50 protein-coding genes and 2 pseudogenes (1 of these 52 only partly in view) are annotated in these 57,405 nt (G+C 60.7%); 31 read left to right on the forward strand and 21 right to left on the reverse strand.

All coding sequences use genetic code 11. The features are described 5' to 3' along the window. Together QQJ86_RS08965 and QQJ86_RS08970 are read left to right on the forward strand one after the other, a co-directional pair. A pseudogene (locus tag QQJ86_RS08965) lies at window positions 1–666 on the forward strand (TonB-dependent receptor); the annotation flags it as partial. Between the two features lie 6 nt (window positions 667–672). Then, window positions 673–2,088 carry a coniferyl aldehyde dehydrogenase gene (locus tag QQJ86_RS08970; RefSeq protein WP_284320593.1) on the forward strand — a complete coding sequence of 472 codons (1,416 nt, stop codon included), beginning with the start codon at window positions 673–675 and terminating at the stop codon, window positions 2,086–2,088. A 70-nt stretch (window positions 2,089–2,158) separates the two neighbouring features. Here the strand turns inward: QQJ86_RS08970 and QQJ86_RS08975 are convergent, their stop codons facing one another. Next, complete coding sequence (locus QQJ86_RS08975) at window positions 2,159–3,574, reverse strand: OmpP1/FadL family transporter (protein ID WP_284320594.1); 1,416 nt, start codon at window positions 3,572–3,574, stop codon at window positions 2,159–2,161. 351 nt (window positions 3,575–3,925) lie between these two features. Between QQJ86_RS08975 and QQJ86_RS08980 the strand changes: the two genes are divergently transcribed. Then, window positions 3,926–4,219 (forward strand): YcgL domain-containing protein, encoded by a 294-nt coding sequence (locus QQJ86_RS08980; protein WP_284320595.1) that lies wholly within the window; start codon window positions 3,926–3,928, stop codon window positions 4,217–4,219. Window positions 4,220–4,287: 68 nt separating this feature from the next. After that, window positions 4,288–7,725: an ankyrin repeat domain-containing protein gene (locus QQJ86_RS08985; RefSeq protein WP_284320596.1), complete on the forward strand. Its 3,438-nt coding sequence runs from the start codon at window positions 4,288–4,290 to the stop codon at window positions 7,723–7,725. A gap of 37 nt (window positions 7,726–7,762) precedes the next feature. Here QQJ86_RS08985 and QQJ86_RS08990 read toward each other — a convergent pair whose 3' ends face one another. Then, a complete protein-coding gene (locus QQJ86_RS08990; protein ID WP_284320597.1) occupies window positions 7,763–8,851 on the reverse strand; it encodes a glycosyltransferase family 9 protein in 1,089 nt (362 codons plus the stop codon). 162 nt (window positions 8,852–9,013) lie between these two features. Continuing rightward, on the reverse strand, window positions 9,014–10,873 hold the full coding sequence (locus QQJ86_RS08995) for a monovalent cation:proton antiporter-2 (CPA2) family protein (protein WP_284320598.1): 1,860 nt from the start codon (window positions 10,871–10,873) through the stop codon (window positions 9,014–9,016). 108 nt (window positions 10,874–10,981) lie between these two features. On the opposite strand from QQJ86_RS08995, the gene QQJ86_RS09000 reads away from it, so the two are divergent. After that, window positions 10,982–11,764 carry a glutaminyl-peptide cyclotransferase gene (locus QQJ86_RS09000; protein ID WP_284320599.1) on the forward strand — a complete coding sequence of 261 codons (783 nt, stop codon included), beginning with the start codon at window positions 10,982–10,984 and terminating at the stop codon, window positions 11,762–11,764. A gap of 77 nt (window positions 11,765–11,841) precedes the next feature. On the opposite strand, the gene QQJ86_RS09005 is transcribed toward QQJ86_RS09000, so the two are convergent. Then, window positions 11,842–12,714, reverse strand: coding sequence for a LysR substrate-binding domain-containing protein (locus QQJ86_RS09005; RefSeq protein ID WP_284320600.1), 873 nt, complete (start codon window positions 12,712–12,714; stop codon window positions 11,842–11,844). A gap of 73 nt (window positions 12,715–12,787) precedes the next feature. Here QQJ86_RS09005 and QQJ86_RS09010 point away from each other — a divergent pair, with 73 nt between their 5' ends. Together QQJ86_RS09010 and QQJ86_RS09015 are read left to right on the forward strand one after the other, a co-directional pair. Further along, window positions 12,788–13,390 carry a DUF4865 family protein gene (locus tag QQJ86_RS09010; RefSeq protein WP_284320601.1) on the forward strand — a complete coding sequence of 201 codons (603 nt, stop codon included), beginning with the start codon at window positions 12,788–12,790 and terminating at the stop codon, window positions 13,388–13,390. Window positions 13,391–13,410: 20 nt separating this feature from the next. Then, window positions 13,411–13,791, forward strand: coding sequence for a tautomerase family protein (locus tag QQJ86_RS09015; protein WP_284320602.1), 381 nt, complete (start codon window positions 13,411–13,413; stop codon window positions 13,789–13,791). Between the two features lie 83 nt (window positions 13,792–13,874). Here QQJ86_RS09015 and hemB read toward each other — a convergent pair whose 3' ends face one another. Then, window positions 13,875–14,864, reverse strand: coding sequence for a porphobilinogen synthase (gene hemB, locus QQJ86_RS09020; RefSeq protein WP_284320603.1), 990 nt, complete (start codon window positions 14,862–14,864; stop codon window positions 13,875–13,877). Between the two features lie 212 nt (window positions 14,865–15,076). On the opposite strand from hemB, the gene QQJ86_RS09025 reads away from it, so the two are divergent. The 5 genes from QQJ86_RS09025 to QQJ86_RS09045 all read left to right on the forward strand — a co-directional run bounded on the left by QQJ86_RS09025 (window position 15,077) and on the right by QQJ86_RS09045 (window position 19,081). Then, window positions 15,077–16,600: a S53 family peptidase gene (locus QQJ86_RS09025; RefSeq protein ID WP_284320604.1), complete on the forward strand. Its 1,524-nt coding sequence runs from the start codon at window positions 15,077–15,079 to the stop codon at window positions 16,598–16,600. Between the two features lie 110 nt (window positions 16,601–16,710). Further along, window positions 16,711–17,730 carry a glucokinase gene (glk, locus tag QQJ86_RS09030; protein ID WP_284320605.1) on the forward strand — a complete coding sequence of 340 codons (1,020 nt, stop codon included), beginning with the start codon at window positions 16,711–16,713 and terminating at the stop codon, window positions 17,728–17,730. A gap of 26 nt (window positions 17,731–17,756) precedes the next feature. Next, entirely contained in the window at window positions 17,757–18,119 is a 363-nt protein-coding gene (locus tag QQJ86_RS09035; RefSeq protein WP_284320606.1) for a hypothetical protein, read from the forward strand. A 10-nt stretch (window positions 18,120–18,129) separates the two neighbouring features. Continuing rightward, the gene (locus tag QQJ86_RS09040; RefSeq protein WP_284320607.1) at window positions 18,130–18,813 is read left to right on the forward strand and encodes an HAD family hydrolase; all 684 of its coding nucleotides are present in this window, start codon (window positions 18,130–18,132) and stop codon (window positions 18,811–18,813) included. A 109-nt stretch (window positions 18,814–18,922) separates the two neighbouring features. Beyond that, on the forward strand, window positions 18,923–19,081 hold the full coding sequence (locus QQJ86_RS09045) for a hypothetical protein (RefSeq protein ID WP_284320608.1): 159 nt from the start codon (window positions 18,923–18,925) through the stop codon (window positions 19,079–19,081). Between the two features lie 71 nt (window positions 19,082–19,152). On the opposite strand, the gene QQJ86_RS09050 is transcribed toward QQJ86_RS09045, so the two are convergent. From QQJ86_RS09050 to secB, 3 genes are all read right to left on the reverse strand, one after another. Next, entirely contained in the window at window positions 19,153–22,179 is a 3,027-nt protein-coding gene (locus tag QQJ86_RS09050; RefSeq protein ID WP_284320609.1) for a DEAD/DEAH box helicase, read from the reverse strand. A 96-nt stretch (window positions 22,180–22,275) separates the two neighbouring features. Beyond that, window positions 22,276–23,316, reverse strand: a complete 1,041-nt coding sequence (locus QQJ86_RS09055) for an NAD(P)H-dependent glycerol-3-phosphate dehydrogenase (RefSeq protein ID WP_284320610.1) — start codon at window positions 23,314–23,316, stop codon at window positions 22,276–22,278. Between the two features lie 20 nt (window positions 23,317–23,336). Further along, window positions 23,337–23,840, reverse strand: a complete 504-nt coding sequence (gene secB / locus QQJ86_RS09060) for a protein-export chaperone SecB (RefSeq protein ID WP_284320611.1) — start codon at window positions 23,838–23,840, stop codon at window positions 23,337–23,339. A 572-nt stretch (window positions 23,841–24,412) separates the two neighbouring features. Here secB and rpmB point away from each other — a divergent pair. From rpmB to QQJ86_RS09080, 4 genes are all read left to right on the forward strand, one after another. Continuing rightward, window positions 24,413–24,649, forward strand: coding sequence for a 50S ribosomal protein L28 (rpmB, locus tag QQJ86_RS09065; RefSeq protein WP_115477825.1), 237 nt, complete (start codon window positions 24,413–24,415; stop codon window positions 24,647–24,649). 11 nt (window positions 24,650–24,660) lie between these two features. After that, window positions 24,661–24,828 (forward strand): 50S ribosomal protein L33, encoded by a 168-nt coding sequence (rpmG, locus tag QQJ86_RS09070; RefSeq protein WP_126685625.1) that lies wholly within the window; start codon window positions 24,661–24,663, stop codon window positions 24,826–24,828. 128 nt (window positions 24,829–24,956) lie between these two features. Beyond that, the gene (locus QQJ86_RS09075; RefSeq protein ID WP_284320612.1) at window positions 24,957–25,505 is read left to right on the forward strand and encodes a DUF4166 domain-containing protein; all 549 of its coding nucleotides are present in this window, start codon (window positions 24,957–24,959) and stop codon (window positions 25,503–25,505) included. Next, the gene (locus QQJ86_RS09080) at window positions 25,498–25,914 is read left to right on the forward strand and encodes a thiol-disulfide oxidoreductase DCC family protein (protein ID WP_423372875.1); all 417 of its coding nucleotides are present in this window, start codon (window positions 25,498–25,500) and stop codon (window positions 25,912–25,914) included. Before QQJ86_RS09075 ends, QQJ86_RS09080 begins: the two co-directional genes overlap by 8 nt. Here the strand turns inward: QQJ86_RS09080 and QQJ86_RS09085 are convergent. Then, entirely contained in the window at window positions 25,907–27,016 is a 1,110-nt protein-coding gene (locus QQJ86_RS09085; protein ID WP_284320614.1) for a saccharopine dehydrogenase family protein, read from the reverse strand. The genes QQJ86_RS09080 and QQJ86_RS09085 overlap by 8 nt on opposite strands. A 63-nt stretch (window positions 27,017–27,079) precedes the next feature. Further along, window positions 27,080–28,276 (reverse strand): DesA family fatty acid desaturase, encoded by a 1,197-nt coding sequence (locus QQJ86_RS09090; protein ID WP_284320615.1) that lies wholly within the window; start codon window positions 28,274–28,276, stop codon window positions 27,080–27,082. Window positions 28,277–28,421: 145 nt separating this feature from the next. Here QQJ86_RS09090 and QQJ86_RS09095 point away from each other — a divergent pair, with 145 nt between their 5' ends. Genes QQJ86_RS09095 through mutM form a run of 5 tightly spaced genes read left to right on the forward strand, consistent with a single transcriptional unit; the run spans window position 28,422 to window position 32,601 of the window. Then, window positions 28,422–29,174: an ABC transporter ATP-binding protein gene (locus QQJ86_RS09095; protein WP_284320616.1), complete on the forward strand. Its 753-nt coding sequence runs from the start codon at window positions 28,422–28,424 to the stop codon at window positions 29,172–29,174. Beyond that, entirely contained in the window at window positions 29,171–29,956 is a 786-nt protein-coding gene (locus QQJ86_RS09100) for an ABC transporter permease (RefSeq protein ID WP_284320617.1), read from the forward strand. The genes QQJ86_RS09095 and QQJ86_RS09100 overlap by 4 nt, the downstream gene beginning before the upstream one ends. After that, the gene (locus QQJ86_RS09105; RefSeq protein WP_284320618.1) at window positions 29,956–31,281 is read left to right on the forward strand and encodes a GldG family protein; all 1,326 of its coding nucleotides are present in this window, start codon (window positions 29,956–29,958) and stop codon (window positions 31,279–31,281) included. Before QQJ86_RS09100 ends, QQJ86_RS09105 begins: the two co-directional genes overlap by 1 nt. After that, window positions 31,278–31,772 (forward strand): hypothetical protein, encoded by a 495-nt coding sequence (locus tag QQJ86_RS09110; protein ID WP_284320619.1) that lies wholly within the window; start codon window positions 31,278–31,280, stop codon window positions 31,770–31,772. The genes QQJ86_RS09105 and QQJ86_RS09110 overlap by 4 nt, the downstream gene beginning before the upstream one ends. 1 nt (window position 31,773) lies before the next feature. Then, the gene (gene mutM, locus QQJ86_RS09115; RefSeq protein ID WP_284320620.1) at window positions 31,774–32,601 is read left to right on the forward strand and encodes a bifunctional DNA-formamidopyrimidine glycosylase/DNA-(apurinic or apyrimidinic site) lyase; all 828 of its coding nucleotides are present in this window, start codon (window positions 31,774–31,776) and stop codon (window positions 32,599–32,601) included. Window positions 32,602–32,708: 107 nt separating this feature from the next. Here the strand turns inward: mutM and QQJ86_RS09120 are convergent, their stop codons facing one another. After that, on the reverse strand, window positions 32,709–33,485 hold the full coding sequence (locus QQJ86_RS09120) for a hypothetical protein (protein ID WP_284320621.1): 777 nt from the start codon (window positions 33,483–33,485) through the stop codon (window positions 32,709–32,711). A gap of 29 nt (window positions 33,486–33,514) precedes the next feature. Beyond that, on the reverse strand, window positions 33,515–34,147 hold the full coding sequence (locus tag QQJ86_RS09125; protein ID WP_284320622.1) for a thymidine kinase: 633 nt from the start codon (window positions 34,145–34,147) through the stop codon (window positions 33,515–33,517). 143 nt (window positions 34,148–34,290) lie between these two features. Here QQJ86_RS09125 and QQJ86_RS09130 point away from each other — a divergent pair, with 143 nt between their 5' ends. Both QQJ86_RS09130 and bluB read left to right on the forward strand, forming a co-directional pair. Continuing rightward, window positions 34,291–36,273: a UvrD-helicase domain-containing protein gene (locus QQJ86_RS09130; protein ID WP_284320623.1), complete on the forward strand. Its 1,983-nt coding sequence runs from the start codon at window positions 34,291–34,293 to the stop codon at window positions 36,271–36,273. Window positions 36,274–36,282: 9 nt separating this feature from the next. Continuing rightward, on the forward strand, window positions 36,283–36,978 hold the full coding sequence (bluB, locus tag QQJ86_RS09135; RefSeq protein WP_284320624.1) for a 5,6-dimethylbenzimidazole synthase: 696 nt from the start codon (window positions 36,283–36,285) through the stop codon (window positions 36,976–36,978). Between the two features lie 87 nt (window positions 36,979–37,065). Here the strand turns inward: bluB and QQJ86_RS09140 are convergent, their stop codons facing one another. Both QQJ86_RS09140 and QQJ86_RS09145 read right to left on the reverse strand, forming a co-directional pair. After that, complete coding sequence (locus tag QQJ86_RS09140) at window positions 37,066–38,919, reverse strand: PKD domain-containing protein (protein WP_284320625.1); 1,854 nt, start codon at window positions 38,917–38,919, stop codon at window positions 37,066–37,068. 454 nt (window positions 38,920–39,373) lie between these two features. Beyond that, window positions 39,374–40,402 (reverse strand): AI-2E family transporter, encoded by a 1,029-nt coding sequence (locus QQJ86_RS09145; RefSeq protein WP_423372968.1) that lies wholly within the window; start codon window positions 40,400–40,402, stop codon window positions 39,374–39,376. A gap of 83 nt (window positions 40,403–40,485) precedes the next feature. On the opposite strand from QQJ86_RS09145, the gene QQJ86_RS09150 reads away from it, so the two are divergent. The 3 genes from QQJ86_RS09150 to plsB all read left to right on the forward strand — a co-directional run bounded on the left by QQJ86_RS09150 (window position 40,486) and on the right by plsB (window position 45,471). Then, window positions 40,486–41,379 (forward strand): 5'-nucleotidase, lipoprotein e(P4) family, encoded by an 894-nt coding sequence (locus QQJ86_RS09150; RefSeq protein ID WP_284320627.1) that lies wholly within the window; start codon window positions 40,486–40,488, stop codon window positions 41,377–41,379. Window positions 41,380–41,802: 423 nt separating this feature from the next. Next, window positions 41,803–42,780, forward strand: coding sequence for a hypothetical protein (locus tag QQJ86_RS09155; protein ID WP_284320628.1), 978 nt, complete (start codon window positions 41,803–41,805; stop codon window positions 42,778–42,780). A gap of 33 nt (window positions 42,781–42,813) precedes the next feature. Next, on the forward strand, window positions 42,814–45,471 hold the full coding sequence (gene plsB / locus QQJ86_RS09160; protein WP_284320690.1) for a glycerol-3-phosphate 1-O-acyltransferase PlsB: 2,658 nt from the start codon (window positions 42,814–42,816) through the stop codon (window positions 45,469–45,471). A 51-nt stretch (window positions 45,472–45,522) separates the two neighbouring features. Here plsB and QQJ86_RS09165 read toward each other — a convergent pair whose 3' ends face one another. Further along, entirely contained in the window at window positions 45,523–48,567 is a 3,045-nt protein-coding gene (locus QQJ86_RS09165; protein ID WP_284320629.1) for a S8 family serine peptidase, read from the reverse strand. Between the two features lie 512 nt (window positions 48,568–49,079). Between QQJ86_RS09165 and QQJ86_RS09170 the strand changes: the two are divergent. Next, a pseudogene (locus QQJ86_RS09170) lies at window positions 49,080–49,427 on the forward strand (glycerol-3-phosphate 1-O-acyltransferase PlsB); the annotation flags it as partial. Between the two features lie 339 nt (window positions 49,428–49,766). Continuing rightward, window positions 49,767–49,979, forward strand: a complete 213-nt coding sequence (locus QQJ86_RS09175) for a hypothetical protein (protein ID WP_284320630.1) — start codon at window positions 49,767–49,769, stop codon at window positions 49,977–49,979. A gap of 119 nt (window positions 49,980–50,098) precedes the next feature. On the opposite strand, the gene QQJ86_RS09180 is transcribed toward QQJ86_RS09175, so the two are convergent. From QQJ86_RS09180 to QQJ86_RS09195, 4 genes are read right to left on the reverse strand one after another with little or no spacing between them, the layout of a single operon-like run. Continuing rightward, window positions 50,099–51,025, reverse strand: coding sequence for a c-type cytochrome (locus QQJ86_RS09180; protein WP_284320631.1), 927 nt, complete (start codon window positions 51,023–51,025; stop codon window positions 50,099–50,101). Beyond that, window positions 51,022–51,684: a c-type cytochrome gene (locus tag QQJ86_RS09185; protein ID WP_284320632.1), complete on the reverse strand. Its 663-nt coding sequence runs from the start codon at window positions 51,682–51,684 to the stop codon at window positions 51,022–51,024. The genes QQJ86_RS09180 and QQJ86_RS09185 overlap by 4 nt, the downstream gene beginning before the upstream one ends. Continuing rightward, window positions 51,681–52,631, reverse strand: coding sequence for a substrate-binding domain-containing protein (locus tag QQJ86_RS09190; protein ID WP_284320633.1), 951 nt, complete (start codon window positions 52,629–52,631; stop codon window positions 51,681–51,683). Before QQJ86_RS09190 ends, QQJ86_RS09185 begins: the two co-directional genes overlap by 4 nt. 12 nt (window positions 52,632–52,643) lie before the next feature. Further along, window positions 52,644–53,180, reverse strand: a complete 537-nt coding sequence (locus QQJ86_RS09195; RefSeq protein WP_284320634.1) for a DsrE family protein — start codon at window positions 53,178–53,180, stop codon at window positions 52,644–52,646. Window positions 53,181–53,305: 125 nt separating this feature from the next. Between QQJ86_RS09195 and ubiE the strand changes: the two genes are divergently transcribed. Next, entirely contained in the window at window positions 53,306–54,055 is a 750-nt protein-coding gene (gene ubiE / locus QQJ86_RS09200; protein ID WP_284320635.1) for a bifunctional demethylmenaquinone methyltransferase/2-methoxy-6-polyprenyl-1,4-benzoquinol methylase UbiE, read from the forward strand. 150 nt (window positions 54,056–54,205) lie between these two features. Here the strand turns inward: ubiE and QQJ86_RS09205 are convergent, their stop codons facing one another. Both QQJ86_RS09205 and QQJ86_RS09210 read right to left on the reverse strand, forming a co-directional pair. After that, window positions 54,206–54,895, reverse strand: coding sequence for a glutathione S-transferase family protein (locus QQJ86_RS09205; RefSeq protein WP_284320636.1), 690 nt, complete (start codon window positions 54,893–54,895; stop codon window positions 54,206–54,208). Window positions 54,896–54,931: 36 nt separating this feature from the next. After that, the gene (locus QQJ86_RS09210; RefSeq protein ID WP_284320637.1) at window positions 54,932–55,855 is read right to left on the reverse strand and encodes a DMT family transporter; all 924 of its coding nucleotides are present in this window, start codon (window positions 55,853–55,855) and stop codon (window positions 54,932–54,934) included. A gap of 119 nt (window positions 55,856–55,974) precedes the next feature. On the opposite strand from QQJ86_RS09210, the gene QQJ86_RS09215 reads away from it, so the two are divergent. Next, complete coding sequence (locus tag QQJ86_RS09215) at window positions 55,975–56,475, forward strand: Lrp/AsnC family transcriptional regulator (protein ID WP_284320691.1); 501 nt, start codon at window positions 55,975–55,977, stop codon at window positions 56,473–56,475. 33 nt (window positions 56,476–56,508) lie between these two features. After that, a protein-coding gene (pip, locus tag QQJ86_RS09220) for a prolyl aminopeptidase (RefSeq protein WP_284320638.1) crosses the window boundary here: on the forward strand, window positions 56,509–57,405 show its 5' portion. The gene runs 54 nt beyond the window's last position; the window shows 897 of its 951 coding nt (coding positions 1–897); its start codon is at window positions 56,509–56,511; its stop codon lies beyond the right edge, outside the window.

Raw genomic sequence — 57,405 nt, forward strand, 5'->3', positions numbered from 1 at the left:
AACTACGAGGCTGGCCTCAAGACCGTCGTGCCCGAGTACAACCTGCTGTTCAACGCCTCGGCGTACTACTACCGCTACTCGAACCTGCAGTCGTCGGTGCTCAACCCGAATTACTCCGGTTCCGGCGTGCCGTTCTACATGGTGCAGACCTCCGACCAGCATGCGCATGGCATCGATCTGGAAGCGCAATGGCAGCCGACGGCCAACCTGCGGTTGAACGTCACCAGCGAGTACATCGATGCCACCTATGTGCATGGCACGTCGACCTCGGGCGTAGTGCTGGATGGGCAGCCCACCGGCGAGCCGCTGTTCTCGATGACGGCCGGGTTTGATTACACCTGGCACGGCGTCTACCGCGGCGATCTGGAGCTCAACATGCAGTACGCGTATCGCGGCCACACGCGCTGCAATGCCGATTCCGAATTCCAGGGCAATTGCTTTGCCACGACGGCGTTCAAGATCGGCACGTCGCAGCAGCGCACCGATGGGCGGCTGGATTGGCATACGCCGGATCAGCGCTGGGGTGTCGGCGTATACGTGAACAACATGTTCAACAAGCGCTACGTGCTGGGCATTGGCAACGACAGCACGAATGATTTTGGGACGCCGTATGCGACCATTACACCGCCGCGTACGTTTGGGGTGGAAATGCGAGCGAGGTTTTGAAATGCCATGAATAAACCTGACCGCCTGGATCTCTCCGTCGAACTCCAACACCTGCGCACCGTGCAGGCACGCGATCCATTGCCGGATTGGCAAACGCGTGCACGCCGCCTGCGCGCTTTGGAGGCCGTGATAAACCAGCACCGCGATGAAATCGCCGCCGCGATCCAGGCGGATTTCGGCTGCCGTCCGCGCGAAGAAACCGACTTGCTGGAAGTGTTCCCCAGCCTGTCGGCGATCCGCCACGCACTACGTCACGGCCGGCGCTGGATGAAACCTAAGCGAGCCATGGCGAGCATGGCGTTTCTGCCAGCTAGCACCGCGCTGCATCCGCAACCCCTGGGTGTGGTGGGCATCATCGTGCCGTGGAACTATCCGTTGTTTCTTGCCGCCGGACCGTTGGTGGATGCGCTGGCGGCGGGCAATCGTGCGATGGTGAAGATGAGCGAATACACGCCGCGCTTCTCGCAATTGTTCGCCGAACTGGTCGCGCAGCATTTCCAACCCGACGAAGTGATCGTGGTCAACGGCGATGCGTCCGTAGGACAAGCCTTTGCAGCGCTTCCATTCGATCACCTGCTGTTTACCGGTTCGACCTCCGTCGGCCATCACGTCATGCGCGCCGCCTCGGCGAACCTTACGCCGGTCACGCTGGAACTGGGTGGCAAGTCACCGGCCATTCTCGGCCCCGGCGCGCGTTTCGAGCATGCCGTGGAGCGCATCTTGCTCGGCAAGTTGGTCAATGCCGGACAGACCTGCATCGCACCCGACTATGTGCTGTTGCCGCGCGCGGATGTCACGCGTTTTGCCTCCGTCGCGCGCGAGGCCACGGCGCGGCTGTATCCGGATTTCGCCAACAGCCGGCAATACGCCAGCATCGCCACGGACCGGCACTATCAGCGCCTGGTTGAACTACGCGATGGCGCAGTGCGCGCCGGTGCACGCAGTGAGAGTTTGAGCGACACGACGGATCGTGCGGAGCAACGACTGCTTACGCCAACGCTGCTGACCGACGTACGTGATGACATGCCGGTGATGCAGGAAGAAATCTTCGGCCCGCTGCTGCCGCTGGTGCCTTACGACACGCTCGATGAAGCGATCGACTATGTATCGCGTCATCCGCGTCCGCTGGCCTTGTATCTGTTTGAGCAAGACCAGACGCGCATCGACCAGGTGCTTACCCGCACGCATGCCGGCGGCGTCACGCTCAACGACACGCTCTACCACATTGCGCAGCATGGCCTGCCGTTCGGCGGCGTGGGGCCGTCGGGCATGGGTGGTTATCACGGTGAAGCAGGATTCCGCACGTTCTCGCATATGAAGCCGGTGTTCCGGCAAGCGCGGTTCAACGGTGTGGGCTTGTTCAATCCGCCGTATGGGAAGCGGTTCCGGCAGTTACTGGAAATTCTTTTGCGTAGGGGCTGAGCGCGCACTCGGCCATTAAAAAACCTCCTCGCTTGCGCGAGGAGGTTTTTGGATCATCCAGCTCAACCCATCAGAACTTGTAAACCGCCGACAGCGCAAACAGATTGCCTGCATCGTCAAACGAGCCCGTGAGCGTATCGTCGGTGGCGCTCGTCACGCCATTGATCGCAGCGCGGTTCACGAAGATGTGCGCGTACGAGGCATTGATCGTGAAGTGATCGGTTGCCTTGTAGCCCAGACCCACGGACAACAGCTTGCGTGTCTCATCCGGCACGCGTGGCTCGCGGGTAGCTGCGTAGGTCGGGGTTTTGTCGTAACCGATACCGGAGCGCAGGGTCAGCTTGTCGGTGAGGTAGTAATCACCACCGAACGCGAAGTACCAAGAGTTATGCCAGTTGAACACCTGCGTGCTGCTGGGCTGCGACGGGTTACCGTAGTTCACCGTGAGGTTCTTGAACACGTCCCACTCGGTCCAGGACAGGTCGGCGCCGAAACCGAATTTGTCCTCTTGATGCCAGTAGCTGGCGGTCGCCACGGCTGGCGTCGTGAAGTCGGCCGTGCCGGTGGTGTGCTGGAACGGCAATTGGCTGGTGTTCAAGCCGAGCACGGGCGCAAGCTGCCCGATCAGGGTCGACACGTTCTGCGGCACGTTGAAGTTGGCGGTGCCTTGCAGTCGGTGTTTGATCTTAGAGCGATAGTTGAAGGAGAAGCGATCCTGCGGATCGAGCTTCCAGTACGCACCGACCTGCCAGCCCCAGGCCCAACTGCTGCCGGTAATGCGTGCCAGGCCATCCGTTCCCGGAGGAATCAGTCCATACACAACGGTCGGCGGCAAGTTCAGCGAAGTGCCCGGTCCGGCCAAACCGAGACCGACGCTGGAGAAGTTGATCGCGTTGGTCAGCGTGGCGCTGGTGCGCTGTGCGATGGCGCTGGCGCCGAGGCTGAAAGTGTCGGTGACATCGAACGAGGCGGACATGGTGCCGTCCAGCGACTCGAACTTGGAGTAGATCGAGTTGTAGCGGCCCACCCAATTGTTGTCGTACTCGGTCTTGAAACCGAACGGTACGGTGACGGAAGCACCTACGTGCCAGCGGTCGGACACCTGGGTGGTGAAGAAGAACGAAGGTACCGGCATGGTGGTGCCGCCATCGCCGCCATTGCTGCCGCCGATCGAATTGCCCAGCACATCATGAGCGGTGCCGGTGAAGTTGGCGCTGAAGTTGATGGCGGTAACGTCGGCCTGGAAATAGGTGCCCTTCAGATCGCTCATCGCGGCCGGAGCATTGGCCACCACGGAAACGTCGCCACCGGCGGTCGCCGAGCCGGCATAGGCACGGCCCATGGCTTGCGCAGTGTCTTCCTTCAGCTGGAAGGAACTGGCGTGGGCTTGATGGGGCGCCGCCAGCGCACCGGCAACGGCCAAGCCCAGTGCGGTCAGGGCAAACGAACGGCCACCGCGGGCGGTGTTACGAAAGAACGTGTGCATCACATGCTCCTGCTTTTCTTTTGGTTACTCGCCGAGAGGTCGAACACACCCCTGCGGCTCGGGTCGTAGCGGGGCCTGAGCGGACTAAATTCATACGCGCGTTTGATACCCCTGGCCGGAACTCTGCCCACTCGATGCAAGCTGTGCAAGTGCGGTTGCAGCATCGAGAACGGGTGATCCTGGGTATGTCCCGGCGGAAAGCTAGCCTCTCTTTTTCTTCCAGGCGACCTGCTATCGCACCCACTACGTTTGCCGCTCGCCCCCGCTCCAACCCTTCGCATTTCAGTGACGACGATACTCACTGGTACTGATAACCTTCGGCCCCCCCTACGACTTTCCGCAGGCATAGCCATGCATTGCTTCGTCTACGCCAGCCAGCGCAAGGCCGATACCTATCTATGGTTGGAGCGCAGGGACAACTTCGACGTGCTGCCGGCATCGCTGGCGCTGTTGCTGGGTGATCTGCGCTTCGTGCTCGAAGTGGAGCTGCATCCGGACCGGCGCCTGCCGCACGAAGATGTCGATGTGGTGATGCAGCACCTGCGCACGCAAGGCTGGCATCTGCAACTGCCGCCGCAGGATACGCTGTCTGTGCCTACGTCCACGCATGATCTGCCGCACGCCCCCAAAGGCGAGGAGGAATGACCGTCGCAGCGATGGCTGTTAACGACTGATTACCGTCTGACACGCTACTGGTTCCTATACTCCCCCGCATGCCACCTATCAAATCGCGTCACCCCTCCTCCGCGCTCATCTCACTCGCCTGGTTCCTGCCTGGGCTGCTGATGGCCGGCGTCGCCGCTTTCGACGCGCACCCGCTTGCGCTTATTCCGCTGCTGCTGGCCAATACCTTGACCATGGCGGCGGTGTGCCACGCGATCGGCTTCGATCCGGAGCCGGATTTTTTCCGCACCGTCATGCGGCGGGGCGCGGCGCATCTGGCGATGTTCACGTGCTACGTCGCATTGGTGTTTTTGCTGATCGCCTGGCCGATGCTGCGCCTCAGCCAGCATCCCACGCTGGGTGCCAGCCTCTTGCTCGCAGCGGCGCTGGTGGTGGCGTTGATGGCGCTGTGGCGCCTGTGGCCGGCTTTTGCGCTGGTATATGTGTGGGACGACGCGTATCCCGCGCACGGCCAGGGCGAAGGCTCCTGGCTGTTTACGGCCACCGCACGCAGCGTGGCCTTCGGCCGCCACCTGTCGCGCGAAGAGCATTTTTTCAGCCATTTTCTGCCCAGCGCGCTGGCGTTATTGATGCTGTCGTTTTCGGCGATCGCGCTGAGCGGCCTGTACGGCGTGCTGCCATCGGAAATGCGCACCGCCGCACTGGTGCTCTATGCCGTGCTGCTGATGCCGCTGGGATGCCTGATCATCGCCAACCGCACCTTGCGCGTCATGCTGTGCGAAAGCCGCCGTCCGCGCCGGCAGGAACAGGCCAACGAACGAGCCGAACCGGTCATCGCAGTGGCACCGCAGCTGAGCGAGCAGGAACGGACCGCCGGCACGCCTGAACAAGCTCAGGCACTGCTGGCCGCCGCACGCAGCGGAGACGTCGCGCGTGCGCTCGCGCTGGTGGAAGCCGGCGCTGATGCGAATACCGTTCCCGCGACGAACGATCGCGATCAACGCCCAGTACTGATGCTGGCCGCACTGCTGCCGGACACCCGCCTGTTGCGCGCGTTGATCGCCAAGGGCGCCGATGTGAATCGCGCCAGCGGCGGCCTCACGCCGCTGCTCGCCGCTACACGTGACAGCTGGCACGGCCGGGCGGATGCAGTCATGACGCTGCTCACTAACGGCGCCAATCCACTTACCACCGATACCGACGGCAACACGCCGCTGCATGGCGCTGTGCTCAGCGGCGAGCCGACGGTTGCGGCGATGCTGCTGGATGCCGGTGCGATGATCGATGCGCTCAACAAGAGCGGGGGTAGCCCACTGTCGATCGCCTGTCGCGCTGCCAACTGGCCGCTGGTGAAATTTCTGCTCGAACGCGGCGCCAAGAGCACCATCCTCCATGGCGAGCCGGCGCTGGTCGCCGCTGCGGGTATTGCTGATGACGATATCGCCGGCGTGAAGCTGCTGCTCAAGCATCGTGTGGCTGTGAATGCGTTGGATGCACGCCAACGCAGCGCCCTGATGGCCGCCGCCGCCGAAGGACACGAACAGATCGCGCGCACACTCTGCGCCGCAAACGCCGACGTAAACCTGGCCGATCAGCATGGCAGCACCGCACTGATGGAGGCCGCGCGTGCCGGCGCAGTCGGCGTGGTGGCTTTGCTGGCCGACGCGCAGGCGGATGCGCGCGCGCGCGACCAACATGGCCGCGATGCGCTGACGCTCGCCTGCCAATCGCCTAGCGCGCAAGTCGAAACAGTGCGCGCATTGCTCGCACTCGGTGCCGAACCGAAAGCGCCGGGCGGTGATGGCCGCAGCGCACTTGATCACGCCGCCGCCAGCGGTCGCTGGGATCTGGTCGCCCTGCTTGATCCCGATACACCGCTGCCGGCCAGCCTCGATATCGAGGCAATTTCCGAAGGCGCCGACACACCCGCGCATCTCCTCGATGCACTGCGCTTCGGCCACTGGGCCATCGTTTCCAGTTTCACCCTGCGCGTGCGCGATTGGTCGCAGGCGCAACTCGCGCAGCTGTATCTGGAATTGACTGAACCAGGTTTGCGCCCCGCGCGCCGCTGGCTGCTCGATCGCGGATTGCAGGCCGAAGCGCGCTTGCAACCGCAGTTGGTCGATGAGCTGGATAGCGAGCAGCCCACGTTGCCGCCGCTCGGCCGTCGGTTGTTCGACGCGCTGCTATCGCTGCTGCCGGAAAGCGCCGAGGCCATCGAAGATCTGCTCGATGCCGGTGCCAGTCCTGCCGGCACCGGCTTGCTGGCCCAAACGCTCAACCGCCTGCAGCACACATCTTTGCTGCCGCTTGCGCTGCTCGAAGGTGGCTCCGACCCGTTCGGCGTGGACGAACGCGAGCGCACGCCGCTGCACCTGGCCACCGCCAATGGTCAACTTGCTGTATTGCAAGCGCTGCTTGCGCGCGGTTGCGATCCGAATACCCGTGACAGCAGCGGACGCACACCGCTGTTCGCTGCATTGGAGCATGGCGCCAACGCACTGCCGCTGGTGCGTGCGCTGGCCGCACATGGCGCGGATGCGGAAGCGATGGATGCGAACGGCGAAACGCCGCTTGGCTTGGCACTGGAACATCCGGAACTGGAACGCTGGCTCGATTGGAACGGCTGGCAACGCCCGCGCCGTCCGCTGCGCGCAGATGACCTGATCCACGCAGCAACGCTTGGCGCGGACACCGCGGTGCGCCGTTTGCTGGAACTGGGCTTTGTAGTGGATACGCGCGACAAGCAGGGTGCCACGGCGTTGCTGCATGCCTGCGGGGCCGGCCATCGCGAAGTCGCTATGACGTTGATCGACGCGGGCGCGGATATCAGTGCCACCGCCGACAACGGCATGACGCCGCTGGCCGCGGCCGTTGCAGCCCGGCGCGAAGCGCTGGTGGCACTCCTGCTCGAACACGGCGCCGCCGTGGACCAACGTTTGCCGAATGACGCCACGGCGCTGATGATCGCCGCCGTGCAAGGCTATCCGGAAATTGCCGAGCAATTGCTCGACGCAGGTGCCGACGCGAACGCGGTCGATGCGCGTGGACATAGTGCGCTGCATGCTGCTTCGCAATTTGGTTTCGAACAGAACGACAGCCTGCGCGCACGGCGTCTGTTCGACGTGCTGCTCAAGCGCAAAGCCGATCCCAATCTTGCCGATGGCGAAGGTAAAACGGCGCTGCTGCTTTTACTCGGTGCGCATCTGCGCCCCGGCAGCGCCTGCGATCCCACGCATATCGGCGCGCTGCTGCCCGTGCTGCTCGATGCGGGTGCACGTATCGAACACGCCGATCAGCGCGGCGTTACCGCTCTGCATGCCTGCGCCATGCACGCGCTGCTACCGCCCGCCCGCGTGTTGCTGGCGCGTGGCGCGGATCGCAACGCGGCGGATGCCTTCGGCCGCACGGCAGCGGATGTTGCGCGGCATTTGGGCCTGATCGACATCGCGCACGAACTGGCCGCGCGCCATAGTGTGATCCCCAGTGTGCGGCAGACCTTGCGGCAGCCGGCGCAACCCGACTGATCCACTTCGGCATGTAGGCTGGGATTGTCATCCCAGCCTACGGCAGCCGTGCAAACTCCACGGGTTCTGCAGCGCTCGTACGAGCCGGCAACGATCGCCACGCTTCGATCACCTCTTCCGGCGCGATCGCATCGACGCGCGTACGGACAGGTGGTCCACCCAATACGTGGACGGCTTCAGGCGTGCCGCTGCGCGGTCGCCAATGACTGACCGATCCGTTGCCGAACATCACCACCAGCGGACATCCCATGGCAGCCGCGAGATGTGCCGGCCCCGTATCCACGGAAATCATGCTGTGTGCCATCGCCAGCACCGCTTTCAGCCGTGACAATGGCAGTTCCTTGGCGACGACTTCCACGCCGGGTTGCGCCATGGCTGTGCGAATGCTCTCCAGATAAGCGCTCTCCTCCGGTGATCCACACAGCAGGATGCGCGCCTGCGGCAGAAGCGCACGCAACGCCGTGCCGATACGCACCCAGTGTTCGATCGGCCAGGATTTATCGTCATCGCTGGCCTTGCGCACGCCGTTCCAGCGCATCGTGCGCTTGTTCGCCGGTTGCAGCAGCACTAGCGGATGCCCGGCAAGTCCACGCTGCGCAAGCCACTGGTCGCATTCAGCACGATCCTTCGCACTGACAGCGAATGCGGGTACCGCACTGGTGACGCATGACACGCTCGCAAAGCGGTCGCTAAAGGCGGCCGGCGTGCTGTCAGCCAGTTCCAGCAAGTGTTCGATCCAGTGGCTACCGGGCGCCAGCGGAATATCGTTGAGAAAAACGCAGTGGTTGCTGGGAATACTCGCCAGCTTCAGCAGCAAGCGGATGCGCTCCAGCGAACGCGGCTGCGGTTCGCATACGTACACCGGCACGTGCCGCATGCGCCGCAGCGCGCGAAGCACGAGCCATTGCTGCGGGCTCAACAGAAACGACCGATGGCGCGATTGCAGCGCGATCACTTCCGCCACGTCAGGGTGGTCGTGGTAGAGATCCACCGCATAGCTGCCGGTTGCCAACAGTGTGCACGCCTGCCCATAACGCGCGTGCAGGCGGCGCAGCAACGGCTGCAACAGCAACGTATCGCCGAGGCGGCCGTAGCGGATGACGAGTGGGTGAAAAAGTGTCGGCATGGGAAGCGGTATGCGCTCGTCAACGGTTCACATCAGGCAAGCATGCTTGCCGACTGCTTACAGGAAACTTACCGCATTTTCTTGCTGTAACACGCAGCGCGAAATGCGATGCGTGTTCTTACCCGACGAAGATAAAAATCGCGTGACGATCTACGCCGCGACTCACGCCTTCCCGGATTCAGGCTGCTCGTCATCCGCCACCAACGGCGTATCCTCGTCCGGCCCTTTGTCCGGCGGCGGCGCGATTTCGGCATCCGCTTCGAACAACTTGTTGAGATCCTCAATGGCTTCGCGAGTGGTTTGCACCAGCTTGGCTTCGTCGTCGTAGACCAGGTATTGCACCTTGAGCAGCTCGGCATCTTTGTGGCGAAAACGCTCCACCTCGTCCGTGGCTTCTTCCGCACTGAGGCCGAGCGCTTCGAGTGTCTTTCGGCTCATCTTGAGGCTGGAGAACAGCGTTTCGCGCACCGGCTCCTCGATGCCCAAATCCATCAGTCGCCACACGTGCTGACGGTTGCGCGCGCGGGCAATGACTTTCAGATGCGGATATTGGCGACGCACCGTGCGCGCCACGCGCAAGCTAGATTCGGCATCGTCGGTGGCGAGCACGAACACCTCGGCCTTGTCGGCTTGCGCTGCGCGCAGCAGTTCCGGGCGCGCCGGGTCGCCGTAAAAAATATCGTTGTCGTTGCCGAAGCGGTGCACCATGTCTAGCTGTTCGACCGAATGGTCCAGCGCCACGAAAGGGATTTTCCGCGTACGAAGAATGCGCGCAACGATCTGACCCATGCGGCCATAGCCGGCGATGATCACGCGCGGATGCTCGACCGTAATGGTATCGAAGGGGCGCTTGGGTTCGGCTTTCTTCTTTGCGCCGATCAGCTTGCCGATCGCCGCCACCAGCAACGGCGTCAGCCCCATCGACAACGTGATCGCCAGCACCAGCAAGGCACCCTGCTGTTCGCCGAGCAATCCTTGATCACTGGCCTGGCGCAGCACCACGAAGGCAAATTCACCACCGCTCGCCAGCAGTACGGCAAGGCGCAAGGCATCCATGCGATGCAGACGACCCACCGTGAGCCCGAGTGGCCATAGCAACAAGCCCTTTACCAGCAGCAGACCAAACGTCAGTCCCAGCACCAACAGTGGCGATTGCAGCAACAAGTCGATCCGCATCGACATGCCGACGCTGATAAAGAACAAGCCAAGTAATAAGCCCTTGAAGGGCTCGATGTTCGATTCCAGCTCGTGACGGTATTCCGAATCGGCCAACAGCACGCCCGCCAGGAACGCGCCGAGTGTCACCGATACGTTGAATTCTTCCATCAACAGCGCAGTACCCATTACCACCAGCAACGCGGTCGCGGTCGAGACCTCCACCGAATCGGCGCGTGCCACGAAGCGGAACAGTGGCCGCAACAGATAGCGCCCGCCGATCACCACTGCCACGATCACCGCAACGGTACGCAGTGCGGCGAGCGGATCGATACCCTGATGCGAAGACGAGGCCAGCAAAGGGATGGCCGCGATCAGCGGTATCGCCGCCAGATCCTGGAACAACAGAATCGCGAACGATTGGCGACCATAAGCGGACGACGCCTCCTTGCGCTCAGTCAGGATCTGCAGACCGAACGCGGTGGAGGACAGCGCGAGACTGCCGCCAACGATGGCCGCAGCGCTGGGCGCCAAACCAAATCCAAGGTGGGCGATCGCGCCAAGCACGACGCTGGTCCCCAGCACCTGCAGCAGCCCGGCGCCGAACACCGCATGCCGCATCACCCACAGGCGCTGTGGCGAAAGCTCCAGGCCGATCACGAACAACATCAGCACTACGCCGAACTCGGAGATGTCGCTGGCACCGCTGGGATCGGCGATCAAACGCAATTCGGCCGGGCCAATCACGACGCCCGCCAGCAAATAGCCAAGCACTGCCCCCAGCCGGAAGCGCTTGGCAATCGGCACGGCGATCACCGTGGCCAACAGGAATATCACCGCTGTCTGCAGAAAATGATGACTGCCCACGCCTATTTCGCCTGCAAGTTTCTGCGATCGATTATTTCACGCGCGGACGGCGTATAGCGCAAATACACGGCTGACGGGCCTGTGTTGGGCGTGCGATGATCCGGCTCCATGAAACGGATCACATGTCTGCTCGTTCTGTTCGCGCTGCTGTTGGCGTCGTCTGCCTATGCACAATCGGGCATTCCGATCTATGGCTACAAAGTGGTGCATACCTATCCGCATGACACCAGCGCGTACACGGAAGGCCTGTTCTACCTCGACGGTTATCTCTACGAGAGCACCGGCACGGAAGGCCAGTCGACCATTCGCAAGGTGGATCTCGCCACCGGCAAGGTGCTGCAAAAGGTCGAGCTGCCGCCGCCGGATTACGGCGAGGGCATCGTGGCTTGGAAAAACAAGCTGGTCCAGCTCACCTGGCAATCGCAACGCGGCTACGTGTACGACCTGCACAGCTTCAAGCGGCTTAGTTCGTTTACCTACCCCGGCGAGGGCTGGGCACTCACCACGGACGGCCGCCGCATCTACATGAGCGACGGCACTGCCACCATCCGCGTGCTCGATCCGGAAACGCTTAAGCAAGTCGACAAAATCGACGTCACCGCGATGGGTGAGCCGTTGATCAATCTCAACGAGCTGGAATGGGTGAAAGGGCAGATCTATGCCAACGTGTGGCTGACCCACAACATCGTGCAGATCGATCCTGCCAACGGCAAAGTGGTCGGCGTGATCAATCTCACCGGACTGGCTCCAGACCCGCAGACACTCAGCGATCCCGGCAACGATGTGCTCAACGGTATTGCCTACGACGCGAAACACGATCGGCTGTTCGTGACCGGCAAGCGGTGGCCGTCGATTTATGAGATCACGTTGACGCCACCTTCCGGCCAATAAGCCGTGCAGGTTGAGGTACAAACCCAAACATCGTTGTCTCTGTGTAGATATGGCAATGTTGGGGTTTGCACCCCAACCTAGGTGGTCTGCAAGCGCTGTAAAACCAGCTCGGCCAAGCGCGCCACCACGGGTGCTAGTTCGGCCTCACTGCGATAGAGCGCAAGACCCAGCTTGGGTAGCGCAGGCAGGTTCGCCACCGACGCGTCCAAAGTGCGCACATCATTCGGTAGGCCAAGCGGTGTACGCACGCTGATGCCCAACCCCGCTTTCACGGCTGCCCAAGTTCCCGCCAAGCTCGCACTGGTGAATGCAATGCGCCACGCGAGACCGGCTCGATCCAGTGCATCGATAGCCGCTGTGCGCATCAGGCATGGCGCATCCAACATGACCAGCGGTACCGGTTCACCAGGCTCGTAGGGAAGCTGTCCGGTATCCGTACCAACCCAACACATCGGCAAGATTTGGACATGCTGGCCATATGGCGGGCGCGGCTCGGTTTCCCAAGCGAGCGCGAGATCCAGTCGGCCCGATTCCAGCGACTGCATCAGCACGGTGTTGCGCGCGATATGTACTTCCACGCGCAGCTTGGGGTGAGCACGCTTGAAGCGCCCCAGCACTTCGGGAAGCAGGCTTTCACCGAAATCCTCCTGCAAGCCCAGTCGCACGCGCCCTTCCAGCTGCACGCCATGCACAGCGGTAGCCGCTTCATCGTTGAGTTCCAGCAGCCTGCGCGCATAGCCAAGCATCACTTCGCCCGCCTCGGTCAGCGCCATGCCCCGCCCTGCCTTGCGCAGTAGCGGCGTGCCGGCCTGGTCTTCCAACTTCTTGAGCTGGGCGCTGACTGCCGAGGTGGAACGACCCAGCCGGCCGGCAGCCTTCGCAAAGCTGCCCAGCTCGATGCCGGTGACAAAGCTGCGCATGACGTCCAGATCGAAATGGATACGGCTCATAGATCATCCTGTTTTTCGGGATTATCAATTCACAATTTCCCGATTTTCAGAATCATGCTGAGCCGATACGCTGATGCCGTCAAGCCTCGCCGCGGAGCGATTCACCATGCTGACCATGCAGTACCGCATCACCCTTCCCGCTGATTACGACATGGCGATCATCCGCAAGCGCATCGCCGACCGCGGCCATCTCACCGATGATTTGCCACAGCTTGCGTTCAAGGCCTATCTCTACGCCGATCGCCAAGCGCCGTATGCCACCGGACGCGAGAATCGCTACGCACCGTTCTACCTTTGGCATGACACGCAGGGGATGAACGATTTTCTCGGCGGCGCGGGCTTTGCCGGCGTGATTGCATCGTTCGGCCGACCCGTCGTACGCACATGGTCGATGTGGCACACGGAAGCGGTGCCGGACCTGTCCATCGCCACGCATGCAAGCTGCGAAACCGTATCGATTTCCGACTACACCGCGCTAGGCACGGTACGCGACACCGAGCACGCAAACGCTCGCGCCGACCTCGATCGCGGCGCCATCGCCGCGATCAGCGCGTTCGATCCGACCAGCTGGACAGCCATGCGCTTTCGGTTATGGCGTGATATGGCTGGCCTTTCCGGCGAAAACGTGGACATTTACCAAGTCGGGCACATCTCTCAACCTTCTGCAAAGCACTAGTCCTCCGAGGAGAATCCCCCATGCCTCTCGTTCGCATCGCTTTACGCCGCGGCAAATCCCCTGCGTACATCGCCGCGCTTCGCAACGGCATCTACAACGCCATGCGCGAAAGCTTCAACGTGCCGGAAAACGATCGCTTCATCCTGGTCAGTCAGCATGATGCGGAGGAATTCGACTACGACCCCAACTATCTCGGTATCGCACGCAGCGATGATCTGGTGATCGTGCAGATTGCTTGCAACAACACGCGTACGGTGGAGCAGAAGCAGGCGTTCTATCGCAGCGTGGCAGAAAAGCTGACGGCCGATCCAGGCTTACGACCGGAGGACGTGTTTATCAATTTGCTGGAAACAGCGAAGGAGAATTGGTCGTTTGGAAACGGGATTGCTCAATACGTGTGATCGCAATTCCCAAGCTACCTCACCGTCATCCAGGCGAAGCCGGGATGACGCATGCTTCAATCAAAGCACGTCAGAAAACAAAGCTATTCGCGCAACCAGCGCGCCGCATCAATCGCGTAATACGTAAGAATCGCATCCGCCCCCGCACGCTTGAACGCCGTTAACGTTTCGAGCACCACCGCGCGCTCGTTCAACCAGCCGTTCTGCGCGGCGGCTTTCAACATCGCGTATTCGCCGCTTACCTGATACACGAACGTCGGCACGCCGAAAGCGTCTTTCACACGACGCAACACGTCGAGATACGGCAAGCCTGGCTTGACCATGACGGCATCGGCGCCTTCGGCGATATCCAGTTCCACCTCACGCAGCGCTTCATCGCTGTTGGCGATGTCCATCTGATACGTGTGCTTATTGCCCTTGCCGAGATTCGCGGCAGAACCGACCGCATCGCGGAACGGACCGTAGAACGACGAAGCATACTTGGCCGAATACGCAAGAATGCGCGTATGAATGTGGCCGGCCTTTTCCAGCGCATCACGAATCGCGCCAATACGGCCGTCCATCATGTCGGAAGGCGCGACGAAATCCATGCCCGCCTCGGCCTGCGCCAGCGACATCTTGATCAGCGCTTCCACGGTGGGTTCGTTCATCACGTAGCCATGCTCGTCGATCAGGCCATCCTGGCCGTGCGTGGTGTACGGATCGAGCGCCACGTCGCCGATCAAACCAAGCTCCGGATATTTCGCCTTCAACGCGCGCGTGGCACGCTGCATCAAGCCCTGCGGATTCCATGCTTCGGCCGCGTCTTCGCTTTTCGCCGAAGCATCCGGCGACGGAAACAGCGCCAGCGCCGGAATACCGAGGCGCACGCATTCGCCTGCCAAATCCAGCAACCCATCGATCGACAGGCGCTCCACGCCCGGCATCGACGGCACCGCCTCACGCTTGCCTTCCCCTTCGATCACGAAGGCCACCATGATCAGATCAGTGGGCAACAGGGTGTGCTCGCGCATCAGCGAGCGGGAGAAAGCATCGCGACGCATGCGGCGCATGCGAACGGAGGGGAAGTTCATGGAGAAAAATCTCTTGCGAAACCGTCGCATAGTCTAACGCCGCAGACGCGCCGGCGCTTGGACAGAACGCCGCGTTCAAGACTCAATACGTGAGATGCGTTGATTCAAGAATACGCACCTTAGTTAAACGTCGATTCGCACATACGCGAGTTCGACACATTCCGTGTGCCATCTTTGGTGGCGCTGTCCCCTCACATTCAAGGAGCTGCGTCATGATTCAGCAGGCCAAGCGCCCATCGCACTGGACCACGCCCGAAAGCATGAAGTATCTGGGCCCGCACGATGGCACCGAGCCGATCGATGTGACCGTTGTATTGCGCCGCCGTTCGGATGCGGCGCCAACGCCTGCGCAATGGCCGCATGCACCGCGTCTGACGCGTGCCGAATTCGGCAATCAGCACGGCGCCAATCCGACCGATGTGGAAAACCTGCGCGGTTTTGCGCGCCAGCATGGACTCACTGAAACCGGCTGCGACCTGCAGCGCCGTGTGTTGCATCTGCGTGGCGCACCTGCTGCGTTGGAACAGGCATTCGGCGTGACGCTGGGGAAATACCAGATGGACCATTGCCAGTTCGTCGGCTGCGGTCACGCACCTACGCTGCCGCCAGAGGCGATCGCCGTGCTGGGCCTGGATCAACGGCCGGTGGCTCAGCCGCATTTCCGCAAGCCGTTGGCACAAACGAGCTCCTCGTACACACCGCCTCAGTTAGGACAGCTCTACAACTTTCCCGCCGGCACTGACGGCACCGGGCAAACCATCGCCATCATTGAGCTGGGCGGCGGCTATACCAGCAGCGATCTCAGCCAATATTTTTCCAGCCTTGGTATCAGCAACCCGCCGAAGGTGGTGGCCGTTTCCGTCGCGGGCGGGCAAAACCAGCCAGGCGGCGGCGATGCTGATATCGAAGTGGGGCTGGATATCGAAGTAGCCGGCGCACTGGCACCTGGCGCCACCATCGCGGTGTATTTCTCGCCAAACACTGACCAGGGTTTTTACGAAGCGATTTCGCAGGCTGCGCACGACACCACTTATAAGCCATCGGTGATGTCGATCAGCTGGGGTGGCCCCGAGGACAATTGGAGCAGCCAATCGCGCACCGCCATGGAAACCGCCTTGCAGGATGCGGCGGCGCTCGGCGTGACCGTCGTTTCCGCGGCCGGCGATAACGGCTCCAGCGACGGCGTGAGCGACGGAAAAGTGCACGTCGATTTTCCAGCTTCCAGCCCATATTCGCTGGCCTGCGGCGGCACCACGCTGGTCGCCAATGGCCAGACGATTCAGAGCGAGGTGGTGTGGAACGACACCGCCAGCAACGAAGGCGCCACTGGCGGCGGCGTGAGCATCGAATACCCGCTGCCGACCTGGCAGCAGACCGCCAATGTGCCCACCACGGCAAGCGGCAGCACCGGGCGCGGCGTGCCCGACGTGGCCGGCAATGCCGATCCTGCAACGGGTTATCAGATCCTGGTCGGTGGCCAGGCGCAGGTGATCGGCGGCACCAGCGCGGTGGCGCCGCTATGGGCAGCGTTGATCGCACGCTTCAACCAGAAACTGACCAAGCCAGTGGGCGATGTACACGCGGCGATCTATCAGATCGGCGTATCTGCGTTTCGCGATATCACGCAAGGCAATAACGGCGCATATCAAGCAGGCCCAGGCTGGGATGCCTGCACAGGGCTTGGCAGTCCAAACGGGCAAGCGTTGCTGGATGCGTTGTCGGCACAGAAAAGCTGATAACCAAAGCCCCTCTCCCACTGGGAGAGGGGCAACCTTATGTCTCTTCGATGCTGGACGAATACGGCAACAACGGGCAGTCTTGTAAGGCTCGTTACCTCGGATTCCCCATGGATCGCTCCATCGCCTCCCCCACCCTGCTTGCCGACCTTGGCGGTACCAACGTCCGTTTCGCCCTGGCCGACGCTGCATCCGCCGATCCGCTGCTGCTGGACAGCGTGCGGCGCTACCGTGTGAAGGATTTCGATACGCTGGCCGACACCATCCGCCAGTACTTCGCCGACACGGGCCACATCGCCACGCAGGCGATCATCGCCGCCGCCGGGCGCATCGCCAACGGCGAAACGGTGCAGATCACCAATAATCCCTGGGCGGTTTCCGCGCATGGCCTGCAGGCGGAACTGGGCTTTGAGCGTGTGCGCCTGGTGAACGATTTCGCCGCTCAGGGCATGTCCATTCCGTTGCTGCACAGAGATCAACTGCAAGCGGTCGGCAATGTGTTGCCACCAGAGCACGATCACAAGTCCACGCAGACCTTCGTCGTGATGGGTCCGGGTACCGGCCTTGGCGTGGCCGGTCTGCTGTATCGCCACGGCCACTGGATCGTGCTGGAAACCGAAGGCGGTCATTCCGGTTTCGCCGCACACACCGCCGAGGATGTGGAAATACTGCATCGTCTCAACGCCCGCTTCGGGCGCGTGTCGAACGAGCGCATGATTTGCGGCAATGGCTTGGTGAATCTCTATCTGGCGCTCGCCGACATCGCCGGGCAACCCGCGCAGGAATACACACCTGAAGACATCACCGCGCGCGCCACCGATAGCAGCGACGCGTTGTGCGTGCGTACGGTGGAGACGCTGGCCGGCATTTTCGGCAGCGTGGCCGGTGACCTAGTGCTGAGCCTCGGCGGCTGGGATGGCGTCTATCTCACCGGCGGCGTGCTGAAGATTCTGATGCCGTGGCTGCAACACGGTGGCTTCCGCGAACGCTTCGAAGCCAAGGGCCGCTTCCGCGACACGATGGAACGCGTGCCGACCATCGCTATCACGCATCCCGAACCGGGCTTGCTCGGCGCTGCGGCGTTGGCGGTGCTGGAGTCAGGAAGGTCACTGCGACAACATTCAGACTGAAGGCGATTCATATTGGGAAGGACTCCATGAGCGACGTATTTGAAAAACCAATGAATAATCGGCAGCTACGTGCGGCTGTCGAAGCGCTGCGTTCCAAATTGCGCCTGGCCCAAATGAGTTTGCCCGTGCTCATGCTCGGCCTCTTTCTTGGCTTGGAATTTTCTGATGGCCCGTTAGCTGGCTCTGCGCCTGATTGGATTCCATGGGTCATTCGGGCTACCGGCGTGCTGACAGCGCTTGCCATGCTCCTGCCCCTGTTGCGATCAAAATGTCCAAAATGCAACGGCCGCTATTGCGAGCTATCCGCCATTTTCAACAAACTCAATAACCCTCCACCGTGCGTGTCTTGTGGTTTCGACGCGGACAAGCACATTCCCCGTTACGGTTGACACGCACACCATGCCTCGCTCCAACACCGCTTTTTTGTTTGACCTCGACGGCACGCTGATCGACAGCGTCTATCAACACGTGCTGGCGTGGAAGGAAGCGCTGGACGAAGAAGGCGTGGTGCTGCCGGTGTGGAGCATCCATCGCAAGATCGGCATGAGCGGCGGCCTGTTCACCAACATCCTGCTGCGTGAAACCGGCCTGGATATCACGCCGGAGCGCATCGAGCGTCTGCAGCAGCGGCACGCGGAAGCCTTCAATCGCCACCACACGCAGGGCTCGGTGCGACCCTTGCCTGGCGCGCGGGAGTTGCTGGAATTCCTCACCGAAGAAAAGATTCCGTGGGCGATCGCCACCAGCGGCCGCATGCGCACCGCTGCGCACAATCTCGCTGCCCTCGGTGTTGATCCGAATGAGGTGCCGGTGGTGACGCGCGACATGGTGCGTCATGCCAAACCCGATCCGGATTTATTCATCGCCGCTGCCGAGCGGCTGGGCGTGGACATCCATCGCTCGCTGGTGATCGGCGACAGCATCTGGGACATGCTCGCCGCACAGCGTGCGCGTGCGTTGGGCGTGGGCTTGCTTTCGGGCGGCTATGGCCAGGACGAACTGCAGCGTTCCGGCGCGTTCCGCGTGTACGACGATCCGGCTGACCTTCTCAAGCATGTCGATGAAGTAGCCGCGCGCGACTAAGAGCCGCTAAGCGTCGAAGTACGGCGACAGCATCGCCGCGCCGCGCGCGATTCGTCGTTTCAACCACAACATTCAGCCCATCGACGATGCTGCGCGTGGAGGTGGCAGCGTGTATCTGAGCGGGTTTTCGCCCTTCCCACAAAGTGCATTCGCCATTGCCAATAAATTGCATGACGAAGCCGACGCTGATTTCAGCAGCGTGCATGGCACGGTGGTGGTGGGCAAGCCGGATTGGGTGCAGGCGAAGCCGGTGGATGAGCAAAGGTAGATTGGGGTGCGAACCACAACGTTGGCATGTCTATCAGGGGGACGATGTTGGGGTTTGCACCCCAACCCACATCAACCTGGCGCTAGCAGCGCATCCAGATCGGACTGATCGAAACTCAGCCTCTCACGCGTACCGCCGCCTTCCAGCACCGCTTCGGCCAATTCCGCCTTGCGTGCTTTCAGTTCTTCGATACGTTCTTCGACCGTGCCTGCCGTGATCAAGCGGAACACGAACACCGGCTTGTCCTGTCCGATGCGATGGGCACGATCGCTGGCTTGCGCTTCAGCGGCGGGATTCCACCACGGGTCGTAGTGGATGACCGTATCGGCGGCGGTAAGGTTGAGGCCTACGCCACCGGCTTTCAGTGAAAGCAGGAACAGCGGTACATCGCCTTCCTGGAAGCGCTGCACTGGCTCAGCACGATCGCGCGTTTCGCCCGTGAGCATCACGTAGCTGATGCGATGGCGTTCCAATTCATTCGCGATCAGCTTGAGCATTTCGGTGAACTGCGAGAACAGCAGCACTTTGCGGCCTTCGGCGAGGAGCGCAGGCAGCATGTCCATCAGCAATTCAAACTTCGCCGAGTCACGCACGCCGCGCGCGGCCTCCAGTTTCACCAGGCGCGGATCGCAGCACACTTGGCGCAGTTTGAGCAGTGCATCGAGCACCACGATGCCGCTGTGCGCGATACCGCGTTGAGCAATCACCTCGCGCAGTTCGTCGGCAAGCGACAGGCGCAGGCTTTCGTACAGTTCGCGCTGACGGCCATCGAGCACCACGCGACGAGTGATTTCGGTTTTCGACGGCAGCTCTGACGCAACTTGCGACTTGGTTCTGCGCAGGATGAACGGTGCGAGGCGTCGATTGAGGCGCGCCTGACAGTCTTCGTCGCGTTGCTTTTCGATCGGCACGCGGTAGTGACGACGGAATGCACCTTCGTCGCCGAGCAGGCCCGGCACGGCGAGATCCACTTGCGACCATAGTTCGCCCAGATGGTTTTCCAACGGCGTACCGGTGAGACACACGCAGCGTGGCGCACGCAGGGTAAGCGCCGCACGGCGTGCCTGTGTGCGCGGATTTTTCACCTGTTGCGCTTCATCGAACACGATCAGCGAAAACGGTTGCTTGCGCAGCGTGACCACATCGCGCGGCAGCAAGGCGTAGCTGGTAAGGATGATGTCCTGGGTGCCGATCTGCGAAAAATCACCGCTACGTTGCGGACCATGCAGAGCCAGCGCGCGCAACGATGGCGCGAAACGCGCTATTTCTGCGAGCCAGTTGGGAATGAGGCTGGTGGGCACCACGATCAACGCCGGCTGCTCCAAGGAGCCACGTTCTTTCAACGCAAGCAAGTGCGTAATCAGTTGCAGCGTCTTGCCCAGCCCCATGTCGTCGGCGAGCACGCCGCCGACACCCGCTTCGGCCAGCGCATTCAACCAGCGCAAGCCTTCACGCTGATAGGGGCGCAGTTCGACCGTGAGGCCTTCGGGGATGGCATCGCTGGCGCGTTCGGCCGCATCGCGCAGGCGCGCGGTGAAACCACGCAATTGCTCCGGCGCCTGCAGTTCACCGCCTACCGGAAGCGCCTCAACGATTTCTTCCAGACGACCCGCCTGTACGCGCGGCAGGTGCAACTTCTTCTTGGGCTTTTCAAGATATTCGGCAAGCGGCGCCAGCAGGCCACGCAGTTCTTTCAACCGCACCGGCACACGGCGGCGTTCGTCGACCGGCGCGTACCACACGGCATCTTCCGGCTCGTTCGGCGCAGGACTGAGATTGAGCTGATGTTCGGCCAGCGCTTGCGCTACCGCAGGCAGCAGGTTTCTGCGCTTGCCTTCGATTTCGATGCCGATTTCCAGATCGAAGGCGTGATCGTCAGCATCCTCGACGGCTTGGCCGTACCAGCGCACGGGACCTTCCAGCACTTCGAACGGGAAGCTGGGTGCGTATTCGAGCAGAAAACCTTCCGCTTCCAGCTTTGGCCGCAGCGCAAGCCAGCGCGCCGGCGTATTGACTTCGAGCGCGCCGGCGTGGCCCTTGCCGGGGAACAGCCAGGCGTCTTCCGGCAGGGTGTCAGCCAGATCCCAGGGTAGGCCTTCGGTATCCACCCCCAGCGTGAGGCCGGCGCGCTCGAGCTGCTCCATGGTGGACAACTCTTCGGCGCGCTTGCGCGCGATTTCGACGAGCTGGCCGTTGCGGATGCGACGCACCAGCGGCTCACCGCCGCGTCCCGGCAAACGCTCGCCGGCGTAATCGAAGGCGAGCCGCGCATACGCTAGCGGTGGCGTGCCCGCGGCCAGGCGCGCGTGACGCGTGAGCGCGTGCAGAGTAAGCACGGGTTTGGGGGCAAGCTCAGCGCGACGCAATTCACCGAACACTTGCGGCAGCGGAATGCGGTGCGCCAAGCGGCTCTGAGGCAAGGCGCGGCGCAGGGTGCGGCTGTATTCGTGCTTGAGCGGCGGCAGATCCAGCCAGTGGGTTTCTTCCGGATCGGCTTCGAGATGGCCTAGTTCGGCGCGCTCGGCGTCCAGATACCACAGACCCTCCAGGCGCAGCAGGCGTTGGCTGTGAGGCAACGCCGGCAGCAAACGCTGGCTGCCGTCCTGCTCCAGTTGCCAATGCCAGTTGAGCTGGTGCGATTTGCCGCGCGACAGCCGCAGACCGGCGAGACCGCCAAGGAAGCAAGGTGCGGTGTCCAGCATTTCGGCCAGCAATGCGTTACCGACATGACCGGACAATCGCGCATAGCTGCGCGATTTGCGCAGCGTCTGCGGCAGGCCAAGTACGGAGGTGGCCAGGCGCTGCTCGTGCAAAGTCAGCACTGCATGCGCGAGCAGTTTGCTTTCCAGCGGCGCAGGACGCGAGAAGCGGCCGTGTTCGACGGGCACCAGAAGCACCGGTGCCGCATCCAGGCGCGCGTAGGGCGCGCCGTCTTCCGGCATCACCTCGAAGAAGAACCCCAGCACCAAGTGCTCGTGTGCCGGCGACGCAGAGGGCTTGCCCAGCAGCTTGCGCCACGTGCTAGGCAGGCTTTCCTCGCGCTCTTCTTCGTTCGAGGCGGAAGGATCGCCTTGCTGGTTCTCGTCCGGTAGGTGCATGCGCATGCGATCCCTGGAGCGATCAAAACCTTGAGCTTAGCAGCGATCAGGGTGCGTACCACAACCGGGTACGCACACACTTCGCAAAACGATCGTTCAATGCGTTCCGAACAAGCCTTGCGGGTATTCCGGTTTCTGCTCGCGCGCCATCAGCGCCTTCAAGCCTTCGACCGGCGTGACTTCACCATGCAGCACGGCGCGCACGCCCTTGCTGATAGGAAGATCCAGGCCGTGCTTGTCGGCCAAACGAATCACCTCGTCAGCCGTCACGACGCTTTCCACCACCTGGCCGATCTGTGCGACGGCTTCGTGAATACCGATGCCCTGCCCCAATGCCAGTCCCAGACGACGGTTGCGCGATAGATCACCGGTGCACGTAAGCACCAGGTCACCCAGGCCGGACAATCCCATCAAGGTTTCCGGCTTCGCGCCGAGCGCCACGCCCAGTCGCAGCATCTCGTTCATGCCGCGCGTGATCAGGCCTGCGCGCGCATTGAGCCCGAGCTGCATGCCGTCGGCCACGCCGGTGGCAACGGCCAACACGTTCTTCATCGCGCCACCCAGTTCCGCACCGAGCACATCGTTGCCGGTGTAGGCACGGAAGTTCGGCGCATGCAGCAAGGTGGCCAGATGCTGTGCGAAAGCCTCGTTCTCCGAATGCACAGTGACGGCGCTGGGCATGCCAGCAGCCACCTCGCGCGCGAACGACGGGCCGGTGATGACTGCCGCAGCACGCCCCGGCAGCTTTTGCGCCACCAGTTCATGCAGGAATCGCCCAGTACCCGGCTCGAAACCTTTCGTCGCCCAGGCAATGCTGGCGCCTGGATCGAGCATGGGCGCGATCTCGTTCAGCATCTCGGCGAAGGCATGGCTGGGCACCACGACCAGCACGGTCGTGGCGCCGCGCACGGCTTTGGCCAGATCGGGCTCGAAAGTGAGTCCGGCCGGTAGCTCGAGATCTGGCAGGTAGCGCTGGTTGCGATGACTGGTCGCCATGGCAGCCAGGGCCGCCGCGTCGCGTCCCCACAAGCGAGTGGGCACGCCATTGCGCGCGGCCAGCGCGGCTAGGGCTGTTCCCCAGGAGCCAGCGCCGAGGACAGCCAGGCCATCCCGATCAACAATGGGCTGGTCGGTCATGTCAGGACCTGTTCGCTCGGTCAGCTGTTGAGCGTAGGCGCCTCGCCGCCGGTCGCCATACGGCGCTGCTGCTCGGCGTACAGGGCTTCGAAATTGATCGGCTGCAGCAGGAAGGGGGGGAAGCCGCCTTCCTGCACCAGGCTCGAGATCACTTGGCGGGCGTACGGGAAAAGCAGATTCGGGCAATAGCTGCCGATGATGCCGGCCTGGTCCGCTTCGTTGAAACCGGCGATGCCGAACAAGCCCGCCTGCTGCACTTCCGCCAGATAGGCGGTGCGCTCGTTGATGGTGCAGGTCAGTGTCAGCGTCAGCACCACTTCGTAAAGGTCGTTGCCCAGGCCGGTGGCGCGCTGGGACAGGTTGAGCTGGACCTGCGGGGCATCGGTGATTTCGCCAACTTCCTGGAAAATCTGCGGCGCGTTGGGCGCCTCGAAGGACACGTCCTTGACGTAAATCTTCTGCAGCACGAGCTGCGGCTGATTGGCCTGGCCAGTGGCTTGGCCGTTGGCGGTGATGTCTGCCATGGGTATCCCTCGGTTCGAAAGGCGAAGCGCACGAGGCGCAAAGGAGGGGAATTGTTCCATACATCCCCGTCTGTCGCCATGTCGGCGAATGCCGCTCGGGGGCGCGCTAATCCCTTCTGCGTGGGCGTCACCGGCTCTGCCTGTTCGCAGATCACAGGGGCATCGGCGAAGGCAGACTGGCCGTCTGTCGAGACGATGGACCGAAGAGATGCGGACAGGCAGAGCCGGCCCGAAGGGTGATGTCCAGAAGGCTCGCAGACTGCACCGCACGGCTTGAAAAGACAGCCAGTCTTCTCTTCACCGTGCAACACACTCTGCGAGCCTTCTGGACATCATGCCGCCTACGCAGAAGGGATTAGCGCGCCCCTGGTTACAGATTGCACATTCGGCTGTTTTTACGGGATAATGTACGGCTCGCCCAAGTTGACCCGGCCATCCGGGCATTCCGCAACGCGATGCGGACCTCACGACAACGGCGAAAAGCAACACCCTCCAGCATCGCGTGGCGCACAGCGCCGCTGGGCCGATGTCGCCCTGGCCAACGGGCGGTTTACGAATTTACGGAGGTCATCATGGCCCGTGTATGCCAAGTCACCGGAAAAGGTGTGCAGACCGGCAACAACGTCTCGCACGCTAACAACAAGACCCGCCGCCGCTGGTTGCCAAATCTGCATGAGCGCCGGTTCTGGGTTCCCAGCGAAAACCGTTGGGTCAAACTGCGCGTCTCCAACCAGGCGCTGCGCACCATCGACAAGAAGGGCATCGAGGCCGTGATCGCCGACCTGCGTGCCCGCGGCGAAAAGATCTAAGGAGCTAAGCCATGTCCAAGAGCAAGAGCGACAAGATCCGTCTGATCTCTTCGGCCGGCACCGGCCACTTCTACACCACGCAGAAGAACAAGAAGAACACACCGGAAAAGTTCGAGTTCAAGAAGTACGATCCGGTTGTGCGCAAGCACGTGATCTACAAGGAAGGCAAGATCAAGTGATTCACCGTTAGGTGGGTCATCCCGGCAAAAGTCGGGATCAAGTACCTTCTATTGAAAGCCCGCCCTCGAGGCGGGTTTTCTTTTGCCTGCGCTTGCGGACGCCCATAGCCGTTCCGCATGATCGCCACATGGACACAGCCGAAGCACTCTTCCCCAGCCTGCTTGGCGAACCCGCCTGGCGTAGCCTGCCTGAATCGGTACGCCGCATGCATGGCTTCTCGACACGTGTCGTAGCCCGCGGCAAAGCGGATGTGGAAGGCGACAGCAACTTCCTCTTGAAAACGCTGCGACGAGTGCTCGGATTGCCGTCACCCGGCCCCGGGCAATCGCTGGAGATATGCATCGAGCGTCAAGGCGTGAGTGAAACCTGGACGCGACGTTTTGCTCTTGGCCACATGCAATCGACACTGCGACGCGACGCCACATCCACTTATCTGCTCGAACGCCTCGGTCCTGTCACTTTGTGCTTCTCGTTGCGTCCCGACGCGCACGGCGTGGAGTGGTGTTTGCACGGTGCAAAGGTGTTCGGCATTCATGTGCCACGCGGATGGCTCGGTACGGTTTTGTCGCACAGCGGCGAGCGCGATGGACGCTATGCTTTCGCTATCGACACACGTTTGCCGTGGATAGGCCGCCTCGTTGCCTATCGCGGATGGTTGGAGATCGTTGATGAGTGAGCGCGCCGCACCGCCCGTAATTGTCTACGACGGTGTCTGCCTGCTATGCAGCCGCTGGGTCCGCTTCCTGCTTCAGCGCGATCATGAAGGGCACTACCGCTTTGCATCCATGCAATCGGAGAGCGGTCGCCATTTGCTGCAGACACATGGGCTGGACCCGGACTCGCCGTTTTCGATGCTGCTGGTCGAAGATGGTCACGGCTATACCGACACCACCGCCATCGCCCGCGTCCTGCGTGGCTTGCCCCGTCGTCGCTGGCATTGGCTTGGCGGGTTGATGTTGTGGATTCCGCGCACGCTGCGTGATGTCGCGTATCGCTTCGTAGCACGTCATCGCTATCGCCTGTTCGGGCGTAGTGATCAATGCTTCGTACCTTCACCAGAGCAGCTCTCGCGCTTCATCACGTAATGGTTTCGAGTTTGGCGTGAATGTCGTAATCCGCGAGCGCAGCCAGCGCCTCCTCCAGGCCGAACAATCCCAGGCACGGCATGGCCCCGCGGGTTTTGAGCGCACCGCCCGCCTTCTTCCGGGCCAGCACCACCGCAGGCATGGCCGGAATCTGCGGCCCATCTCCTGCCGCCGCATGCAGCGACCAGCGCATGCGCACCGGTCTTGCGCTTTCATCGACGCCTTGCAAAAGCATCACCATGCCACCTTCGTCGGTACCTTCATGAAGAAACCATTCGCTAATGCGCCTTAACCGGTGTGCGTGACGCGCCAGGTCTTTGATGACGCCAAGCCGTACGAGCCACGCCAGCAACCACGTGCCGAAATGAAGCCGACGCAACTCCAATCCCGCGCGAAACGTTACACGCTGCACACCCACATAGCGCTGAGGGAAAAGTGTGAGATCAGGGACATCGCATAAACCAACCCAACGCGACCCCGACACGAACGGCACACGCTTCGTCGATAACCAGCCGTATCCGCTTTGCCATTCGCCATCACGCCAAATCGGAACACGACGCCCGCAATAACCGAGTATCGCAGCCACCGTCGCGTCGCCACGAGGCGTACGATTGCCTGGGCTGATGGCGTGATCGATGGACAGCAGCGCAGCGAATCGATCGCGTAAATGATCAACCACCGCACTACTCAGCGCCGGCACCGTCGAGGCTCCACTGACCAACAGGCATCCCGCTTCACGAGCTTGTGCGTCCAACCCACCGATGCCCGCAACGAATTCACGCCCATCGGCCAGATCCACATAATCGCTGCCGCAAGCAAGACAGGCTTTTGCTACTCGATAGTCCTGCACCTGAAAGGGGCCTGCTGCGTGGATGACGAGGTCGGGCTTGAGACTGCTCAGCGCGTTGTGGAAGTCGGCAGCTTCAACATCGATCACCACCGTGTGGACAGATGGATCTCCAAGCTCATTCTGCAGATGCTCCAGTGTCGCTAGCGTGCGTCCGGCAATGGTCAATGCAAACCGAGCGTCATGCGCGAGACGCGCAGCAATGCGCGCGCCGAATACACCGGTTGCCCCAATCAACAGCACCCTAGTCGCCATGATGTATTCGCCAATAAAAAGCCCGCCGTGAAGGCGGGCTCTTGTTGAAACGTCGATGCGCGATCAGACGCCGCTGGCCACCGAATAGCCTTTCAACCGCTGTGCAAATTCCTGCAGCGCGCGAATACCGCTCTGCTCAGCCTCAACGATCCATTGTTGCAAACCCTTCAGTGCCTGATCGGCACCACGCTGTTCCATCAGCTCAGCAAGGCGGTTGCGGAATTCGCACACTGTATTGAGCACCGGACGCTTGGCCAGCACGGCCTGCATGCGCTCGCGGTTTTCGCCGTCGAGCCAACGGCCACCGTCGGCGAATGCGCGGCGCAGGCGGCGCGGGATGGACTTGATACCTTCGCCTGCATGCTGCGCTTCGTCACGCAGCGTGGGGACGATAACGTTGCGGTAGTAATCGGTCATCGCCTGGAAGCGGTGCGTAAGCACAGCTTTCAAGGTTTCGGCATCGGGCAGGTGCACGTTGGGACGCACGTCCAACGTGGGCGCCACGCGCAGCACCTTGGCCAGACCCAGCTTGCGCAGCACGCAGATAGCGGCCCAACCGATATCGAATTCCCACTTGCGCAGCGCGAACTTGGCCGAGCTGGGGAACGCGTGATGGTTGTTGTGCAGTTCTTCGCCACCGATCCAGAATCCCCAAGGAATGAGGTTGGTGGCCGTGTCGGAGCTTTCGAAGTTGCGATAGCCCCACCAGTGACCGATGCCGTTGACGAAGCCGGCCGCCCAGAACGGAATCCAGACCATCTGCACCGCCCACACGGCGGCACCGATCACGCCGAACAGCGCGAGGTTGATGATCAGCATCAGCGCCGGACCCCAGTACGGATGGCCGGTGTAGAGCTTGCGCTCGATCCAGTCGTCCGGCGTGCCGCGGCCGTACTTTTCCAGGTCTTCCTTCACGTAGCTGGCGTCGCGGTACAGCGACACGCCATCCCAGAACACCTTCTTGATGCCGTAGATCTGGGGGCTGTGCGGATCTTCTTCCGTCTCCACCTTGGCGTGGTGCTTGCGATGCACCGCCACCCACTCCTTGGTAACCATGCCCGTCGTGAGCCAGCCCCAGAAGCGGAAGAAATTCGCGATGAGGGGGTGCAGATCGACGCCGCGATGCGTCTGGCAGCGGTGCAGGTAGAGGGTGACGGTGAAGATGGTGATCTGCGTGACCACCAACAGATAAACGAGAATCGCCACCCAACCGGCCTGAGTCACCCCGCCGGAAAGGAAATGCAGCACAGCGTCGAGCATCGTGGAAAATCCTGATCGTAGAAAAAACAGTCTAGTCGAGGGTGTCCGTACCCACCAGCATGGTAAGACCCTAGCACTTCGACTTCCGTTAAACCGTGACAAGAAACGGTTGTCTGCCGGATGGGGTCACCCTGACAATCATGCAATGAACGCGCCTAAACCTGCTTTACCTCCCGTACTGCAACTTGAAGGGGTCACCCGGCGCCGCGCCGGGCGGGCGGCTGTGTCCGACCTCACCCTGCGCCTGGAAGCCGGCCAAGTCCTTGGGCTGCTTGGCGTCAACGGGGCCGGCAAGTCGACCACCCTGGCCATGGTCGCCGGGGCTTTGCGACCCGATCGCGGGGCTATTCGACTCCAAGGGCGGGACTTCCTGGAGCAGCCGGAACTGGCCCGCCAGGCCATCGGCTGGCTGCCGGAAGCTGCCCCGCTATGGCCAGAACTGACCGTCCGCGAACATCTGGAGGCCCATGGCCGCCTGCGGGGGATCGCCGGCGTACGGCTGGACGAAGCCCGCGATGCGGTGCTCGAGCGCCTGGAACTGAAGAATCTGTCGCGCCGCCTCGCCGGCGTTTTGTCGCAGGGGCAGCGGCAACGCCTCGGATTGGCCTGCGCCATGCTGCATCGCCCCGCCCTGCTGGTGCTGGATGAGCCCGCCAACGCGCTTGATCCGGTACAGGTCGTCGCCTTGCGCGCGCTGCTGCGCGAGCTGGCTGATGCTGGCACAGCTGTCATCCTCTCCACGCACCAGCTGACCGAAGTGACAGCGGTCTGCGATCGCGTAGCGATCCTGCATGAGGGTGCGTTGCGCCACGACGCGCCGCTACCTGCGGATCAACATGCCGCGCTGGAAAAAAACTTCTTCGATATTGCGATGGCCGGCAGGGCTCAAGCCGCATGACCTTATTCGCTGTGACGCGGCTGGAATTGCGCCGCCTGTTCGTGCGCCCGCTTGGCTGGATCATCGCTGCGCTCGCTCTGGCGGAGCTGGGATGGCGCTTCGCGCTGTTGCTGCAGATTTTTCTGCTCAATCAGGTAAGGCTTGCGGCCTTGCCAGATGGCCCCGGCTATACCGACCTGGTGGCTGTGCGCTTGTACAGCAGCTTCATCACTGGCAGCCCATTGCCGTTCGGCATGATCGAACTTGCGTTGCTGCTGGTGCCGTTGCTGACCATGTCTACGCTGGCAAGCGAGCGCAGCGCCGGTACGTTGCCGCTGCTGTTTTCGACGGGGCTTTCTTCCTCCCGCATCCTGCTCGGCAAATACCTGGCCGTGCTGATCTGGCTGGCGCTATGGCTGCTACTTGCGCTCGCTATTCCAGTGAGCCTCGCACACGGCGTAACGCTGGACTGGGGCAAACTTGCTGCCGCCACGCTCGGCACTTTTCTCGCGCTTGCCGTGCTTGGCGCAATCGGCGTCGCCTGTTCGGCCTTCGCCTCACATTCTGCGGTTGCCGCCGTGGCCGCGCTGATGATCAGCCTGGCGCTCAATTGCATCAACCTCGGCGCGCAGCTTGCCGGCATTAATAATGGTTTCATCAACTGGCTAGCGATGAGCACGCACCAGGAAACCTTGTTGCGCGGTCTGGTATCGAGTGCTGACGTGGTGTGGTTTCTGCTGGCCATCACCGTAGCGCTCGCACTTGGCACGCAACGCCTGGCGGCAGACAAGGAGCGCGACTGATGAACGTGTCTTTCATGCGTCGCCTCAATGGATGGCTGTTTGCACTGCTGATACTGCTTGGCGCCTGCGCGATCGGCTTTCTCACCGCGCGTCACGATCACGCCGTCGACTGGACTTACAACAGCCGCGTAAGCATGTCGCCGGAAACGCGCGCTGTGCTGGCAAAACTGGACGGCCCCGTCGACATCATCAGCTATGCAAGCCCGCAAGGCGATCTTCGCCAGACCATCGCTGCAGCGCTACAGCGCTATCAACAAGCGAAGCCGGATCTGCATCTGAGCTTCGTCGATCCGCAGCAGGATCCCGCGGCCATGCGCAACCTCGGCGTCACCGTCGATGGCGAATTGATCTTGCATTATCGCGATCGTCAGCAACGCATGGATACGCTGACCGAACGCAGCTTCACCGATGCGCTGGAGCGCCTGGTGCGCGGCAACGATCGCATCGTGGCGTTCGTTACCGGAGATGGCGAGCGTCGTGCCGATGGCCTTGGCAACGCAGACCTTGGCACTTTCGTGTCGCAACTTGAGCAGAGCGGCATGCGTGCGGTGCCGCTGAATTTCTCGCAAGTTACCAGCGTGCCCGAGCATACGGATCTGGTCGTGCTGGCCGGGCCGCAGGCGGCGCTGGCACCGGGCGCGACGAAGGCGCTCACCGATTACCTCGCCAGCGGCGGCAATCTGCTGTGGCTAGCTGATCCCGGCAATCTCGACACAAGCCTGCAACCGATCGCAGAAGCGCTCGCCATTCGCGTGTTGCCGGGTGAATTGGTCGACGCATCTTCCGCGGCGTTGGGACTGAAAGATCCGCGCATGATCGCGCTCGGCGATTATCCGCCCAGCAGGATTACCCGCGGCTTCACACTCACTACGTTGTTTCCGGAAGTCGCGCCGCTGGCAGAAGTGCGAAAGAGCGATTGGAAGCCCGAACCCTTTCTGCGCTCCAGTCCGCAAGCCACAACGCAATCACTCAATGGCAGCACAACCGCGTCGCTGAAAGGGCCGCTCGATTTCGGTTTCGCACTCAGTCGCCTGTCGCCTAGCCCCGCCAAGAGCGAGCAGCGCGTGGCTATCATCGGCAACGGCGATTTTCTTTCTAACAGTTATCTCGGCAACGGTGGCAACCGTGCGCTGGGTGAACGCATCTTCGACTGGCTATTGGGTGATGACCAGCTCATCAGCATGCCGCCACGCGGTGCACCCGATCGCGTGCTGACGGTATCGCAGGGAGAACTGAGTCTGTTGAGCGTCAGCTTCATCGTGCTCATACCACTGTTATTGCTGGTGATCGGCGGCATGATCGCTTGGCGCAGGCGACGCGCATGAAGCGGGCTGTGCGTCATCAATTGTGGCTTTTTGGTGCAGTGATCGTATTGCTTGCCGCAGCATGGTGGCAGCTGCGAACTGATCAGCACGATGCACCCGGCACGCTGCTGCCATTCCAACCAGACAAAGTCACGCATGTAGCTCTGAAAATGGGTAGCGCGCCATCCGAGCACTATGTGAAACGCGGCGAGCATTGGTGGCGCGGCGATTCAGCAACCGAAACGCGTGCCGATGATCGGCGCCTGGAAGAACTGGTGCGCATCGCTGCCGCCCCAGTACAAAGCTGGCAGCCGGCAAGCAGCTATGACCTGACAAAGATTGGCCTGGAGCCATCGCAAGCCAAGCTCGAACTGGACGACGAGACCTTGCGTTTCGGGGCCGCAACTGCGATCGGTCACAATGTTTACGTGCAGGCTGGTGAGCGCGTAGGTATCGTGTCACTACGCTATATGCCGCGCTCCGCGCAAAGCCAATCCATGCAGGCGCAGTAATATGCCCGAACTGCCCGAAGTCGAAACCACTCGACGCGGCATCGCACCCCATCTGATTGGCCGCCGCGTTGCGAACGTTATCTTGCGGCGCACGGATTTGCGCTGGCCGATTCCGCGCGAGATCACGGAACTGTTGCCCGGACAGCGCATCGACGAAGTTGAGCGCCGCGCCAAATATCTGTTGTTGCACACGCATGCCGGCAGCGCTTTGCTACATCTGGGGATGACTGGCGTGCTGCGCGTGTTGCCGCCGGATGTGCCACCCGGCATCCACGATCACGTCGATATCAGCCTGGAGCCGCTGCAAGGCGAACGCCCACGCATCCTTCGTTTTACCGATCCACGCCGCTTCGGTTGCTTGTTATGGCAAGCGCCTGGCACCACGCACGAATTACTCGTAGACCTTGGCCCTGAGCCGCTCACCGATGCTTTCGATGGCGACTTGCTATGGCAGCGCTCGCTTCACCGCAAGGCTGCGGTGAAGCTGTTCCTGATGGACAACGCGATCGTGGTGGGCGTAGGCAATATCTACGCCAGCGAGGCGCTGTTTGCTGCCGGCATCGATCCGCGCCGACCTGCCGGTACCGTCTCACGCGCGCGCTATCAACGGCTTGCCGGTGAGGTGAAGCGCATTCTTGCCTGGGCGATCGAGCGCGGCGGCACGACATTGCGCGATTTTCTCAATCCGGATGGTGCACCGGGTTATTTTTTTCGCGAGCTGTTTGTGTACGGACGCGAAGGCGAGCCGTGCAAGGTGTGTGGCACGGCGATACGACAGCAAGTGATCGGGCAGCGATCGACGTTTTGGTGTCCGAAGTGCCAGAAGTGATGTAATCCCCAGATGTCCGTCATTCCCGCGAAAGCGGGAATCCATTTTGCTCTGGTGTAAAAAAGCGAAGATGGATTCCCGCTTCCGCGGGAATGACGACCATATGGTTACTTATCCATCCCTGGCCAGTAGAACTCAACGTAAGTATTGTTGAATTGCGGATCGTCGAATCCACCACCTAATTCCGCAGTCAGGCCACCGAAGATACCGTCGACATCCAGCGCCTGCCCATCGACGAAACGCGCACCCAACGCCTCCAGCTCGATCAACCGCTGGCATAGCGCACCCGCACGATCCGTTTCGCTTTCCGGCACATTGCGCAGACTAATGTCCGGGCGGCCGAACTTGCGCAAACCGCGCGTGTGCACCCAATAGCGGCCTGCTTCGTCTTCATCGCGCAGAATCAGTACGTGGTTGCGCAACGGTGCGCCGTCCTTGACCAGATAACGATCGCGCCACTCCGCTGCATCGAACAAGGTAAGAATCTGCGGATCAAGAATCGCCACGCCGCCGATGTCGAGCAGGCCCGCTAACACGCCAAGCGTGTCACGCAGATAGCCGGTATCGCCTTGATCCTTGAAGCGTCCGTGCACCACCAGCACCTGCGGTGCTGCCATGGCTTCTTCGTAGGCTTCCGGCGAATCGTTCTTGAACAGCTCGCCCAGGGGACCTTTCAGCGGATAGCCTTCCCAATCGCGCAACACATGATGATGATGGCTGCTGAGTTGTACTTCTTCCGGCAAACCATCGCTGCCATAAACCGCGGAAGGTACGCGGGTGGGCTGGAAATTGCCGAATACGTAGAACTGCAGGACGATTTCTTCATCGCTGGACTGCCAATGCGGACGCTGCCAGGCCGGGAAATAGATGACCGGATTGCTCATGATTGTTCCTTTTATGTTGCCAGCCCGGATCAGGGTTTCTCTTCCAGCGGCAAGGAGGGCTGTTTTAGCTCGATACGGCCTTGTCCGCGCGTGATCTTCTTGAACTCGGCACGGCTCACCGAGACATAACGTTCGTTGCCGCCGATCTCAACTTGCGGCCCTTCGGTAATCGCTCGCCCTTGCTCGTCTACGCGCACCACCATGGTGGCCTTGCGGCCGGTATGGCAGATGGTTTTGATTTCTTCCAAGCTGTCGGCCCAGGCCAGCAGATAGCAGCTGCCTTCGAACAGTTCGCCGCGAAAATCCGTGCGCAGGCCGTAAGCCAGCACGGGAATGTTGAGCTCATCGACCACGTCAGTGAGCTGCCACACCTGCGCCTTGCTGAGAAACTGCGCCTCGTCCACGAACACGCAGTGCAGATCGCCATATGCAGCGATATCCCCTCGCACCGAGGCCAACAGGTCAGTGTGCGCCGTAAAACGCTGCGCCTGCGAACGCAAGCCAATGCGCGAAGCCACCACGCCCTCGCCGTAGCGATTGTCCAGCGCAGGGGTAAGAATCAGGGTGCGCATGCCCCGCTCGTAATAGTTGTACGCGCTCTGCAGCAAGTTGGTGGTCTTGCCGGCGTTCATCGACGAATAATAGAAGTAGAGCTTGGCCATGCGGATCGGCGGGCTTGCGGAATGGCGAATGGTAACCCGGCTGGCTGCCACCGTGACGGATTGGTTTCAAGCCTGCTCCAGCGGCGCCTGGTTTGCTAGGATCGGTCTTCGCGCTGCACCCAGCTGACCGATTCGACCGACGCATGCTCAACCCCCAACAACTGGCCGCTGTCGAACACGTCGACAGCCCGCTGCTGGTGCTCGCAGGCGCCGGCTCTGGAAAAACCTCCGTCATTACGCAGAAGATCGCGCACTTGGTGCAGCGCCGTAAATTGGCAGCGTCACGCATCGCTGCGATCACCTTCACCAACAAAGCCGCGCGCGAGATGCGCGAACGCGTGAGCAAGTTGGTGAGTGCTGAAGATGCTCAGGCGCTGACCGTGTGCACGTTTCATGCGTTGGGCCTGAAATTTCTGCAGATGGAACATGCGCGCGCCGGTATGCGCCGCGGCTTCTCCGTGCTGGACGCCGACGACAGCGAGAACATCGTCAAGGAACTTGCACCCAAGGGCGTCAAGCCAGATGTGCTGTTCGGCCTGCGCAACCTGCTCAGCCGCGCCAAGAACAGCGGACTGTCTCCCGAAGAAGCGCTGGCCGCCGCACGCAGCCCGCGCGAGCTGGAAGCGGCCACCATCTATGAGCTTTACCAGCAGCGCCTGACCGCCTTCAACGCGGTAGATTTCGATGATTTGATTCGCTTGCCGCTGCGCATTCTCGAAAGCGACCAGGAATGCCGCGATACATGGCGCGAGCGCCTGCGCTATCTGCTTGTAGACGAATACCAGGACACCAATGATGCGCAATATCGCCTGCTGAAAGTGCTCGCTGGTGATCGCGGCAGCTTCACGTGCGTGGGTGACGATGATCAGTCCATCTATGCTTGGCGCGGTGCGAATCCGGAGAACATCGAGCAGCTCGGCAAAGATTGGCCCAGCCTTCGGGTCATCAAGCTGGAGCAGAACTATCGCTGCGGTCGACGCATTCTGCGTGCAGCCAATCAGCTGATCGCCAACAATCCGCATTTGCACGCCAAGAAACTGTGGAGCGAGCATCCGGAAGGTGCGCCGATCCGCGTGATCGAATGCAAGGAAGCCGAGCACGAGGCCGAACGCATCGCCGGCATGGCCGCCACCTTGGCGGAAAAGCACAAGGTGCGCTGGCATGATATGGCGATCCTGTACCGTGGCAACTTCCAGGCACGTCCGCTGGAAAAAGCGCTGCGCCTCGCACGCGTGCCGTATCACCTGACCGGTGCGCTTTCCTTCCTGGATCGCGCGGAAGTGAAGGATCTGCTCTGTTATCTGCGCCTGCTTACCAATCCCAGCGACGATGCCGCATTTCTGCGCGTGGTGAATGTGCCCAAGCGGGAAATCGGCGCCACCACGCTGGAGAAACTTGGGCAGATCGCACAAACGAAACACTGCTCGCTGCTCGAAGCCACCCGCAGCGACAGCGTGCTACGCCAATTGAGCCCGCGCCCTGCTGCAGCACTGGCATCGTTCTCAGGATTGCTGGATGAACTGCGCAGCGCCTCGCTGCACGAGAGCGCCGCAGACCTGGTCGATCGCGTGCTGACGCGCACCCAATACGCCGCACACATTGCGGCTGGCACACAGGACGCCTCCCTGCGCGATCGCCGCCTAGGCAATCTGCGCGAGCTGTCCGACTGGTTCCGCGCCATGCAAAAGGGTGGCAACAGCGCAGGCGATCTTGCCTCGCAGTTGGCCTTGCTCACGCATGCCGATCGCGACGAACCCGGCAACGCACTGCGCATGATGACGATGCACGCTGCAAAAGGGCTGGAGTTCCGCTTTGTTTTCATCGTCGGCTGTGAGGAAGGCACGCTGCCGAACGACGCCGCAATCGACGAAGGCCGCGTGGAGGAAGAACGCCGCCTGATGTATGTGGGCATTACCCGCGCCAAGGAGTTGCTGACGCTGTCGTGGTCGTCCAAGACGAAACGCTATGGCGAAATCCACAGCAACCAACCCAGCCGCTTCCTGCACGAACTGCCGCAGGACGATTTGCATTGGGAAGGCAAAGACCTGGAAGCCGACAAGGAAGCGGTGCGTGAAACCGCCGAATCGCACATGGCGAAGATCGCCGCGATGCTGGCCGGCAACTGAGTTGCAGTCATGAGCGATCACAGTTTTTCGGATGAGCAGCGCGCGGGCCTGTATCGCGCCATTCACGAGCGTCGCGACGTACGCTCTCAATTCCTGCCCGATCCCATTGCACCGGACGTGCTGGCACGCTTGCTCAAGGCGGCACATCACGCGCCTTCGGTCGGCTTCATGCAGCCTTGGGATTTCATCGTCATCGACAGCATCGATGTGAAGCGCGCGGTGAAGGCGCTCTACGATGATGCGAACGCCGATGCGGCCCAAAATTACTCAGACGAACGCGCAGCGCTATACCGTCGATTGAAGCTCGAAGGTATCGTCGACAGCCCGATCAATCTCTGCATCACCTGTGACCGCCAGCGCGGCGGCCCGCACGTACTCGGCCGCCATACGATGCTTGAGACGGATCTCTTCAGCACCTGCCTGGCCGTGCAGAACCTGTGGCTGGCAGCGCGTGCCGAAGGCATCGGCGTGGGCTGGGTGAGCATCGTCGATCCGGCGCGGCTGGCCGAGACCTTGAAGCTGCCTGCACAGGTCTATCCACTGGCTTATCTTTGCCTTGGCTATGTCAGTGAATTCTTGCCCAAGCCGGAATTGGAAATTGCCGGCTGGCGTTCACGCTTGCCGCTGGAGCAATTGCTTCACGCCAATACGTGGGATGGCAGCATCGATGACCATGCACTGATGGCCGCTATACGCGAACCGTAAGTCGAACCTTTGTAGGTTGGCTTCATCCCCAACTTGATGACACCTCACCCCAACCTAGAGAGCGCTGGGGTGAGGTGCACTTGTCGATTACTGCACCGTCAAAGTGACGTCATCCAACACAAACGACGTCTGCAGCGAGGCATTTTCCGAACCGGTGAACTTCAAGGTCACGGTCTGGCCAATGTACGAGCCGACGTTATAGCTGTGTACTTGGTAACCCGATGCCGCGTTGAGGTTGGAGAACGTTGCCAGCGTGGCCAGCACGGTTCCGCTGCTATTGAGCAGTTGCACCTTCAACGTGTCATGAGCTGCTGTGGTGGTGGTTTCAGCGGTGTCGATATGCAGATAGAACTGCAAGGTGGCGCTGGTCTTGCCAGACGGAATGCTTACTTTCTGCGAGACCGTATCGGTATGGGTGGTGCCGTAGCCGTCCAGCCATGCGAACCACGAGCCGCTGTGCGCAACTTCGCCAGAGCAGCTGCTATTGCTGCAAAGCACGCCCGCAGTCATCGACCAGGGCGAGGCGGAACCGGTCTCGAAGCCGGTATTGCCGAGCAATTGCGAACTACCACCGCCGCTGCTAACGCTGACGGACTTGGTCGCCGAACTGGTCTTACCGCTGACGCTATCCTTTACCGTCTCAGTCACACTGTACGTGCCACTTGCTGCATAGGCATGCGACGGACTCTGGGTGGTGGACGTACCGCCATCGCCAAAGGTCCACGACCAGGAGTTGATCGTGCCACCGCTGTCGGTGGAACTATCGGTGAAGTTCGCCGTGAGACCACTGGTCACGACGCTGAAGTTGGCCGTAGGCGTGCCACCACCACTGCCACCACCGCTCACGACAGGATGCGCGATTTCGCATTGGTTGGTGTCATTGGACCAGGTACTTTGCATCGCAAAGGAACCTGTGCCCATGCTCACGTTGGCCGATGCACCTTGACCCGAGCTGATCCACGCGCACTCATCGCCGTTTTCCTCTCCGTTGTAACTCCCGCTCTGGTGGTTGGTCCAACCACCAGCCGGGTTCTGATCCGTGATCGTTTCTGCGTATTCATGGCCGTTCACGATGGAGAAACCATCGAGGTTGCTGCCAGGATTGACGAAGCCTGCACCGCAACTGCTGCCCTGGTCGGACACATAAGGCATGTTGGTGAATGCGATATCACCATAGGGCGAGCTGACACCCTGATCGCCGTTGTAATCGTGCCAAGCACAGAAACCACCCGTCTGGTAGTTATCGGGATCAGCACCCGTGGGCGACAAGATCACGTACTGCACATAACGGTTGGATGCCGCGGTAGTGTTGCCGAAATGCGCTGCGGCGTTGATGGCTTCCTGTGCAAGCTGTGCACCGGTTGCCGCAGAAGGTGAGGCTTGCGAGTTGTCGTACCACACGCCGGCAAGTGCCCCACCCGTGGGATAACCGATCAACGGTGCGCCTGACGGGCAGGACGTTGCACCCGATGCCACCGACGAACCATCGCAATATTGCGTCATCGTGCCTGACCATAATTCACCACCCGTGCCCAGGCCTTTGAACATCTGTTGCAGGTAGGGCGCCGCACCGCTGGGGTCATTGGAAAAGTTCGTATTGCCGTTGCTGTCGGTGCTTGAGGTGCCCCACTGATTTCCATAGAACACCAGATACACCTTGGGTGTACCACTGGTGACGCCGATGCCATCGATACCGCCACCGAAAGATAAAGTCTCCGGACCAGTCGCCGCTCCTATTTGTGCCAAATAAGCCTTCATTTTCGCGTGTGTTTCACGCGTCGGTACCACACCATGCCGATAGGAATGCCCATAAGCGGGTGAATAAGGATTGCTGATTTGCGAGGCAGTATTGTCGGCCGCAAAAGCACTACCAGCGGCCAGTGCAAACAAGCTAGAAACGGCTGCCGTTTTGAGCAGACCGTATTTCATATGACCGAACATTTTGTATCCTCAAATTATAGAGAACAAAAGGACCCGCTCTGCGGCCGCCAGGCCACAGCACTTCCGCTTAAGCGGGGGCTTGTCTTCGCTCCAGATCTATAAAACGAGGCTTTGTCGTATTCCTTGCGTTACCCGCCCCCTCCCACTCCCTACGGGCATACGTTAGGAATGCTTGCGCGTAAGCCGAAGTCTTCGGCCCATCTCCCTGACAAAGTCGTTCGTCAGATGACCCCTAAATGACGAACCGCGAAAACCTACTTCAAGGCATTTTCAGTTGCAATCATATTTAATGACTAGAGGAAAAATTCCTATGGAGAAAACCTTTTCAAAAAGCATTTTCACGGCATTATCACGAATATAAAGTAATATTTTCTTCAAGCTTACGTGTCGTGTAATTACGCGCCTTCAAGAAAGAACCAGCACTACTTCAAAGTGAGCTGCAGGTCTCGGTAATTCAAATCAAACGCTGCTGCTCCAGCTCGCGCTTCAAGTACGCGTAATAGATCGGTGCAGCAACCAAACCCGCCAAACCGAACGCCGCCTCCATCACCAACATCGCAACCAGCAGCTCCCACGCGCGTGCGCGAATCTGCGTGCCGATGATGCGTGCATTGAGGAAGTACTCCAGCTTGTGGATGACGATAAGAAAACCCAACGAAGCCACCGCCACCCAGATCGACACCGAGAGACCCGCAATCGTCACCGCGGTGTTGGAGATCAGGTTGCCGATCACCGGCAGCAAGCCGGCGAGAAAAGTCACCACCACCAGCGTTTTCGCCAGCGGCACATGGATGTCCATCAGCGGCAGCACGCCGAGCAGGAAGATGCCGGTGGCTATGGTGTTGATCAGCGAAATCTTGATCTGCGCGAACACGATGTTGTGGAACGCCGCCGCCAGATGATGGCAACGCTCACCCAGCGCCGCCGCCAACGGACCAACCTGATGCGGTGGGCGCGCCCGATTAAGTGCCACCAACGCGCCAAGCACCAATCCCAGAATGATGTGCACCAGCACACGCGCGGTTTCCTTGCCCACGTTTTGCAGACTCATCGCGTGCTTGCGGGTGAGATCAAGCGCCATCACGCGCAGTTCGTCCACGCTATCCGGCAGCCAATTGGTGAGCGATTGCGGTAACTGCTCGCGCGCCTTTTCCACCAGCGGCATCAGTTGCTGTTCCCAGAGCGCGGCGGGATTGCTGATCTCGTTGCGGAAGAAGCCGACCAACGCCACGATCAGCAACGTCAACAGACCTACCACGATCACGCCAAGCACGGTCACCACAACCAAGCGCGCACGCTCACCGGAAATGCGCCGACCGAGCAGCGGCGTCATGGCATGCACCAGTTCGTACACGAGCAGGCCCGCAAGCATTGCCGGCAGCAGATGCAGCCATAGCACCAGCAACAACGCCAAGGTGGTCAACACGTAACTGGCGATGCGAATGCCGCGGGTGGAAGGAAGGGCTGCGTACACAGGCGCGATCCATGGGTAGGGCGTAATACGTGCAAGTCTGTCATAAACTTGCGTAATCCTCTGCGATCCCGTTTCTCTATCCACGGTGTTTCATGATCAAGTCCCTGCCCGTTCTGTTGGGCACGTTGCTCCTGCTTTGTGGTTGCGCCAGCCAGGCGCCGCATTCGGCTGCTCCCGCTTCGACTGCAACCGCAGCGGCACCAGCAGCTACCGTTTCTGCCGACGACAACCTCAACGCTGTCGCCTGGACGCAGACCGCGCTCGAACACGACTTGATCTATCAGGAAACCTTTCGCAGCGCGCAATCGCAATTGCTGATGGCACTGAAAGACAAGAACTGGGATGCCTTGCCTAGCGAGGATCGCGTCACGCCGTACAAGAACCTGAAGCCTGCTGTGATCCTGGACATCGATGAGACCGTGCTCGACAACTCACCCTACCAGGCACGCTTGATCCGCAAGGGCGGTGAGTTCAACGAAGCCGACTGGGCTGCGTGGTGCAAGGAAGAGCGTGCACGCGCCATGCCCGGTGCTGTGGCGTTCACGCAGTTTGCAGCCAAGCACGGCATTGCAGTGATCTACATTTCCAATCGCGCGCAGGATCTGGATGCCGCCACACTCAGCAATCTACGCAAGGTGGGCTTACCTGTATCCAGTCCCGATGCTTTCCTCGGCCTTGGCACCTTGCTGCCTGGCTGCGATCAAGTGGGCACTGAGAAGAACTGCCGCCGTCAACTTGTCGGCCAGCACTATCGTGTACTGATGCAGTTCGGCGACCAGCTCGGGGATTTCGTCACCGTGTTCGCGAACACGGCCACCGGCCGGGCTCAAGCTATGGCACCCTATAAAGACTGGATCGGCACCCGCTGGTTCGTGCTCCCCAATCCCACCTATGGTTCATGGGAGCCGGCTCTGTTCAACAACGAGTGGAGCATGCCGCGCGATCAGCGCCACCAACAGAAGATCCAAGCTCTACGGATTGAATAATTTCAATCACTTACTTGATCTTACTTAAAGTATTGCTTGAAGTTGAGAAGGGCTTTATCATGAGCTCGCCAACCCTGCTGACCTCCAAATATCTGCGGGCAAGGCCATTTCCCTTCCGGCGATGCCGGCATGACCCTGCGAGGCCCAACGCCCGCGGGGTTTTCTTTTGGGTTTTTTTGAGAGCCTGTCTAGGGGTTTCGCGTGGCCCGCGCCGGCTCTGTTTGCCCGCAACCCCGCGTCCTCACTCGGTTACGTATCGACATATGCGCCCTCGTTCCTCCTTGGCTTGCGGGCAAACAGGGCCGGCGCGGGCTACGCGAAACCCCTAGACAGGCTCTAAGATGCACCGCGCCCCGCCGTATGGCGCCGCCTTTTTGCCCTGCCTGGATGGCATGCTACCGCCCCTCCCACGTGAGAGATTCCATGCGTTTTCAAATGTTTAGGCATTGCCTGCCTTTTCTGGCGCTGCTCGTGCTGGCCGCCTGTCACAACAAAGAAGAAGCCACCGCAGCACCGGGCGGCGCCACGCCGGAAGCGGCCGTGCAGCAATCTGTGACCCTGATCAAGGCCGGTGATTTCGATGGCTTCTGGAAGCACGCCCTGCCCCCGGCCGACTACGCCAACCTGCGCACCGACTGGACGCACCCGCGCCCCGATCAACGGCCGATCACCGATGAAGATCGCGCCCGCTTCGCCCAGGCCGTCAAGCAGCTCACCGCGCCCAATGCGGAAACCACGCTGTATGACCAGCTCAAGCCCAAGCTGACGCAGATGGAGCAGCAGTACCACGATCAGTTGCCGGTGATGATCGGCATCGGCCAGGCCATCCTCACCACCGGCATCGCACAGAACAAGACGATGACGGAGAACCAGAAGCAGCAGATGCGCGACGCTCTCAACGTCATGCTGCCGTGGGCTCAGCAGACGCCTTGGTTCGACCAGGACAAAGCCAAGCAAGCCGTCGGCGTAGTGGTGACCAGCGCGCGTCAGCTCGACCTGAAAACACCGGATCAATTGCAAAGCATGGATTTCGACACTGCGATGAAGAAGTACGCCACCGCGTACCAGGGTATCAAGCAGTTGCTGGTGATCTACGGTCTTTCCGTCGACGACACACTGGACTCGGTAAAAGTCAGCACCGTCGGCATCGATCATGGCCACGCCCATGTGAAGATCGACTACACCTTGCTCGGCAAGCCACTGAGCAGCGACTCGCAACTCGTGCTGGTCGATGGCCGCTGGTATAGCCAGGACCTGCTCGACAGCGAACGCGCGCAACACGAACAGCTCATGCATCCGCCTGCGCCTGCTGGCAGCAGTACAGCGCCGGCACTGTCGGGGAGCATGCAGCCACCGGCCAGCAATGCCTCCACCGGCACGACGCTGGCCGCCAAGCCCTGAGCCGGGTGTAAGGCCGAACGCTAAACTATGCAGATGCCGACTATGACGACCGCGGAATCAACCTACCGCAGCCGCGCCCCCTGGTGGTTCAACCTCGCCGGGCACCTGCTTGAACCCTGGGTACGCATTCGCCGCGATCCAGCCGAACCTGCCAGCTTGCTGCTGCAGGGCGATGCGCCCGTTTGCTACGCGATCGAGCGTGACGGCTTTTCCGACGCGCTGATCCTGGATCGTGCCTGCCGCGAGGCCGGCTTGCCCAGTCCGATGCAACCGTTGCCATTCACTCGTCGCCGCCGTTCGGTGTTCGCGCTCGCACGTCGCGACGGCTGGCTGTTCGGCCGCAATCGCAAGCGTTCGCCAAACGAACCGTTCGGCCAACTGGTGCGCGCGCTGGAGGGCTTCCCGGATCGCGACATCCAGATCGTGCCGGTATCGATCTATGTCGGCCGCGCGCCCACGCGCGAGTCCGGCTGGTTCAGCGTGCTGTTTTCGGAAAACTGGGTGATGGTCGGCCGTTTCCGCCGCATGCTCGCGCTGCTGCTCAATGGCCGCGACACGGTAGTGCATTTCTCCGCGCCGGTATCGCTGCGCACGGTGCTGAAAGAAGAAGAAGACGTACAGCCGGAGCGCTTCGCGCGCAAGATGGCGCGCGTGATGCGCACGCACTTCCGTCGCATCCGCGCGGCAGTGATCGGCCCCGATCTTTCGCACCGACGCACCGTGGTCGACGCCGTGCTCAACGCCGAACCCGTGCGCGCCGCGATCACCTCCACCGCTGCCAAGGAAAACATCAGCTATGCGAAAGCGTGGGAACGCGCGCATAAGATGATGATGGAGATCGCTGCGGATTATTCGCACCCCGTAGTCCGCTCGGCTTCGTTCCTGCTGCGCAATTTCTGGAACAAGCTCTACGATGGCATCACCATGCATCACTTCGACAAGGCCCGCGCCGCCGCGCCGGGTTACGAAGTGGTGTACGTACCCAGCCATCGCAGCCATGCGGATTACCTGCTGCTGTCCTATCAGTTGAACGCGTCCGGCGTAGTGGTACCGCACATCGCCGCCGGCGTGAATCTCAACCTGCCGCTGATCGGCCCGATTCTTCGTCGCGGCGGCGCGTTCTTCCTGCGCCGCAGCTTCAAAGGCAATGCGCTGTATTCGGTGGTGTTCAACGAATACGTCGCGCAGCTGATCGACCGCGGCGTGCCGATCGAATACTTCATCGAAGGTGGACGCTCCCGCACCGGCCGCCTGCTCGCACCACGCGCCGGCATGCTGGTGATGACCGTGCGCGCCTTCCTGCGCGCGCCGCGCCGTCCCGTGCTGTTCCAGCCCGTGTACATCGGCTACGAAAAGCTGATGGAAGGCAAGAGCTACATCGGCGAGCTTTCCGGCAAGCCGAAGGAGAAGGAATCCCTGATCGGGCTGCTCCGCGGCCTGGGCGTGTTGCGCCAGCGTTACGGCCACGTCTCACTGAACTTCGGCGAGCCGATCGAATTGACGCCGCTGCTCGATGCCGCCAGCAGCCAATGGCGCGAAACCACTGCCGATCCGAGCGTCAAACCGGAATGGCTGAGCGGTGTGGTCGATCAGCTTGCGGAAAAAATCCAGATCAACATCAACCGTGCAGCGGACGTCAATCCGATCAACCTGCTAGCTCTGGCGCTGCTGTCCACGCCCAAACACGCGATGGCGGAAAACGATCTGCTGGCGCAGCTGGATCTCTTGAAGGCACTGCTCGAAGAACTGCCATATTCCGATCGCATGACACTCACGCCGCTGGCGCCGGACGCGATCCTCGCCTACGGCGAACAGATGGGTTGGATCACGCGCGTACGTCATCCGCTCGGCGACGTGCTGACGGTAGAAGGCGAACCTGCCGTACTGCTGAGTTATTTCCGCAACAACGTATTGCACCTTACGGCTGCCGCCGCATGGGTGGCCTGCTGCTTCCTCAACAATCGCCGCATGTCACGCGCTTCCGTGCTGCGTCTAGGCCGCATCATCTATCCCTTCATCCAGGGCGAGCTGTTCCTCCCCTGGGACGCCGAAGGTTTCGGCGTGCAATTGCAAGCCACCATCGATTTCTTCGTGCGCCGCGGCCTACTGGAAGCCGTCGGTGAAGGCCGCGTGCTCGAACGCGGACCTGGCCAGGACGACGCGGCTTATCAATTGAAGACAATCGCACGCAGCCTGATCCAAGCATTCGAACGCTACTACATTGCCATCGCCGCACTGGTGAAAAACGGCCCGCACACCATCACCGCCTCCGAACTGGAAACCGTGTGCACCCTTACCGCCCAGCGCCTGAGCCTGCTCAGCGAACCACTGGCACCGGAATTCTTCGACAAAGCCCTGTTCCGCGGCTTCATCCAGAAACTGCGCGAGCGCCGCATTGTGTGGACCGACACCGACGGCAAGCTCGACTACGACAGTGGACTGGAAGACATGGTGCGCGACGCACGCGTGATCCTCGCACGTGAAATGCGTCATTCCATTCTGAAGATCACGGGCAGCGAAGAGAAAGAAACACTTCGCACCACTTCGGAAGCGGAGCAAGCTCCCGCTACGCAGGCGCCTGCATCGGCGTCATCCGAACCTATGAATACCGGCGAAGAGTTGCATGAGCGGCATGTGATCGCCGAGCACCGCGAGCATGAGCACATGCCGGTGGAGCACGATAAAGATTAACCCTCTTTGGTTGCGCACGAATTCTGCTATTCGTGCGCAACCATGACGTGATCAGAAGCGATACCTTGCGCCAGCACTGAATACCGCCGCCTTGGTTCCGCCACCCGCAATCTGACCATCCAGATTGACGAACCACGACCACTGATTGTTCAACACGGCGTTCAGGCCCGCGCCGATCCAACCGCTGTTCCGTGGCGAGTTCACGCCTTCCAGTTCGAACGTCGCGTTCGGTGCACCTGCATAGGCCGCGGTGAATCCAAGATTACGCCCGCTGAGCAACCGCTGGTACAAGGCAAATCCCTTTAGCGCGACCTGGCCCGTACCCCAATTCCAGCGATAACCCAGGCGTGCACCGACTTGCGCATAGCTCTGGTTGAAGTCGTGGCTCGCCGCAGCGATACCGAAGCCACCAGCACCTTGCTCCGCAATGGCGCCACGGCGCAAATATTCATCTCCCGCGGACACGAACGGTGTAGTGGTCCACGCATTCGACTTCGCGTCATAACCCATTTCCAGATAAGCCGACGTCATCTTGTCGTTGCGCGAGCTGTTGATCGCCGCCGGCACAGTACCCAACACTCCCCAGCGGCTCGTGTCAGTGTGAATCCAATCCTCACCGATGCGACCCGACAGATAGGCATTACCCATGTCGTACTTGGCATACAGCATCACGCCCGTGCCGCGCGAAGTATTGTTGCCGCCCTGCATGGAGTATCGCGAACTCAGACGATCCCAATCCAGGCCAAGTCCCAGCGCGAAATGCTCCGCCAGCTTGACGTCGTAACCGGCAACGGACCCACCACCGCTATAGCTACCCGTGGCATAGCCCGACCGGGCGATGTCGCCATCTGCACCTGTTCCCTGAAACCATGCGCCTTGGGTTGAATGATCCTCGCCGAGATCAGCAAGGCGATCGGCCACCGTGCGGTTGACGATGCCAGCCTGCTGGAAGGTCAAACCTTGAGATGAAGCCAGCAACTGGCCTGAAAGGCTGTTGATCGAAGCTGCGGCCTGCGCAAAAGAACTGACATGTAGAAAATCACCCGCTGCATCAAGAAATGTCTGGTGCGACGAGGGATCGGTCACTGCCCATTGATTGGCCTGCAGCAACGCCGTTTGAATGTGCTGCGCAGTTTGCTGCGTAGTTGCTACTGCGGGCATGGCAGCCTGTGCAACCGCGGCAACCGACGCCTGACTGAGGCTCACATCTATCTGTGTAGTGGTGTAAGAGAGTGTGCCACTGGTATAGACGCTGCCACTGACACCAAGCGACCCAAATGTGCCCAGCACGCCACCGTTCGCCTGCAGCACCAGCTCCTGGGTCTGTGGCGTGTAGCCACTGGGTACATCAACGATGAGGGATGACTTGTTCAACGTAGCCACCCCTGAAATTTTCAAGGGATCACCCACTGTTATCATCGTATTGGTCACTGGCCCGTTAGCCTGCGCAGGAACCACGGTGTAGTTGCCGTTGATCTGCAATCCGGCGACGCTCGACGTAGCAACCATGCCGCTATTTACAACGTTGCCGTTGATGGCATTCCCGGCATCAACCGTAAACAGTTGCCCTTGCTGGTTGACGGTAACGTTTGAATTCAGAACACCATCGACAACAAGGTAACCACCATTGACAATGGTGTTTCCGGCCGAAGTAGTGGTACCAGTGCTTACGTAAAGCGAACCTCCATTTACGACGATGCCGCTGATGTTGTTCTGCCCGCTCAAAGTAAGATTTCCAGCACCATCCAACTGCAGCGAGCCACTGCCGCTCAGATTGTTGGAAAAAATCGCCAACTGGTTGGCTGGGATATTGACATCGAACACGCCCCAATTGAGCTGCCCCGGGCCGTTAACTGCCGCCTGGGCATTCACCAAGCCGTAGCCGTAGTAATCAGGACTGCCCAGGTTAGTGGCTGTACCTAGCAACGTTTCCTGCACATTTGTAGGGGTAAAAAACGGAAAAGCCTGCCAAACCAATGCTGCAACACCGCTCACGACTGCCGCCGATCCTGACGTGCCATCTCCTGCGCCAGTCTTGAACCCTGTATTGGCTACAGGGGAAACATAAATGTATCCAGGCGCTGCCAAGCACCATGGCGCAGCAACGCCGCACGCATTGGACGTAGCTGCCGTATCGAGCCCCGTTACCTGGCCGCTTGCATTCAATGCAACGTTCACCACAGCGAGCCAATTCTTTTGCAGACTTGGTTCGTAATACGGCAATCCCGCTTCAATACTAGGTTGCGACATGCCTTGATTGCCCGCCGCCCATACCATCAACTGACCATTGGTGGCGGTTGATTGAAAAATCGCGTACCTCCCAGTCACCTGCGGATCCGATGCACCGACCGCAGTGATGGATGTGCTGCTGCCGTAGGAGTTGTTGATCAGCTTGACACCTTGCGCAGTCAGATCGGCCAGCGCCTGCGGAATGAGGCTGATACTGACATTGCCCGTACTATCACCGACCCTGGCGATGTACAGCGATGATTGCGGCGCCACGCCGCCATAGAAAGGATTGCCACCTGAGCCATTGGCATTCGCCGTACCGCCGATGATTTCCGCCATCAGGGTTCCATGACCATCCGTATCCTGCGGCGTGGTGTTGCTGGGATCGACATAATCCTTGAACCAGCTGATGCGATTGACCAGTGCGGAGTTAGTCGCCTGCGCACCGCTATCCAGGATTCCAACTTTCACTCCTTGCCCTTGGTTGCCGGTCACACTTTGTGCATTCACCCAGGCGAGCGGGACGTTCTCTGGGTCGAGCTGCGCACGCAGCGGGGTGTACAAAGGAATGGCAGGCGTGGGCAGTGGCGTGGGGCTGCCGGTCAGCGTCGTTGGTGCCGGCCCTGGCGAGGGAGTTGGGGCTGGCGTCGGCGCGGGTGTTGGCGCTGGAGCGGGAGCTGGCGTCGGTGTAGGAGTCGGAGTGGGGGTTGGTGTGGGCGTCGGAGCCGGCGTTGGCGTAGGCACCGGTGATGCCGTTGATGGACGCACGTTTCCATTGCCGCCACCGCCGCCTCCGCATGCGGTCAATGAGGCCGCCAAGGCGATTGCAACGGAAAAAGCCAGTACGTTGTGACGGTTGAAGCTCATGACGATCGCTCCCTGCCTGGGGTAAATGCACGCCGCGTGGGTACACGCTGACGCATGCGACTTCGGTGTCGGTACAAAGAGAAAGGCGCAGCTTTAGATCAGCGCAGAGGAATGCGCCGGGCTGCTTTCGGATTCGGAGGAAACGACGAGAAAGGCAATGTCAGCCTTAAGAAAGCATGTTCCAGCTGACCTGCGTAAACATTCGGATTTGTCATCGATCCATCGCCCCTGAGTTGGAATGAAGACAGCGACATGTAGTCATCTGCCCACTTTCCAGAAGCCTTCGCTAAGAGTCATCCATCATCGCCAACAGCACAGCGTGCTGGCGGTTTGATCAAATGCGAGCGGCGTTGATGCACCGCTTGGTCCCCTTGACGCAGCGCGACGCTTGCGCATCGGCTAAAGCCCCTGTTTCACACGGCATGCTACGACATTTTTGGATTGCAGAGCATAGACCGGTCGTCCCGACAAGGTGACCATGAGTCTTTGTGTCTCGCATGAATTTGCGAATGATAGTTGCACACAGTCTGATCCGGGCGTCCGAGTGCTACTACATTGCCATCGCCGCAGTGGTGAAAAGTGGCCCGCACACCAACATCGCTTTCGAACTGGAAAAGGTCTGCACGCAAACTGCCCAGCGCCTGAGCCTGCTCAGCGAACCGCTGGCACCGAAATTCTTCGACAAAGCTCTGTTCCGCGGCTTCATCCAGAAACTGCGCGAACGCCGCATTGTGTGGATCGACACCAACGGCAAACTCGACTCTGATACCGCACTGGAAGATATGGCGCGCGACGTACGCGTGATCCTCGCACGCGAAATGCGCCACTCCATTCTGAAGACCACGCGCAGCGAACAATAAGAAACGCCACGCGCGGTGACCGAAATCGAACATACGACCACAGCATCCGAACAGACGCCTGTCTCAACTGAGCCCTTGAACACCAGCGAGGAACTGCACGAGGGATATGTAGCCGACTCTTCTAAACAGGTAAAAACATCTCACGGCGCTTATACGCCAGCTTTACTGCGCGTTTGTAAGCCTCAACATCCGCTTCGCACGAACGAAGCGGATGGTCCGGAAAAACCGAGATGGCGACGAGAGCGGCATAGAGAAACCTGAGCTGGTGCTCGTCAGCACCTACTCTGGAGCTAAAGATGTTGCGTAGTTGCACTGTCGGACCACAGTGATGGCATGTACATGTCGTGGCTCGTCTTCGAAAGCCAAGCCGTATCAACCGGAGACATGAAAATGGCCGAGAAAACCAAGGAACTCCCTGCGAACAATGAACTTGTTCGGCAGGTCGAAACCATTCTGAAGACAACGATTGAAGAAAAAGAACACATCAAATTGTCACCAAACGAGCCAGTCACATTGAAACTGCAAAATCACAAAATGTACTGGGTCCAATAGAGGCGCCAAATCCGCATATCACCGCGTCAACCGCCCTCTGCACATGGTTTATCGCCTTCATCTGCAGAGGGCGCTGCAGCAGTTCATAGTCTGCAGCCTTCAGAATTCCATGGGCGTTGTTATTTCAGGACACCCTCGCCTAGCGTCTTTCCATTGACCGTCGCGCCATACAATGAATCTGGCGTGTCGTGATACGCCTTGCGGGTTTCCTCGATGGAGCCATGGAAACGCGGATCCTGCGGACGCTCGTGACCATTCATGAAGTACGCCACGTCCCACGCATCCTGATCGGTCAGCGTATTGCCACGACTCAAGGGCATGTTGGCCTTGATGAAACCGGCAGCGTTGTCGAGTCGTTCCATGCCGGCGCCCCAGTTGAAGGATTGCGGCCCCCATAGCGGAGGAAAAACAGTACGGCCGGCTGCTTGCTGGCCTTGGCCATTGTCGCCGTGGCACAGCGCGCAGTCGCGCTTGAAGACGGATTCGCCACGCGCGTAATCTGGAGCCTGCGCGGGCTTTGGCAATTTCGGATAGCCATGACCGAGAGGCGCGACGCCGATCGATTCGCCTTTGGACATCCAATACGCGTACGCCTCCAACGCGACCAGCACGTCATCACCAAGCGGTGGCGCCTTGCCGTTCATGCTGTACTGGAAGCAGCCCTGCAGGCGTTCGGCGAACGTATTCACGTGATGATTCTTGCTGCGGTAAGCGGGATACATGGGATACGCGCCCCACAGTGGTGCGGATTGCGCAAGGCGGCCCGCATCAAGATGGCAGTTCTCGCAACTTAGTTGATTGCCGACGTAGCCCTTGGCGTAGCGGCCCGTGTCGATGAAGATCTGTCGACCTAGCGCGATCTGTTTGCCGAAGTCGTCGCTCGGAATCGAGGAATCTGCAGGTGGCTCGAAACCGCTCGCGTGCTTCGGCGATGTTGCCGCGGCGGCGGGTTCATTCGCTACCGATGGTGCGGCTTGCTGCGCCTTTTGATTGCATGCGGCGAGCAGGAACAACGCTCCTATCATCATCCATGGTGACGGCTTCATGGCTGCGCCTCCTTCACCGTCGAAGCAGGCTGCGCTGCATACCACGCACTGATCGCCGCGATATCTGCCTCGCTCAGCTTGCTCGTGACGGTTTGCATCAGTTGCAGCGGATCGTTGTGTCGCGCACCCTGCTTCCATGCATGCAACGCATTGCTGATATAGAGCACCGATTGCCCGGCCAACGGCGGAAAGTGATCACCTACGCCGCCGCCGCTGGGACCATGGCATTGTTCGCACGCAGGCAAGCCGTTCGGCCAACGTCCACGTGTGGCCAGTGTTTGCGCAACGTGCGCGGCTTCACCATCCGGTGTCTTTACAGGTGGCGCCGACGGCACAGGCAACTTGCTGTAATACTCCGCCACCGCATCACGCTCCGCATCGGTCAAGCTCATCACGACGGGTTGCATGGTGGCGTTGCTGCGGGAGCCGTTGGCGAAATCTTCCAATTGCTTGCGCAAATACGCCTGCGGTAATCCTGCAAGGCGCGGAAAGCCCGCCGCTGCCTGCCCGCCACCATCGGCACCGTGACACGCCATGCACGGCGCCGCGCCGTGGCCGTTTCCTTGCTGTGCGATCGTGGCACCGTCCGGTGTACCTGCCAAAGCGCTCTTTGCGATCAGCACGCAGCATGCAAGCAAAACCAAGCGCAACGAGTTCATGGTTGCGCCGGCTGGAAGCCGTACTTGCGATAGATCTCCTGTGCGTCGGCAGTAGCCATAAAGGCGAGGAAGTCCTTGGCCGCCTGCTCGTGCGGCGCATCCTTCATGCGCGCTGCGGTATAGGTTGCGGTGACGTTCTGTTCCGCCGGTATCGCGATCGTTTCCACCGGGCGATGCAGAATCTGCTGCTGGAAATACGCTTCGGTCGACCACACCGGCGCGGCGTCGGACTCGCCTTGCAATACGCGCAAGGGCGATTCGCGGTGATGGATGCGCGTGAGATAAGTGCTGCCATCCTTCACTTTGCCATCCATGATCGCGTGATCCAGCGCGTCACCGCCCGCTTTGCGATAACTTGCCTCGATCTGCTTGGCAATGCCTTCCCACTGCGGATTGGGCATGCTCACGCGCACGTCGGCACGACCGAGATCCTTCAAGCCTTCGACGTGTTTGGGATTGCCCTTCGCCACCATGATCGCCAGCGGATTGCGCGCGTAGTCGACCGTATCGGCAAACCAGCCACGCTGCTTCTGCAACTCCGCGATGGAGCTCTTGCCGTTGGTGAAGATATCCGGCTTCAAGGCAACGCGCAGATTGCCCATCACCAGTGAACCTGTCTCAATCTGCTTGGCAAGGATGCCCGGTGGAAGCGTCTCGACGAACACACGCTGGTACTGCGGATAGCGTTGTTTGAACGCTTCCACCAGATCGTGCACCACCATGAACTGGTTGCCAGCGAAGAACACAGTGAGCTGCGGATCGACGATATCGCCATGCAGATCCGCAATCGCATCAAATGGCGGCACCGAAAAGGAGACGCCTCCCGCCGGCGGCGGATTCCACGGCGGCAGATAATCCTGCTGAGCGGCGTTCACCACGCCGCAAGCGACAGCCAGCAGAGCAGCCAGCGACACGCATCGCCGGCAACGTTTCCAAGCTAGCAACATGATCGATCCTTCTTACAACGGCATCAGGGCGTAACCCTGCTGCTGCAGCTCGGTGATGGTGGTGAGCGCGGCCAAGCTGAGCGTCACATCTTTCGACGCCCATTCGTTCGCATAGTGATGCTCAGCCATCGCCTGCCCGCACACCGCGACGTCGATGCCGGCCTTGCGCAATTGCGCAATCACCGGAAGGTTGGGATTGGCCACGCCAAATTGCGCCTTGTAATGCTCGTCGTCGAGCACCAGCGGTGTGGCTTGCCCATAGGCCACTGCAACAAACTTGAGATGATCCAGCGGCACGCCAGCGGATGCGTAGAGGTTGACCGTGCGCGCCACACGCTCCAGCGCGGGGTTGATCTGGTCGGGCTTATCGCTGGCCTTGGTCAACGAAAACACCACTTTGTAGGTCGCTGCCGGATCGGGCTGATAGGCCGCCTTGGGCAGCGGATGGTAATTGCCAGCCGCGGTGATCGGTTGCGTCGGCGCACTTTGCACAGCAGCAGCGCAACCAAGCAGACCGACGATACAGAAAAACGGAATCGAACGTTTCATGCCCCAGCCCCTTTGCGGAAGTTGGCCGCAAGGCTACGCCGGCCGAGGCCATCAGACCACTGCATGTTGCCTATATGACGGATAAGCCAGCTTTATCGTCGCGCGTCATCCTGTACCATTCGCGCATGAGCGAGCAGCCCACCACCCATTTCGGTTTCCGCGACGTGCCGGTCACGGAGAAGCAAAAGCTGGTCGGCCAGGTATTTACCTCGGTCGCCCACAACTACGACCTGATGAACGACCTGATGTCGTTCGGCATCCATCGCCTATGGAAGCGCCATTTCGTGGCCATCAGCGGCATCCGCCGCGGCGACCGCGTACTGGACCTTGCTGGCGGCACCGGCGACATCGCGGCGCTGATCAAGCCGGTCGTGGGCGAGAGTGGCGAAGTGATCGTGGGTGATATCAATGCAGCCATGCTCAACGTGGGCCGCGACCGGCTCACCGATCGTGGACTGGTCGGCGGCCTGCGCTGGACGCAATTGAATGCCGAAGCACTGCCCTTTCCTGACAACAGCTTCGACGCTGTGACCATGGCCTTCGGCCTGCGCAACGTGACCGACAAGGACAAGGCACTGGCGGACATCTGCCGCGTGCTCAAGCCGGGCGGTCGCGCGCTGGTGCTGGAGTTTTCCAAGGTGCGCAACGAGCTGTTCAGCAAGCTCTACGATTTCCATTCGTTCCAGGTGCTGCCGAAGCTGGGAAGGTTGTTCGCCAGTGACGCGGACAGCTACCAATACCTGGCCGAATCGATCCGCAAGCATCCGGATCAGGAAACGCTCAAAGCCATGATGGAGCGCGCGGGTTTCGAGCGTGTTGAAGTGCGCAACCTCAGCAACGGGATCGTGGCGATTCATCGCGCTTACAAGCTCTGAGCTTGCATCGACGTTAGAACGTGATGCCCACCAGCAACATGTTCTCGCCACGATTGGGCATATGCAGAAACGCATTCGAGCTTCGGTTGTTCTAGAAAAGCGAAGATTTCGCTAGTCGCCTCGCGACATGGGCGAGCGAGAAGCGCAGCATCACGCCGCGCGCAGATCCTGCAGCAAGCTGCCCTGACGCAGCGTTTCTTCTTCGTGATCAGGATCGCGCCAGGTTTCTTTCAAGGCAGCGTCGTACCAACGACGCATGGACGGCAAAGCCAGCATGCGCTGCACATACGCTTGCGAGGTCTCATCGATGGGAAGGTGGTAGCTCTGCAGACGGAACACGACTGGCGCATAGAACGCGTCCACTGCCGTGAAAGCAGTGCCGGCTAGATAAGGGCCGCCGAAGCGTTTCAATCCTTCGTGCCAAAGCTCCTGCACGCGTGCGATATCCCGCGACAGCGCCGGTGAAATCGTGTGCAATTGCAAGCGAATACCGCAATTCATGGGACATTGCGAACGCAGTTCCTGAAAACTCGAATGCATTTCCGCCGCGACACTGCGCGCCCATGCTCGGGTGCGTGCATCGGCCGGCCATACGGCAGCATGATGCTCCGCCAGATATTCGGCGATCGACAACGAGTCCCATACCACCGTATCGCCATCGTGCAGGCATGGCACTTTGCCGGTAGGCGAAAACTCGCGGAACGCATCCCAGCTCGATGACGTGCCGCCCTGAAACGGCGTCAGCTTTTCCTCAAACGGAATACCCAGTTCCGTCAGCAGCACCCACGGACGCAGCGACCAGGAAGAGTAATTCTTGTTGGCAATGTAGAGCGTATACATGCGCATCCCTCTTTGCGTTCGATGTGCTTGTCGAATTCAACACTCTTTTGCCGCAACCGTCTCGGCAGACACCGTCCTTGCCGGTACACGCCGCTTCGTGTTGGCCAGGGCCACACCACCCACCGTGATCGCGCCGCCGACCAAGGTCAACCAGCCCGGCTGCTCGCCCAGCCATACCCAGCCGATCAACACCGCGATCGGCGGCGAGAAGTAGATGAAGCTGGATACCTGCGAAGCCGATGCGCGCCGCAACGCTGCGTTCCAGGTGAGATAGCCCACGAAAGTCGGTGCAATACCCAGCCACACCAGCGCGGCGATGTGCGACCACGGCGCTACCACCAAAGCGTGCGGCAGCCCAAGACCGAACGGCGCTGCACCCAGCGTGCCGGCGATGAAAGCAAATGTAGTAACGCCGATCATGTCATTGCGCACGAACAGCGGCTTCTGTCCCACGAAAAAAATCGCCGAGGCAAGCACGCTCACCAGCACCAGTGCAGCCATCGGCTGGAAGCGCACTTCCTTGCCGCTGGTGAGCACCACCAGCACCACGCCGAACAACGCCACACCCAGGCCGATTGCGCTGCGCAGGCTGATGCGTTCGCCAATCCAGAATGCGGACAGCGCGGCGGTTACGGCCGGCACCAGGGAGATCAGGATCGACGCCGTACCGCTGGCGATGCGTGTTTCCGCGTAGTTGAGGCACAGGTGGTAAACGGTAAGGCCGATCACGCCCAGCACGGCGAGCTGCAGCCAATCGCTACGCCGCGGCAGCGGCGAACGCCTGGCCAAAAGCAACATTACGAAACACAGCGCACCGATGGCGAGCCGTGCTAGCGCCACTTCGCCCGGCGTGAACGAAGCCAGTGCATACGCGATGGCCGCATAGGCGGATGACCAGGTCAGTAGAGCAATAGCAATATAGGTAAGCGCACGCCCATCAAGGCGTTCAGAGGTATCCATGGTCGATCCCGTTGGGGGCAGGAATAGTTGAAATCCTAGTCTTGAGCCCGCGACCGAGGAATAATGGATCCGAAGTCCTTCCGCATGTTTCGCTAACGATCAAAATATCTTTGACTCTTATGACCTACGAATCGAAACCCGAATGGGATGGCAAGGATTGGCAGCTGCTCGAAGCCCTGCAACAGGATGCACGCATCGGTTACGCGGAACTGGGCCGCAAGGTGCGCCTTTCTGCTCCTGCCGTGGCTGAGCGCGTCAAGCGTCTTGAAGAAGCCGGCGTCATCACCGGCTATCGCGCCATGGTTGAGCCCAAGCGCATGGGCTTTGGCATCGAGGCGATGGTGCGATTGCGCTGCGACGGCGGCACGTGTTCGCGTATCGGCAAAGTGGTCGCGGATGTACCTGAGGTACTGGACTGCCGCCGCCTCGCCGGCGAGGATTCCGCCCTGCTGCGCGTCGTGGCAATGTCGATCGAGCATCTGCAGTCCGTGCTTGATCGCTTGCTGAAGCTCCATCCGAGTATCAGCACCACGACGCTGATCGTTTTGCAGACGCCGCATGCGAATCGCACCATCACGCGAAGCATGTGGGATATGGCCCGCGCGCTTTCTAACGACTGAGCGCCACTTTCCAAACCAGGGACCCCAACTTTCATGCGCACGATGTATCCCGAGATCGAGCCCTATCGCACGCATCGCATCGCGGTGGACAGCAGGCACACGCTTTACGTGGAAGAATGCGGCAACCCGCAGGGGCTGCCGGTGATCTTTCTGCACGGCGGACCCGGCGCGGGCTTGTCTCCCTATCATCGACGCTTCTTTGATCCGGCGCGCTACCGCATCATCTTGTTCGATCAGCGCGGTGCGGGACGCTCTATACCTTTTGCCGATCTCACTGACAACACCACCTGGCATCTCGTTTCCGACATCGAAACCATTCGCGAACAAATGAGTGTGGAGCGTTGGGTCGTGTTCGGCGGCTCGTGGGGTTCTACGCTGGCACTGGCTTATGCACAAACCCATCCGGAACGCGTGCTCGGCCTCGTCTTGCGCGGCATTTTTCTTTGCCGGCCGGAAGAAATCCGCTGGTATTACGAGGAAGGCGGTGCATCGTGGATTCTGCCTGAGAAATGGCAGCGCTATGTTTCAGCGATACCACCCGAAGAACGCGGCAACATGCTCGACGCCTACTGGAAACGCTTAACCAGCGACGACGAAAACACGCGACTGGCAGCAGCCACCGCCTGGGGCGCATGGGAGGGCGGCGGCATCACGCTGGAAGAAAGCCCCGAAACCGAAGCCAGTTTTGCCGCGCCTGAAGTCGCACTCAGCCTCGCCCGCATCGAAGCCCATTACTTCCGCAACCATGGCTTCTTCGAACCGGGCCAGTTGTTGCGTGACGCAAGCAAACTGCGGCACATCCCCACCACCATCGTGCATGGCCGCTACGACATCATCTGTCCGGTGAAGAACGCCGTCGACTTGGCCGCCGAATGGCCGGAAGCCGAGTTCCACGTAGTGGTCGCCGGGCACGCCGCATCGGAACCCGCG

This window comes from Dyella acidisoli (assembly GCF_030160295.1).
Taxonomy (GTDB): Bacteria; Pseudomonadota; Gammaproteobacteria; order Xanthomonadales; family Rhodanobacteraceae; genus Dyella_B; species Dyella_B acidisoli.

Coding starts and splice junctions, on each gene's coding strand:
- QQJ86_RS08970 (WP_284320593.1), top strand. CDS start 673: ATGAATAAACCTGACCGCCTGGATCTCTCCGTCGAACTCCAACACCTG.
- QQJ86_RS08975 (WP_284320594.1), bottom strand. CDS start 3,574: ATGCACACGTTCTTTCGTAACACCGCCCGCGGTGGCCGTTCGTTTGCC.
- QQJ86_RS08980 (WP_284320595.1), top strand. CDS start 3,926: ATGCATTGCTTCGTCTACGCCAGCCAGCGCAAGGCCGATACCTATCTA.
- QQJ86_RS08985 (WP_284320596.1), top strand. CDS start 4,288: ATGCCACCTATCAAATCGCGTCACCCCTCCTCCGCGCTCATCTCACTC.
- QQJ86_RS08990 (WP_284320597.1), bottom strand. CDS start 8,851: ATGCCGACACTTTTTCACCCACTCGTCATCCGCTACGGCCGCCTCGGC.
- QQJ86_RS09000 (WP_284320599.1), top strand. CDS start 10,982: ATGAAACGGATCACATGTCTGCTCGTTCTGTTCGCGCTGCTGTTGGCG.
- QQJ86_RS09005 (WP_284320600.1), bottom strand. CDS start 12,714: ATGAGCCGTATCCATTTCGATCTGGACGTCATGCGCAGCTTTGTCACC.
- QQJ86_RS09010 (WP_284320601.1), top strand. CDS start 12,788: ATGCCGTCAAGCCTCGCCGCGGAGCGATTCACCATGCTGACCATGCAG.
- QQJ86_RS09015 (WP_284320602.1), top strand. CDS start 13,411: ATGCCTCTCGTTCGCATCGCTTTACGCCGCGGCAAATCCCCTGCGTAC.
- hemB (WP_284320603.1), bottom strand. CDS start 14,864: ATGAACTTCCCCTCCGTTCGCATGCGCCGCATGCGTCGCGATGCTTTC.
- QQJ86_RS09025 (WP_284320604.1), top strand. CDS start 15,077: ATGATTCAGCAGGCCAAGCGCCCATCGCACTGGACCACGCCCGAAAGC.
- glk (WP_284320605.1), top strand. CDS start 16,711: ATGGATCGCTCCATCGCCTCCCCCACCCTGCTTGCCGACCTTGGCGGT.
- QQJ86_RS09035 (WP_284320606.1), top strand. CDS start 17,757: ATGAGCGACGTATTTGAAAAACCAATGAATAATCGGCAGCTACGTGCG.
- QQJ86_RS09040 (WP_284320607.1), top strand. CDS start 18,130: ATGCCTCGCTCCAACACCGCTTTTTTGTTTGACCTCGACGGCACGCTG.
- QQJ86_RS09050 (WP_284320609.1), bottom strand. CDS start 22,179: ATGCACCTACCGGACGAGAACCAGCAAGGCGATCCTTCCGCCTCGAAC.
- QQJ86_RS09055 (WP_284320610.1), bottom strand. CDS start 23,316: ATGACCGACCAGCCCATTGTTGATCGGGATGGCCTGGCTGTCCTCGGC.
- secB (WP_284320611.1), bottom strand. CDS start 23,840: ATGGCAGACATCACCGCCAACGGCCAAGCCACTGGCCAGGCCAATCAG.
- rpmB (WP_115477825.1), top strand. CDS start 24,413: ATGGCCCGTGTATGCCAAGTCACCGGAAAAGGTGTGCAGACCGGCAAC.
- rpmG (WP_126685625.1), top strand. CDS start 24,661: ATGTCCAAGAGCAAGAGCGACAAGATCCGTCTGATCTCTTCGGCCGGC.
- QQJ86_RS09075 (WP_284320612.1), top strand. CDS start 24,957: ATGGACACAGCCGAAGCACTCTTCCCCAGCCTGCTTGGCGAACCCGCC.
- QQJ86_RS09080 (WP_423372875.1), top strand. CDS start 25,498: ATGAGTGAGCGCGCCGCACCGCCCGTAATTGTCTACGACGGTGTCTGC.
- QQJ86_RS09085 (WP_284320614.1), bottom strand. CDS start 27,016: ATGGCGACTAGGGTGCTGTTGATTGGGGCAACCGGTGTATTCGGCGCG.
- QQJ86_RS09090 (WP_284320615.1), bottom strand. CDS start 28,276: ATGCTCGACGCTGTGCTGCATTTCCTTTCCGGCGGGGTGACTCAGGCC.
- QQJ86_RS09095 (WP_284320616.1), top strand. CDS start 28,422: ATGAACGCGCCTAAACCTGCTTTACCTCCCGTACTGCAACTTGAAGGG.
- QQJ86_RS09100 (WP_284320617.1), top strand. CDS start 29,171: ATGACCTTATTCGCTGTGACGCGGCTGGAATTGCGCCGCCTGTTCGTG.
- QQJ86_RS09105 (WP_284320618.1), top strand. CDS start 29,956: ATGAACGTGTCTTTCATGCGTCGCCTCAATGGATGGCTGTTTGCACTG.
- QQJ86_RS09110 (WP_284320619.1), top strand. CDS start 31,278: ATGAAGCGGGCTGTGCGTCATCAATTGTGGCTTTTTGGTGCAGTGATC.
- mutM (WP_284320620.1), top strand. CDS start 31,774: ATGCCCGAACTGCCCGAAGTCGAAACCACTCGACGCGGCATCGCACCC.
- QQJ86_RS09120 (WP_284320621.1), bottom strand. CDS start 33,485: ATGAGCAATCCGGTCATCTATTTCCCGGCCTGGCAGCGTCCGCATTGG.
- QQJ86_RS09125 (WP_284320622.1), bottom strand. CDS start 34,147: ATGGCCAAGCTCTACTTCTATTATTCGTCGATGAACGCCGGCAAGACC.
- QQJ86_RS09130 (WP_284320623.1), top strand. CDS start 34,291: ATGCTCAACCCCCAACAACTGGCCGCTGTCGAACACGTCGACAGCCCG.
- bluB (WP_284320624.1), top strand. CDS start 36,283: ATGAGCGATCACAGTTTTTCGGATGAGCAGCGCGCGGGCCTGTATCGC.
- QQJ86_RS09140 (WP_284320625.1), bottom strand. CDS start 38,919: ATGTTCGGTCATATGAAATACGGTCTGCTCAAAACGGCAGCCGTTTCT.
- QQJ86_RS09150 (WP_284320627.1), top strand. CDS start 40,486: ATGATCAAGTCCCTGCCCGTTCTGTTGGGCACGTTGCTCCTGCTTTGT.
- QQJ86_RS09155 (WP_284320628.1), top strand. CDS start 41,803: ATGCGTTTTCAAATGTTTAGGCATTGCCTGCCTTTTCTGGCGCTGCTC.
- plsB (WP_284320690.1), top strand. CDS start 42,814: ATGCCGACTATGACGACCGCGGAATCAACCTACCGCAGCCGCGCCCCC.
- QQJ86_RS09165 (WP_284320629.1), bottom strand. CDS start 48,567: ATGAGCTTCAACCGTCACAACGTACTGGCTTTTTCCGTTGCAATCGCC.
- QQJ86_RS09175 (WP_284320630.1), top strand. CDS start 49,767: ATGTCGTGGCTCGTCTTCGAAAGCCAAGCCGTATCAACCGGAGACATG.
- QQJ86_RS09180 (WP_284320631.1), bottom strand. CDS start 51,025: ATGAAGCCGTCACCATGGATGATGATAGGAGCGTTGTTCCTGCTCGCC.
- QQJ86_RS09185 (WP_284320632.1), bottom strand. CDS start 51,684: ATGAACTCGTTGCGCTTGGTTTTGCTTGCATGCTGCGTGCTGATCGCA.
- QQJ86_RS09190 (WP_284320633.1), bottom strand. CDS start 52,631: ATGTTGCTAGCTTGGAAACGTTGCCGGCGATGCGTGTCGCTGGCTGCT.
- QQJ86_RS09195 (WP_284320634.1), bottom strand. CDS start 53,180: ATGAAACGTTCGATTCCGTTTTTCTGTATCGTCGGTCTGCTTGGTTGC.
- ubiE (WP_284320635.1), top strand. CDS start 53,306: ATGAGCGAGCAGCCCACCACCCATTTCGGTTTCCGCGACGTGCCGGTC.
- QQJ86_RS09205 (WP_284320636.1), bottom strand. CDS start 54,895: ATGTATACGCTCTACATTGCCAACAAGAATTACTCTTCCTGGTCGCTG.
- QQJ86_RS09210 (WP_284320637.1), bottom strand. CDS start 55,855: ATGGATACCTCTGAACGCCTTGATGGGCGTGCGCTTACCTATATTGCT.
- QQJ86_RS09215 (WP_284320691.1), top strand. CDS start 55,975: ATGACCTACGAATCGAAACCCGAATGGGATGGCAAGGATTGGCAGCTG.